The 57,279-nt window shown below is 72.9% G+C and carries 48 protein-coding genes and 2 pseudogenes (1 of these 50 only partly in view); 29 read left to right on the top strand and 21 right to left on the bottom strand.

Annotation, left to right across the window (positions count from 1 at the left end; all coding sequences use genetic code 11):
- Positions 1 to 95 (bottom strand): annotated as a pseudogene (locus tag AB0G08_RS00005) (alpha/beta hydrolase); the annotation flags it as partial.
- A gap of 315 nt (positions 96 to 410) precedes the next feature.
- Between AB0G08_RS00005 and groES the strand changes: the two are divergent.
- The 3 genes from groES (at position 411) to AB0G08_RS00020 (ending at position 4,324) form a co-directional block, all read left to right on the top strand.
- Complete coding sequence (gene groES, locus AB0G08_RS00010) at positions 411 to 725, top strand: co-chaperone GroES (protein ID WP_121399825.1); 315 nt, start codon at positions 411 to 413, stop codon at positions 723 to 725.
- A 70-nt stretch (positions 726 to 795) separates the two neighbouring features.
- Complete coding sequence (gene groL, locus AB0G08_RS00015; protein WP_358080828.1) at positions 796 to 2,442, top strand: chaperonin GroEL; 1,647 nt, start codon at positions 796 to 798, stop codon at positions 2,440 to 2,442.
- A gap of 112 nt (positions 2,443 to 2,554) precedes the next feature.
- Positions 2,555 to 4,324: a molybdopterin-dependent oxidoreductase gene (locus tag AB0G08_RS00020; RefSeq protein ID WP_358080831.1), complete on the top strand. Its 1,770-nt coding sequence runs from the start codon at positions 2,555 to 2,557 to the stop codon at positions 4,322 to 4,324.
- 104 nt (positions 4,325 to 4,428) lie between these two features.
- On the opposite strand, the gene AB0G08_RS00025 is transcribed toward AB0G08_RS00020, so the two are convergent.
- Complete coding sequence (locus AB0G08_RS00025) at positions 4,429 to 4,812, bottom strand: WhiB family transcriptional regulator (protein WP_089003203.1); 384 nt, start codon at positions 4,810 to 4,812, stop codon at positions 4,429 to 4,431.
- Between the two features lie 252 nt (positions 4,813 to 5,064).
- On the opposite strand from AB0G08_RS00025, the gene AB0G08_RS00030 reads away from it, so the two are divergent.
- Entirely contained in the window at positions 5,065 to 5,889 is an 825-nt protein-coding gene (locus AB0G08_RS00030) for a helix-turn-helix transcriptional regulator (RefSeq protein WP_358080834.1), read from the top strand.
- 179 nt (positions 5,890 to 6,068) lie between these two features.
- Here AB0G08_RS00030 and AB0G08_RS00035 read toward each other — a convergent pair whose 3' ends face one another.
- The gene (locus AB0G08_RS00035; protein ID WP_358080837.1) at positions 6,069 to 6,479 is read right to left on the bottom strand and encodes a DUF5319 domain-containing protein; all 411 of its coding nucleotides are present in this window, start codon (positions 6,477 to 6,479) and stop codon (positions 6,069 to 6,071) included.
- A gap of 186 nt (positions 6,480 to 6,665) precedes the next feature.
- On the opposite strand from AB0G08_RS00035, the gene guaB reads away from it, so the two are divergent.
- The 4 genes from guaB (at position 6,666) to AB0G08_RS00055 (ending at position 12,457) form a co-directional block, all read left to right on the top strand.
- A complete protein-coding gene (gene guaB, locus AB0G08_RS00040; protein ID WP_358080840.1) occupies positions 6,666 to 8,228 on the top strand; it encodes an IMP dehydrogenase in 1,563 nt (520 codons plus the stop codon).
- A 30-nt stretch (positions 8,229 to 8,258) separates the two neighbouring features.
- On the top strand, positions 8,259 to 9,377 hold the full coding sequence (locus AB0G08_RS00045) for a GuaB3 family IMP dehydrogenase-related protein (protein ID WP_358080843.1): 1,119 nt from the start codon (positions 8,259 to 8,261) through the stop codon (positions 9,375 to 9,377).
- Between the two features lie 49 nt (positions 9,378 to 9,426).
- On the top strand, positions 9,427 to 10,836 hold the full coding sequence (locus tag AB0G08_RS00050; RefSeq protein WP_358080847.1) for a M1 family metallopeptidase: 1,410 nt from the start codon (positions 9,427 to 9,429) through the stop codon (positions 10,834 to 10,836).
- A gap of 163 nt (positions 10,837 to 10,999) precedes the next feature.
- A complete protein-coding gene (locus AB0G08_RS00055; protein WP_358080850.1) occupies positions 11,000 to 12,457 on the top strand; it encodes a M1 family metallopeptidase in 1,458 nt (485 codons plus the stop codon).
- Positions 12,458 to 12,523: 66 nt separating this feature from the next.
- Here the strand turns inward: AB0G08_RS00055 and AB0G08_RS00060 are convergent, their stop codons facing one another.
- A complete protein-coding gene (locus AB0G08_RS00060; RefSeq protein ID WP_358080853.1) occupies positions 12,524 to 13,666 on the bottom strand; it encodes an LCP family protein in 1,143 nt (380 codons plus the stop codon).
- Between the two features lie 134 nt (positions 13,667 to 13,800).
- Between AB0G08_RS00060 and AB0G08_RS00065 the strand changes: the two genes are divergently transcribed.
- On the top strand, positions 13,801 to 15,498 hold the full coding sequence (locus tag AB0G08_RS00065) for a GMC family oxidoreductase (RefSeq protein ID WP_358080856.1): 1,698 nt from the start codon (positions 13,801 to 13,803) through the stop codon (positions 15,496 to 15,498).
- A 16-nt stretch (positions 15,499 to 15,514) separates the two neighbouring features.
- On the opposite strand, the gene AB0G08_RS00070 is transcribed toward AB0G08_RS00065, so the two are convergent.
- Positions 15,515 to 16,525, bottom strand: coding sequence for a Brp/Blh family beta-carotene 15,15'-dioxygenase (locus AB0G08_RS00070; RefSeq protein WP_358080858.1), 1,011 nt, complete (start codon positions 16,523 to 16,525; stop codon positions 15,515 to 15,517).
- 79 nt (positions 16,526 to 16,604) lie between these two features.
- A complete protein-coding gene (locus AB0G08_RS00075) occupies positions 16,605 to 17,303 on the bottom strand; it encodes a bacteriorhodopsin (RefSeq protein ID WP_358080861.1) in 699 nt (232 codons plus the stop codon).
- A gap of 173 nt (positions 17,304 to 17,476) precedes the next feature.
- Between AB0G08_RS00075 and AB0G08_RS00080 the strand changes: the two genes are divergently transcribed.
- A complete protein-coding gene (locus tag AB0G08_RS00080; RefSeq protein ID WP_358080864.1) occupies positions 17,477 to 18,340 on the top strand; it encodes a bacteriorhodopsin in 864 nt (287 codons plus the stop codon).
- A 46-nt stretch (positions 18,341 to 18,386) separates the two neighbouring features.
- Entirely contained in the window at positions 18,387 to 19,940 is a 1,554-nt protein-coding gene (gene guaA / locus AB0G08_RS00085; protein ID WP_358080867.1) for a glutamine-hydrolyzing GMP synthase, read from the top strand.
- Between the two features lie 7 nt (positions 19,941 to 19,947).
- On the opposite strand, the gene AB0G08_RS00090 is transcribed toward guaA, so the two are convergent.
- Entirely contained in the window at positions 19,948 to 20,265 is a 318-nt protein-coding gene (locus tag AB0G08_RS00090) for a PspC domain-containing protein (protein WP_358080869.1), read from the bottom strand.
- A 144-nt stretch (positions 20,266 to 20,409) separates the two neighbouring features.
- Between AB0G08_RS00090 and AB0G08_RS00095 the strand changes: the two genes are divergently transcribed.
- The 3 genes from AB0G08_RS00095 (at position 20,410) to AB0G08_RS00105 (ending at position 23,739) form a co-directional block, all read left to right on the top strand.
- On the top strand, positions 20,410 to 21,357 hold the full coding sequence (locus tag AB0G08_RS00095) for an NUDIX hydrolase (protein WP_358080871.1): 948 nt from the start codon (positions 20,410 to 20,412) through the stop codon (positions 21,355 to 21,357).
- A gap of 128 nt (positions 21,358 to 21,485) precedes the next feature.
- Positions 21,486 to 22,412 carry an NUDIX domain-containing protein gene (locus AB0G08_RS00100; protein WP_358080874.1) on the top strand — a complete coding sequence of 309 codons (927 nt, stop codon included), beginning with the start codon at positions 21,486 to 21,488 and terminating at the stop codon, positions 22,410 to 22,412.
- A gap of 409 nt (positions 22,413 to 22,821) precedes the next feature.
- Positions 22,822 to 23,739 carry a CDP-alcohol phosphatidyltransferase family protein gene (locus AB0G08_RS00105; protein ID WP_358080877.1) on the top strand — a complete coding sequence of 306 codons (918 nt, stop codon included), beginning with the start codon at positions 22,822 to 22,824 and terminating at the stop codon, positions 23,737 to 23,739.
- Positions 23,740 to 23,796: 57 nt separating this feature from the next.
- Here the strand turns inward: AB0G08_RS00105 and AB0G08_RS00110 are convergent, their stop codons facing one another.
- From AB0G08_RS00110 to AB0G08_RS00120, 3 genes and pseudogenes are all read right to left on the bottom strand, one after another.
- On the bottom strand, positions 23,797 to 25,050 hold the full coding sequence (locus AB0G08_RS00110) for a phosphatidylserine decarboxylase (RefSeq protein ID WP_358080880.1): 1,254 nt from the start codon (positions 25,048 to 25,050) through the stop codon (positions 23,797 to 23,799).
- A 723-nt stretch (positions 25,051 to 25,773) separates the two neighbouring features.
- Positions 25,774 to 25,959 (bottom strand): annotated as a pseudogene (locus AB0G08_RS00115) (hypothetical protein); the annotation flags it as partial.
- Positions 25,956 to 27,629, bottom strand: a complete 1,674-nt coding sequence (locus AB0G08_RS00120) for a PspC domain-containing protein (RefSeq protein WP_358080883.1) — start codon at positions 27,627 to 27,629, stop codon at positions 25,956 to 25,958. The gene AB0G08_RS00120 and the pseudogene AB0G08_RS00115, both read right to left, overlap by 4 nt.
- A gap of 171 nt (positions 27,630 to 27,800) precedes the next feature.
- Between AB0G08_RS00120 and AB0G08_RS00125 the strand changes: the two genes are divergently transcribed.
- The 8 genes from AB0G08_RS00125 (at position 27,801) to AB0G08_RS00160 (ending at position 37,522) form a co-directional block, all read left to right on the top strand.
- A complete protein-coding gene (locus AB0G08_RS00125) occupies positions 27,801 to 29,066 on the top strand; it encodes a PspC domain-containing protein (RefSeq protein WP_357876084.1) in 1,266 nt (421 codons plus the stop codon).
- Positions 29,066 to 29,752: a response regulator transcription factor gene (locus AB0G08_RS00130; protein ID WP_357876082.1), complete on the top strand. Its 687-nt coding sequence runs from the start codon at positions 29,066 to 29,068 to the stop codon at positions 29,750 to 29,752. Before AB0G08_RS00125 ends, AB0G08_RS00130 begins: the two co-directional genes overlap by 1 nt.
- A 190-nt stretch (positions 29,753 to 29,942) precedes the next feature.
- The gene (locus tag AB0G08_RS00135; RefSeq protein WP_358080886.1) at positions 29,943 to 31,124 is read left to right on the top strand and encodes a Cys-Gln thioester bond-forming surface protein; all 1,182 of its coding nucleotides are present in this window, start codon (positions 29,943 to 29,945) and stop codon (positions 31,122 to 31,124) included.
- A 654-nt stretch (positions 31,125 to 31,778) separates the two neighbouring features.
- Positions 31,779 to 33,422, top strand: coding sequence for an ABC transporter substrate-binding protein (locus tag AB0G08_RS00140; RefSeq protein WP_358080889.1), 1,644 nt, complete (start codon positions 31,779 to 31,781; stop codon positions 33,420 to 33,422).
- A gap of 148 nt (positions 33,423 to 33,570) precedes the next feature.
- Entirely contained in the window at positions 33,571 to 34,497 is a 927-nt protein-coding gene (locus AB0G08_RS00145; protein ID WP_358080892.1) for an ABC transporter permease, read from the top strand.
- Positions 34,490 to 35,467, top strand: a complete 978-nt coding sequence (locus AB0G08_RS00150; protein WP_358080895.1) for an ABC transporter permease — start codon at positions 34,490 to 34,492, stop codon at positions 35,465 to 35,467. Before AB0G08_RS00145 ends, AB0G08_RS00150 begins: the two co-directional genes overlap by 8 nt.
- A gap of 26 nt (positions 35,468 to 35,493) precedes the next feature.
- Positions 35,494 to 36,516, top strand: coding sequence for an ABC transporter ATP-binding protein (locus AB0G08_RS00155; protein WP_358081554.1), 1,023 nt, complete (start codon positions 35,494 to 35,496; stop codon positions 36,514 to 36,516).
- Positions 36,509 to 37,522 carry a dipeptide ABC transporter ATP-binding protein gene (locus AB0G08_RS00160; RefSeq protein ID WP_358080898.1) on the top strand — a complete coding sequence of 338 codons (1,014 nt, stop codon included), beginning with the start codon at positions 36,509 to 36,511 and terminating at the stop codon, positions 37,520 to 37,522. Before AB0G08_RS00155 ends, AB0G08_RS00160 begins: the two co-directional genes overlap by 8 nt.
- Positions 37,523 to 37,674: 152 nt before the next feature.
- Here AB0G08_RS00160 and AB0G08_RS00165 read toward each other — a convergent pair whose 3' ends face one another.
- Positions 37,675 to 38,067, bottom strand: coding sequence for a chorismate mutase (locus tag AB0G08_RS00165; protein ID WP_358080901.1), 393 nt, complete (start codon positions 38,065 to 38,067; stop codon positions 37,675 to 37,677).
- Positions 38,068 to 38,464: 397 nt separating this feature from the next.
- Here AB0G08_RS00165 and pcrA point away from each other — a divergent pair, with 397 nt between their 5' ends.
- A complete protein-coding gene (pcrA, locus tag AB0G08_RS00170) occupies positions 38,465 to 40,870 on the top strand; it encodes a DNA helicase PcrA (RefSeq protein ID WP_358080904.1) in 2,406 nt (801 codons plus the stop codon).
- Between the two features lie 58 nt (positions 40,871 to 40,928).
- Here pcrA and AB0G08_RS00175 read toward each other — a convergent pair whose 3' ends face one another.
- Both AB0G08_RS00175 and AB0G08_RS00180 read right to left on the bottom strand, forming a co-directional pair.
- Positions 40,929 to 41,690 (bottom strand): M23 family metallopeptidase, encoded by a 762-nt coding sequence (locus tag AB0G08_RS00175; RefSeq protein ID WP_358080907.1) that lies wholly within the window; start codon positions 41,688 to 41,690, stop codon positions 40,929 to 40,931.
- 273 nt (positions 41,691 to 41,963) lie between these two features.
- The gene (locus AB0G08_RS00180; protein WP_358080910.1) at positions 41,964 to 42,683 is read right to left on the bottom strand and encodes a M23 family metallopeptidase; all 720 of its coding nucleotides are present in this window, start codon (positions 42,681 to 42,683) and stop codon (positions 41,964 to 41,966) included.
- Between the two features lie 430 nt (positions 42,684 to 43,113).
- On the opposite strand from AB0G08_RS00180, the gene AB0G08_RS00185 reads away from it, so the two are divergent.
- The 3 genes from AB0G08_RS00185 to sucD all read left to right on the top strand — a co-directional run bounded on the left by AB0G08_RS00185 (position 43,114) and on the right by sucD (position 46,050).
- Complete coding sequence (locus AB0G08_RS00185) at positions 43,114 to 43,518, top strand: cobalamin B12-binding domain-containing protein (RefSeq protein WP_101412721.1); 405 nt, start codon at positions 43,114 to 43,116, stop codon at positions 43,516 to 43,518.
- A 463-nt stretch (positions 43,519 to 43,981) separates the two neighbouring features.
- The gene (gene sucC, locus AB0G08_RS00190; protein ID WP_357876061.1) at positions 43,982 to 45,160 is read left to right on the top strand and encodes an ADP-forming succinate--CoA ligase subunit beta; all 1,179 of its coding nucleotides are present in this window, start codon (positions 43,982 to 43,984) and stop codon (positions 45,158 to 45,160) included.
- Between the two features lie 2 nt (positions 45,161 to 45,162).
- Positions 45,163 to 46,050 carry a succinate--CoA ligase subunit alpha gene (sucD, locus tag AB0G08_RS00195; RefSeq protein ID WP_357876059.1) on the top strand — a complete coding sequence of 296 codons (888 nt, stop codon included), beginning with the start codon at positions 45,163 to 45,165 and terminating at the stop codon, positions 46,048 to 46,050.
- A gap of 70 nt (positions 46,051 to 46,120) precedes the next feature.
- Here sucD and AB0G08_RS00200 read toward each other — a convergent pair whose 3' ends face one another.
- The gene (locus AB0G08_RS00200) at positions 46,121 to 46,387 is read right to left on the bottom strand and encodes a DUF4190 domain-containing protein (RefSeq protein ID WP_358080913.1); all 267 of its coding nucleotides are present in this window, start codon (positions 46,385 to 46,387) and stop codon (positions 46,121 to 46,123) included.
- A gap of 158 nt (positions 46,388 to 46,545) precedes the next feature.
- Between AB0G08_RS00200 and AB0G08_RS00205 the strand changes: the two genes are divergently transcribed.
- Positions 46,546 to 47,820 carry a DUF6350 family protein gene (locus AB0G08_RS00205; protein WP_358080916.1) on the top strand — a complete coding sequence of 425 codons (1,275 nt, stop codon included), beginning with the start codon at positions 46,546 to 46,548 and terminating at the stop codon, positions 47,818 to 47,820.
- A gap of 107 nt (positions 47,821 to 47,927) precedes the next feature.
- Here AB0G08_RS00205 and AB0G08_RS00210 read toward each other — a convergent pair whose 3' ends face one another.
- Both AB0G08_RS00210 and AB0G08_RS00215 read right to left on the bottom strand, forming a co-directional pair.
- Positions 47,928 to 48,599, bottom strand: a complete 672-nt coding sequence (locus AB0G08_RS00210; RefSeq protein ID WP_358080919.1) for a DUF4190 domain-containing protein — start codon at positions 48,597 to 48,599, stop codon at positions 47,928 to 47,930.
- 20 nt (positions 48,600 to 48,619) lie between these two features.
- Positions 48,620 to 48,919 (bottom strand): CD225/dispanin family protein, encoded by a 300-nt coding sequence (locus AB0G08_RS00215; RefSeq protein WP_358080922.1) that lies wholly within the window; start codon positions 48,917 to 48,919, stop codon positions 48,620 to 48,622.
- Positions 48,920 to 49,101: 182 nt separating this feature from the next.
- Between AB0G08_RS00215 and purN the strand changes: the two genes are divergently transcribed.
- Entirely contained in the window at positions 49,102 to 49,722 is a 621-nt protein-coding gene (gene purN / locus AB0G08_RS00220) for a phosphoribosylglycinamide formyltransferase (RefSeq protein WP_358080925.1), read from the top strand.
- Complete coding sequence (purH, locus tag AB0G08_RS00225) at positions 49,719 to 51,290, top strand: bifunctional phosphoribosylaminoimidazolecarboxamide formyltransferase/IMP cyclohydrolase (protein ID WP_358080927.1); 1,572 nt, start codon at positions 49,719 to 49,721, stop codon at positions 51,288 to 51,290. The genes purN and purH overlap by 4 nt, the downstream gene beginning before the upstream one ends.
- A gap of 184 nt (positions 51,291 to 51,474) precedes the next feature.
- Here purH and AB0G08_RS00230 read toward each other — a convergent pair whose 3' ends face one another.
- The 5 genes from AB0G08_RS00230 to AB0G08_RS00250 form a co-directional block, all read right to left on the bottom strand.
- Positions 51,475 to 52,503: a dipeptide ABC transporter ATP-binding protein gene (locus AB0G08_RS00230; RefSeq protein WP_358080930.1), complete on the bottom strand. Its 1,029-nt coding sequence runs from the start codon at positions 52,501 to 52,503 to the stop codon at positions 51,475 to 51,477.
- On the bottom strand, positions 52,487 to 53,524 hold the full coding sequence (locus tag AB0G08_RS00235; protein ID WP_358080933.1) for an ABC transporter ATP-binding protein: 1,038 nt from the start codon (positions 53,522 to 53,524) through the stop codon (positions 52,487 to 52,489). Before AB0G08_RS00235 ends, AB0G08_RS00230 begins: the two co-directional genes overlap by 17 nt.
- A 158-nt stretch (positions 53,525 to 53,682) precedes the next feature.
- Complete coding sequence (locus AB0G08_RS00240) at positions 53,683 to 54,639, bottom strand: ABC transporter permease (protein WP_358080935.1); 957 nt, start codon at positions 54,637 to 54,639, stop codon at positions 53,683 to 53,685.
- Between the two features lie 228 nt (positions 54,640 to 54,867).
- Positions 54,868 to 55,806 carry an ABC transporter permease gene (locus tag AB0G08_RS00245; protein ID WP_358080938.1) on the bottom strand — a complete coding sequence of 313 codons (939 nt, stop codon included), beginning with the start codon at positions 55,804 to 55,806 and terminating at the stop codon, positions 54,868 to 54,870.
- An 85-nt stretch (positions 55,807 to 55,891) separates the two neighbouring features.
- Positions 55,892 to 57,279: the 3' portion of an ABC transporter substrate-binding protein gene (locus AB0G08_RS00250; protein ID WP_358080940.1), read on the bottom strand. It continues 217 nt past the right edge of the window; the window shows 1,388 of its 1,605 coding nt (coding positions 218–1,605); its start codon lies beyond the right edge, outside the window; its stop codon occupies positions 55,892 to 55,894.

A 57,279-nucleotide genomic window follows, 5' to 3' on the forward strand; every position in this document is an offset into this window, starting at 1 on the left:
GTCCGTGTCGGTGCTGGCACCGATGATCGTGGATCGACGGTGGCGTACCGCTCGGGGACGTCCGCCGGGCCGCCGCCGAGCAGCGCGGCCACCGCAGCGGCCGCGTCGAGCGCGGCCGCCCCCTCGGGCGTACGCAGGGCGGCGAGCTGGTCGAGATCCACCCGGTCATTGTGGTCCGCGGACCCGACGCGCCGGGCGGCGGGTTGGCACTCTCCTTGACGGAGTGCTAGCCGAGGAATAACCTGCGATTAGCACTCTCACCCCGAGGGTGCCAGCTTCCGGGCCTCGTGGCCCGGGCGCTGAACGCCAGGCGGACCGGCACCCGCGACGACGGCCCCGCCCGGTGGCATGTGGCAGATTGACGCTGGCCGGCTTGCCGGTCGGTAACGAAACCAGTACCCCAGGAGGGTATGCCCGTGACTACCGCGACCAAGGTTGCGATCAAGCCGCTCGAGGACCGGATCCTGGTCCAGGCGAACGAGGCTGAGACCACCACGGCGTCGGGCATCGTGATCCCCGACACCGCCAAGGAGAAGCCGCAGGAGGGCACCGTCCTCGCTGTCGGCCCGGGCCGGATCGACGACAAGGGCAACCGGATCCCGGTTGACGTCTCCGTCGGCGACACCGTCATCTACTCGAAGTACGGCGGCACCGAGGTCAAGTACGCCGGCGAGGAGTACCTGGTGCTCTCCGCCCGCGACGTCCTCGCGGTCATCGAGAAGTAAGCAACCGATCAGTGTCGTCGCCCCGGTCCGGCTCGCCGGGCCGGGGCGACGTCGCTTCGAAGGGACATTCATGGCGAAGATCCTGAGCTTCTCGGACGACGCCCGACACCTGCTCGAGCACGGTGTCAACGCCCTCGCGGACGCGGTCAAGGTCACCCTCGGCCCGCGCGGGCGCAACGTCGTCCTGGACAAGAAGTTCGGTGTGCCCACGATCACCAACGACGGCGTGACCATCGCCAAGGAGATCGAGCTCACCAACCCCTACGAGAACCTCGGTGCGCAGCTGGTCAAGGAGGTGGCGACCAAGACCAACGACGTCGCCGGCGACGGGACCACCACCGCCACCGTGCTGGCCCAGGCGATGGTCCGCGAGGGCCTGCGCAACGTCACGGCCGGCACCAACCCGGCCGGCCTCAAGCGGGGCATCGACGCGGCGGCCGCCAAGGTCTCCGAGGCGCTGCTCGGCCGCGCGGTCGAGGTCGCCGACAAGAAGTCGATCGCGCACGTCGCGACGATCTCCGCGCAGGACGCCACGATCGGCGAGCTGATCGCCGAGGCGATGGAGAAGGTCGGCCGCGACGGCGTCATCACCGTCGAGGAGGGCTCCGCCCTGCACACCGAGCTGGACGTGACCGAGGGTCTCCAGTTCGACAAGGGCTTCATCTCGCCGAACTTCGTCACCGACATGGAGTCGCAGGAGTCGGTCCTGGAGGACCCGTACATCCTGATCACGACCCAGAAGATCTCGGCGATCGAGGAGCTGCTGCCGCTGCTGGAGAAGGTCCTCCAGAACAGCAAGCCGCTGCTGATCATCGCCGAGGACGTCGACGGGCAGGCGCTGTCGACGCTGGTGGTCAACTCGATCCGCAAGACCCTCAAGGTCTGCGCGGTCAAGGCCCCCGGCTTCGGTGACCGGCGCAAGGCGATGCTCCAGGACATGGCGATCCTCACCGGCGCCGAGCTGGTCGCGCCCGAGCTGGGCTACAAGCTCGACCAGGTGGGCCTGGAGGTGCTCGGCACCGCCCGGCGCGTCGTGGTCGACAAGGAGAACACCACGGTCGTCGACGGTGGTGGCAAGTCGAGCGAGGTCGCCGACCGGGTCGCGCAGATCCGCAAGGAGATCGAGGCCTCGGACTCCGACTGGGACCGGGAGAAGCTCGCCGAGCGGCTGGCCAAGCTCTCCGGCGGCATCGCGGTCATCAAGGTCGGCGCCGCGACCGAGGTCGAGATGAAGGAGCGCAAGCACCGCATCGAGGACGCGATCGCCGCGACCAAGGCCGCGGTCGAGGAGGGCACCGTCCCCGGCGGCGGCGCCGCCCTGGTGCAGATCCTGTCGGTGCTCGACGACGACCTCGGCTTCACCGGTGACGAGAAGGTCGGCGTCTCGATCGTGCGCAAGGCGCTGGTCGAGCCGCTGCGCTGGATCGCCCAGAACGCCGGCCACGACGGCTACGTCGTCGTGAACAAGGTCGCCGGCAAGGAGTGGGGCCACGGCCTCGACGCCGCCACCGGCGAGTACGTCGACCTGGTGAAGTCCGGCATCGTCGACCCGGTGAAGGTGACCCGCAACGCGGTCACCAACGCCGCGTCGATCGCCGGCCTGCTGCTCACCACGGAGAGCCTCGTGGTGGAGAAGCCGGAGAAGGCCGAGCCGGCCGCCGCCGGCGGGCACGGCCACAGCCACGGCCACGGCCACCAGCACGGCCCGGGCTTCTGACCCTCGCCGTACGCCTCGTCGGGGCGCACCGTCCGCGTGACGGTGCGCCCCGACGCCTTTGCGGGCGCCGGCGCGACTACCGGCCGGCCGGTGCATCGGAAACACTGGCCCGATGAGCAGCACGACGCGCGGGTACGCCGCCCTGGCCGGGGTCACCGCCGCCGCGGTGGCGATCGGCTCCGCCGAGCTGGTGGCGGTGCTGACCGGTCCCCGTTCGGCGCCGCTGGTCGCCGTCGGGGGGCTGGTGGTCGACACGGTGCCCGAGCCGCTCAAGCAGCTCGGCATCGCCCTCTTCGGCACGTACGACAAGATCGCGCTGCTGGTCGGGACGGGCCTGCTGCTCGCCGCCTTCGCCGCGCTGCTCGGCGTGCTGTCGCTGCGCCGGTTGGCGATCGGCCTCGCCGGCATCGCGGCCTTCGCCGCGCTCGGCGTGGCCGCCGCCGTGACCCGGGCCGGCGCCGGCCCCACCGACGCGCTGCCCTCGCTGGTCGGCGCCGGGCTCGGGGCGGCGGTGCTCTGGGCCTTCGTCGCCGGCCCGCTCGAACTCGACCCGTGGCCCTGGTCCCCGCCGACGCCACCGCCCGCCGAAGGGCCCACGCCACCGCCCGCCGAGGGGCCCACGCCACCGCCCGCCGAGGGGCCCACGCCACCGCCCGCCGAAGGGCCCACGCCAGCGGCCGCCGAGGGGCCCACACCGCTGATCGGCGAGGGGCCCACACCGCCGATCGGCGAACGGCACACGGCATCGCGTGCCGAGGAGCCCACCTCGCCGGCCGCCGTCGCCGCGCCCCCGCAGCCGTTGGAGCCCAGCGACCCGGCGTCGCGGCGCCGGTTCCTGACCGGGGCGGGACTCCTGGTCGGCGCGGCCGGGGTGGCCGGGCTCGGCGGTCGCTGGCTCGCCGGCCGGCGGGGGGTGTCGGCGGCCCGGGAGGCGGTCGTGCTGCCCGCGCCGGCGGCGCCCGCCCCGGCGGTGCCGGCCGGGGCGGACCTGTCGCTGACCCAGCTCGCCCCGTACGTCACGCCGAATTTCGGCTTCTACCGGATCGACACCGCGCTGGTGGTGCCCCAGGTGGACCCGGAGACCTGGCGGCTGCGCATCCACGGCCGGGTGCGCAACGAGATCGAGCTGAGCCTCGCCGACCTGCTCGCCCGTCCGATGGTCGAGCGGTACGTCACCCTCGCCTGCGTCTCCAACGAGGTGGGCGGGGACCTCGTCGGCAACGCGCGCTGGCTGGGCGTGCCGATCCGGGAGCTGCTCGACGAGGCCGGGCCGGAGGAGGGCGCCGACCAGGTCGTCGGCCGCTCGGTGGACGGGTGGACCTGCGGCACGCCGACCGCCGTGCTCCGGGACGGGCGGGACGCGCTGCTGGCGGTCGGGATGAACGGCGAGCCGCTGCCGGTGGAGCACGGCTTCCCCGCGCGGATGGTGGTGCCCGGCCTCTACGGGTACGTGTCGGCCTGCAAGTGGGTGACCGAGCTGGAGCTGACCAGCTTCGCGGACTTCGACGCGTACTGGGTGCCGCGCGGCTGGTCGGCGCAGGGGCCGGTGAAGACCCAGTCGCGGATCGACACGCCCCGCCCGCGCAACCGGCTCACCGCCGGCGCCGTGACGGTGGCCGGGGTGGCCTGGGCGCAGCACCGCGGCATCCGCCGCGTCGAGGTACGCGTCGATGACGGGCCGTGGCGCGAGGCGGAGCTGGCCGCGGTGGTCTCGGTGGACACCTGGGTGCAGTGGTCCTGGCGGTGGGACGCCACCCCGGGCGAGCACACCCTCTCCGTCCGGGCGACCGACGCCACCGGCGAGACGCAGACCGGGCGGCGGCAGGCGGTCGCCCCGGACGGCGCCACCGGCTGGCACCGCGTCACCGTGACGGTGCGCTGAACGCCCTCCCGCGCCTCCGGGAGCGGTGCCCACGCCCGGAACGCCGCGACGCCGCGTCCCCGGGCGGGGACGCGGCGTCGGTGTGGTCTTCGAGGGCTGCCGGCTCAGGCGATCTTGCGCTGGGCGGGGACGGTCGACCGGTGCGGCTGGCCCAGGCGGGCCTCCAGGCGAGCCACGTCGACCCGGCTCTGGCGGCGGTCGGCGAGGTCCTCCCAGCCCACGGCGAGCAGCCGCAGCCGCTCCGACTCGCTGAATCCGCCCCACACGCCGTACGGCTCGCGGACGGCCAGGGCGTGGGCGGCGCACTCGGCCCGGACCGGGCAGGCGCGGCAGACGGCCTTGGCGCCGGACTCCCGGCGCAGGCGGGACGAGCCGCGCTCGCCGTCCGGGTGGAAGAACTGCGCGCTGTCCCGGCCCCGGCAGGCACCGAGCCGCTGCCAGTCCCAGAGGTCGACGATGGGTCCGGGCAGTCTGCGTACGTTCGACATCAGCACCCCTCCTCCCGCGCGGCACCGCGCAGATCCTGGTGAATCGGCGTCCGGGCGACGGTCCGCGCAGGCGCGCCGTTTCCGGCCTGGCACCTCCGTACCCGGGCCGTCGCCCGCTCACACACCTGTGATCGAAAACTTCCGGCAACTGGCGGCATATGCCCTACTTGTCGGAAAAGTTCGGGGGATTGCCGGAACCCCCTCGCGACCCGACCCGGTCATGGTCTGCTTCTGGGCGGAGAGGAGACCACTGTGCGTACGGTTCTCGTGTGCGTTCGGACACCGCTCGCGGCGCAGCATCTGGCATCCGCGGCGGCACGGCTCGGGTTGTCCGCGGCGGTGCGGACGGCCGTCTCCGATCCCGAGGTGATGCTGCGCCTGGCCGAGCGCCCGGCCGACGTGGTGCTCGCCGACACGGCCCTCACCCGGCCGGACAGCGCGGGCTTCGTCCGGCGGGTGCTCGCCCGCGCGCCGCAGGCCTCCGTGCTGCTGCTCGGCACGGAGGAGTCGGAGGCGGCCGCAGCCACCATCAGCGCGGGTGCCCGGGGCCTCATCCAGGGCGTCGACCACGACCTGACCAGCGCGGTCGCCAAGGCCCTGCTGCTGCTCTCCGCGCCCGGCCGGGCGGCCCGGCGCCCGATCACCGACCCGGCCCGGGACACCGCGGCGGTCGGCGGTCCCGCCCGTACCACCCAGGCCGGCCGGTCGCCGGCCGAGCCGGGTCCCACCTGGTCGACGGCGACCCCCGACGGCGCGGGCGGCGCCCCGACGGTGGTGCCGGCGCAGCGCGGCGACGACCCCGCCGAGCCCGCCGACGAGCCGGCGGAGGCCGCGCCCCCGGGGCGGCGGGGCGGGTCGGGCCCGCGCGGCGGCCGGTCCCAGGTCGGGCTGACCGAACGCGAGCTCCAGGTGCTGCTGGGCATGGCGGAGGGCAAGAGCAACGCCGAGATCGGCCGGGAGCTGTTCGTCTCGGAGGACACGGTGAAGACCCACGCCCGGCGGCTGTTCCGCAAGCTCGGCGCCCGGGACCGCGCGCACGCCGTGGCGGCCGGCTTCCGCGCCGGCCTGGTGGCCTGAGCCGCACCCGTCCGGACGCGGCCCACCGAGGGCCCCCGGCGTGCGGAGCCGGGCGGGGGTGGCCCGAGCGGCACCCGGTGCGGCGCCGGCGGGCGGCCCCGCGCCTCACCCGGAGCGGCACCGCCGCGCGGAGCCGGGCGGGGTGGCCCGAGCCGCACCCGGTGCGGCGCCGGCGCGGCTCAGCGTTCGGGCTCGGGCTCCTCGTCGGCGCCCTCGGTCAGGGTGTCGTGCACCCCGTCGGCGTAGCCGCGGGCGTAGTCCCAGGTGACGTAGTGGTCCGGGTCGGGGTCGTAGGCCGGCTCGTGCACCCGGGGGCGGCCCGAGCTGAGCAGGTGACGCAGGTTGCCCCGCAGCAGGTCCCAGTCGAAGTAGTGCGGCTCCCGGCAGTCCTCGCACTCGATGACCAGCCCGCGCACCCCGATCGGCGCCAGCAGCGCCTGGTAGATCTCCAGGTCGGCGAGATCCTCCAGCACGTCCTGCCGCTCGACGTCGGTCAGCGGGTCGAGCGGGGCGTCGTCGTCCGGATCGTGCAGGCCGGCGGCCGGATCGGCCGGGTCGCCGTTGAAGGGGTCGATGGGCTCGTCGTGCACCCCCTCACCGTAGACCCAACGCCAGTGCCGCGTCCGCCCCCGGCCACCGGTGACCTGGGCCGCCACCGGCCGGGGGCGGCCCGGGTCGGTGGGTACGATGGGACGACGCGCCCGTCACCCGGCGTGTGCCGGTGCCCGCCCGCGCCACCTCGCTGAAGCCCGTCCGAGCAGCTCAGGGGAGCAATCGTGGAATTTTCGCCCAGCACCGATCTTCCGACCGGCGCCGACAGCGGCGAGCTGGGCGGCCACCTGCCGGAGCTGCCCGCCGGTTCCGCCCGGGTGGTTCCGCTCGGGTTGACCTTCGACGACGTGCTGCTCCAGCCGGGCGAGTCGGACGTGGTGCCCAGCCGGGTCAACACCGTGACGAAGCTGACCCGCAACATCGACCTGTCCATCCCGCTGCTCTCCAGCGCGATGGACACGGTGACCGAGGCCCGGATGGCGATCGCCATGGCCCGCCAGGGCGGCATCGGCGTGCTGCACCGCAACCTCTCCCTGGAGGACCAGGCGCTCCAGGTCGACCTGGTGAAGCGCTCCGAGTCCGGCATGATCACCAACCCGGTGACCGCCAGCCCCGACGACACCCTGCGGGACGTCGACGCCCTCTGCGGGCGCTACCGCATCTCGGGCGTGCCCGTCGTGGACGGCGAGGGCCAGCTGGTCGGCATCGTCACCAACCGCGACATGCGGTTCGTCTCCGACCCGGCCACCCCGGTCCACCAGATCATGACCCGCACCCCGCTGGTCACCGCCCCGGTCGGGGTGAGCAAGGACGACGCCCTCGACCTGCTGCGCCGGCACAAGGTCGAGAAGCTGCCGATCGTCGACGACTCGGGCCGGCTGCGCGGGCTGATCACGGTCAAGGACTTCACCAAGAGCGAGCAGTACCCGAACGCCACCAAGGACGACGCCGGCCGGCTGCGGGTCGCCGCCGCCGTCGGGGTCGGCGACGACGCCTACAAGCGGGCCCGGGCGCTGGTCGACGCGGGCGTCGACGTGCTGATCGTGGACACCGCGCACGGCCACCAGCGGGCCGTGCTGGACATGGTCCGCCAGCTCAAGAAGGACGTGACGATCGACATCGTCGGCGGCAACGTCGCCACCTACGCCGGCGCCAGGGCGCTGGTCGAGGCGGGCGCCGACGGCGTGAAGGTCGGCGTCGGGCCGGGCGCGATCTGCACCACGCGGATCGTCGCCGGGGTGGGCGTACCGCAGATCACCGCGATCATGGAGGCCGCGCGCGCCGCGCGGCCGGCCGGCGTCCCGGTGATCGGCGACGGCGGCATCCAGTACTCGGGCGACATCGCCAAGGCGCTCGTCGCGGGCGCCGACACGGTGATGCTGGGCAGCCTGCTGGCCGGCTGCGAGGAGAGCCCCGGCGAGCTGATCTTCATCAACGGCAAGCAGTACAAGGCCTACCGGGGCATGGGCTCGCTCGGCGCGATGCAGTCCCGGGGCCAGGGCAAGTCCTACTCCAAGGACCGCTACTTCCAGCAGGACGTGCTGGCCGAGGACAAGCTGGTCCCCGAGGGCGTGGAGGGCCAGGTGCCCTACCGGGGCCCGCTGTCCGCGGTCGCCCACCAGCTCACCGGTGGACTGCGCGCGGCGATGGGGTACGTCGGCGCGGAGAGCATCCCCGAGCTGCACCGCCGCGGTCAGCTCATCCGGATCACGGCGGCCGGGCTCAAGGAGAGCCACCCGCACGACATCCAGATGACGGTCGAGGCGCCCAACTACCACTCCCGCTGACCATCCCCCCTGCGACAACTGGAGTCCCCCATGCGTGACGTGGTCGAGATCGGGCTGGGCAAGACCGCGCAGCGCGGCTACCACCTGGACGACATCGCCATCGTGCCGAGCCGCCGGACCCGGGACGTCGACGACGTCTCCACCACCTGGCAGCTCGACGCCTACCAGTTCGGCATCCCCTGCGTCGGGCACCCCTCGGACGCGACGATGAGCCCGGCCTCCGCCGTCCGGCTCGGCCAGCTGGGCGGCCTCGGCGTGCTCAACGTCGAGGGCCTGTGGACGCGCTACGAGAACCCGACCAAGGTCCTGGAGGAGCTGTCCGGGCTCGACGAGGACGCCCGCACCACCAAGCGCCTCCAGGAGGTGTACGCGGAGCCGATCCGCCCCGACCTGATCGCCGAGCGGGTCCGCGAGCTGCGCGCCGGCGGCGGCACGGTGGCGGTGCGGGTCTCCCCGCAGCACACCCTGGCGCTGGCCCCGGTGATCCTCGACGCCGGCGTGGACATCCTGGTCATCCAGGGCACCATCGTCTCCGCCGAGCACGTCTCGACCACCGACGAGCCGCTCAACCTCAAGGAGTTCATCGCCGACCTGGACCTCCCGGTCGTCGTCGGCGGCTGCACCGACTACAAGACCGCGCTGCACCTGATGCGCACGGGCGCGGCCGGCGTGATCGTCGGCATCGGCGGCGACGAGTGGTCCACCACCGAGTCGGTGCTGGGCATCCGGGTGCCGATGGCGACCGCGATCGCCGACGCGGCGGCGGCCCGCCGGGACTACCTCGACGAGACCGGCGGTCGCTACGTGCACCTGATCGCCGACGGCGACATCCAGACCTCGGGCGACATCGCCAAGGCCCTCGGCTGCGGCGCGGACGCGGTGATGCTCGGCGAGCCGCTGTCGCTCTGCGCGGAGGCGCCGGCCGGCGGCGCCTGGTGGCACTCCGCCGCCAGCCACCCGTCGCTGCCCCGGGGCGCGTTCGAGACCGCCGGCGAGCCGCTCGGCTCGATGGAGCAGCTGCTCTTCGGCCCGGCCGACGAGCCGGACGGCCAGCTCAACCTCTTCGGCGGGCTGCGCCGCGCGATGGCCAAGTGCGGCTACCGCGACCTCAAGGAGTTCCAGAAGGTCGGCCTGGTCCTGGACCGCTGACCTGCGCAAGCGGCACCACCCGCACCGGCCGCGCCGATAGGCTCGGCCGGTGCGTCGTACCAGCCGTCGGATCCGCCCCGCGCTCGCCGTCGCCGTCGTCGCGGCCTTGGCGTTCGCGGCCTGCACCGAGGGCGACGAGCGGGGCGACCTCCGGCCGGGGGCGGCCGACCTCGCCGACCCGTACGTCCCGGGGGCCGGCAACGGCGGCTACGACGTCGCGGGCTACCGGCTCGCCGTCCGCTACGACCCGGCGACCGACCGGCTCGCCGGGCGGGCCGCGGTCACGGCCACCGCGACCACCGGGCTGTCCCGGTTCAACCTGGACCTCGCCGGGCTGGACGTGTCGCGGGTGGCCGTCGACGGCCGGTCGGCCGGGTCCGCCCGCGACGGCGACGAGCTGGTGGTCACCCCGCGCGACGGGCTGTCCCGGGGCGCCCGGTTCACCGTCGAGGTGGACTACTCCGGCGTGCCGGCGGCGAGGGCCGACGGGCAGCTCGGCAGCGGCGGCTTCCTGCACACCGCCGACGGCGCGATCGCGCTGGGCCAGCCCTGGTCGGCGGCCACCTGGTTCCCGGTCAACGACCACCCGTCCGACAAGGCCACGTACGACATCGAGGTGACCGTCCCGGACGGGCTGGCCGCGCTGAGCAACGGGGTGCCGGGGGAGAGGTCCAGCGCCGACGGCTGGACCACCTGGCGCTGGGCCGAGCGGGCGCCGATGGCCAGCTACCTGACCACCCTGGTGATCGGCGACTACCGGGTGCACAGCGGCACGCACGCCGGCAGGCCGATGGTCACGGCGGTGCCGGCGAGCCTCCCGGCGACCGGGCCGGAGGCCGCCTCGCTGGCCCGCACCGGCGAGATCGCCGACTTCCTGGCCAGCCGGTTCGGGCCGTACCCGTTCGACTCCTACGGCGGCGTGGTGGTCACCGACGGCCGGATCGGCTACGCGCTGGAGACCCAGTCCCGACCGGTCTACGGGCCGGGCTTCTTCCGGGGCGGGCGGCCCAACCTGGGCGTGGTCGCGCACGAGCTGGCCCACCAGTGGTTCGGCAACAGCGTGGCGCTGAGCCGGTGGAGCGACATCTGGCTCAACGAGGGCTTCGCCAGCTACGCGGAGTGGCTGTGGGAGGAGCACGACGGCGGTCGCACCGCGCAGCGCAACTTCGAGCTGGAGTACGCGGCGACCGACTGGTCCCGGCCGTCCGTCGACCCCGGACGGTCCCGGTTGTTCGGGTCGGCCGTCTACAAACGCGGCGCGCTCGCCGTGCACGCGCTGCGCCGCACGGTCGGCGACGACGCCTTCTTCCGCATCCTGCGGACCTGGACCGCCGAGCGGCGCGGCGGCAACGCCACCACCGACGACCTGGTCGCGCTGGCCGAGCGGGTCTCCGGGAAGCCCCTGCGCCCGCTCTTCGACGCCTGGCTCGTCGGCGGGAGCGCCCCCGCACTGCCCTGACGCGGCCTCCGCCGGCGCTCGGTAGGCTGCGGCCGGACGCGGCGCCGCACCGCCCGCCCGCCCCGTCGCCTCCATGCGCCCGGGCGAGCGGCACCGGCCGGGCGCGAGTGGTCCACCACGGTCGCCGGTGGGGCAGCCGGCGGCGCAGGGAGGGGACGAGGCGATGACGCTGTCGCGGCGGACACTGTGCGCGGGCACCGGCCTGCTGCTGGCCGGGACGCTCGGGCTGGCCGGATGCGGGTCGGCCGACGAGTCGGCCCCGGCCCCGACCTCCGCCGCCGCCTCGCCCGGCCGCCAGTTCAAGGCGGGTGCGGCCGGCGCCGGCGACGCGTACTTCCCGACCTACGGCAACGGCGGGTACGACGTCAGCCGCTACACGGTGAAGGTGCGGTACGACCCGGCGGAGGACAGGCTCACCGGGACCACCACCGTGCAGGCGGCGGCGACCAGCGACCTGTCCGCGTTCAACCTGGACCTGGCCGGGCTGACCGTGCGGTCCGTGACGGTGGACGGGGCCCCGGCGAAGCACGGCCGCAAGGGCGACGAACTGGTGGTCACGCCGGCCCGCGGCCTGATCGCCGGCAACGGCTTCGTCGCCGAGATCGCGTACGAGGGCGAGCCGGAGCCGCTGCGCAACGAGGCCCTCGGCCTCGGGGGCTTCCTGCACACCGACGAGGGGGCGATCGCGCTCGGCCAGCCCGAGTCGGCGAGCACGTGGTTCCCGGTCAACGACCACCCCTCGGACAAGGCCGCCTACGACTTCGAGATCACCGTGCCGAAGGGACTGACGGCGGTCAGCAACGGGGTGCCGGCGGGCAAGAGCACGGCCGGCGACTGGACCACCTGGAAGTGGTCCGAGCGCAGCCCGATGGCGAGCTACCTGAGCACGGTGGTCGTCGGAAAGTTCCGGATCACCGAGGGCGAGCACAAGGGGCGGCCGGTGTTCCACGCGGTCACCACCGACCTGCCCGAGGGCGCGGCGGACCGGTCGATCGCCGCCACGGTCGAGGTGGCCGACTACCTGGAGAGCGTGTTCGGGCCGTACCCGTTCGGGGCGTACGGCGGCGTGGTGATCTCCGACGCCCGCATCCGGTACGCCCTGGAGACGCAGAGCCGCCCGGTCTACTCCGCGAGCTTCTTCTCCGGCGGCGAGAACACCGGCGTGGTCGCCCACGAGTTGGCGCACCAGTGGTTCGGCAACAGCGTGTCGCTGGCGAAGTGGCAGGACATCTGGCTCAACGAGGGCCTGGCAACGTACGCAGAGTGGCTCTGGGCCGAGCACGACGGCGGGCGCACCGTCCAGCAGGAGTTCGACGCCCGGTACGCCGGCTCGTCCGGCCAGGTGTGGCGGACGCCGCCGGGCGAGCCGGGGGCGGCGAACCTGTTCAGCGAGTCGGTCTACCAGCGCGGCGGGATGACCGTGCACGCGCTGCGGGTGGCAGTCGGCGACAGGGTCTTCTTCGAGATCCTGAAGACCTGGGCGGCGCAGAAGCGCGACGGGAACGCGACCACGGCCGAGTTCGTCGCGCTGGCCGAGCGGGTCTCGGGTACGCAGCTCGACGACCTCTTCGAGGAGTGGCTGTACGGCACGGAGCGCCCCGCCCGCCCCGAGCGCCTGTGACGGCGCTGAGCCCCCCCGCCCTTCCGGCACCGCCGACGGCGCTCGGCGCGGTGACGCGGACGGCGCTCAGCGCGTGATGCGCAGCTTCGGGTTGGCGGCGAGGTAGGCGTCCGCCCGGCCCGCGCGCAGCTCGGTGAGGAACTTCCGGCCGGCCGGCGTGAGTTGCTCGCCCCGGTAGGCGCTGCCGCGGCCGACGCCCGCGCCGGGCAGGTCGACCAGCACGAACTTCTCCGGCGTGAGCCCGCCGAGGGCGTACGCGACGTCCACGACGCGCGGTCCGCCCGCGTAGACCAGGGTGTCGCCGAGCGCGTCGACCACCTGCTGGACGCGCTCCGGCTGCCGGGCCAGGTCCTCGTCGAGGATCTTCGTGGCCAGCGCCTTGATCAGCTGCTGCTGGTGGCGCTGCCGGGCGTAGCCGCCGCCGGTGATGTAGCGCTGCCGCGCGTAGTCCAGCGCCTGCCAGCCGGTGAGGTGCCGCTCGCCCTTCTCGTACACCATCTGCGGCCCGACGTAGCCCCCGCCGCCCGGCGCGGGTTCCCGGTGCCGGCCGTCGGGGCGGCGGTGCAGCGAGACCACCCGCTGGTCGACGTAGAGGTCCACGCCGCCGAGCGAGTCGACCAGCCGGTCGAAGCCGTTGAAGGTGAGCACCGCGCCGGCGTCGAAGCGCAGCCCGGTGTAGCCGCTGACCGTGCTGCGCAGCAGCTCGTACCCCTGGGCGGTGCTCGGCTGCTTGGGCTTGCCGGGCACCCGGCTGCCGTAGCTCATCGCGTGGGTGAGCTTGGTCTTCGCGCCGCGGTAGCCGGCCTTCGGGAAGGCCGGGACGTCGACCAGCAGGTCGCGGGGGAGGGAGAAGAGGTACGCCCGGTCGAGGCCCTTCGGCACGTGCAGCACCAGCACGGCGTCGCCGTGCGGCTCCCAGCCCGGCACGCTGACCCGGGTGTCCACCCCGACGAGCAGGAGGTTGAGCGGGCCGGTGATGCCGGCGCCCGGCGGCGCGGTCGGGCTCGGACTCGGGCTCGGACTCGGGCTCGGGGTGGGGCTCGCCTGCGGCGTCCCGGTGGCGCCCGTCGGCCCGACCCCGCGCGGCGGCCCGTCGTCGCCGACCAGCCGGGTGACCACCAGGGCGCCCACGGCCACCAGGATCACGGCCGCGAGGGCGGCCAGCCCCAGCACCCATCGTGGGCGTGGCGCCCCTGTCCGCTGAGTCATGCGACACCCCCGTGATGACAACGTCCCGACGGGGGCGCCGAGTTGCGGGCGGGCGCCTCCGGATCGCGGACCGGAGCATGATCCCGCAAAATCGGGCGCTGGCGCGATGGCTACCGAGCGGTAATGATGCGGTCATGCGGTACGACGTGCTCGTCATCGGGTCCGGCTTCGGCGGCAGCGTCACCGCGCTCCGGTTGGCCGAGAAGGGCTACTCGGTCGGGGTGCTGGAGGCCGGGCGGCGCTTCGCCGACGACGAGTTCCCGCAGACCTCCTGGCGGCTGCGGCGGTTCCTGTGGGCGCCCCGCCTCGGCTGCTACGGCCTCCAGCGGCTCACCCTGCTGCGCCCGGCCGACCGGAAGACCGGCGGCGGGGTGCTGGTGCTCTCCGGCGCCGGGGTCGGCGGCGGCTCGCTGGTCTACGCCAACACCCTCTACGAGCCGCTGGACGCCTTCTACACCGACCCGCAGTGGCGCGACGTCACCGACTGGCGCGACGAGCTGGCCCGTCACTACGACCAGGCGAAGCGGATGCTCGGCGCGACCACGTACCCGCTCGTCACCCGTGCGGACCGGGCGATGCGGGCGGTGGCCGACCGGATGGGGGTGGGCCACACCTACCACGCCACCCCGGTCGGCGTGTTCATCGGCCGTCCCGGCCAGCGGGCCGCCGACCCCTACTTCGGCGGCGCGGGGCCGGAGCGCACCGGCTGCACGCACTGCGGCGCGTGCATGACGGGCTGCCGGCACGGCGCGAAGAACACGCTGGTCAAGAACTACCTCTGGCTGGCCGAGCGGCTCGGCGCGCGGGTGCACCCGCTGACCACGGTCACCGCGGTCCGCCCCACCGACGGCGGCGGGTACGCGGTGCACACCGTGCGCACCGGGGCCTGGCTGCGCGCGCGGCGGCAGGTGTTCCACGCCGACCAGGTGGTCTTCGCGGCCGGCGCGCTCGGCACCCAGCGGCTGCTGCACGCGATGAAGGCGGAGGGGTCGCTGCCCGGGCTCTCGCCCCGCCTCGGCGAGCTGACCCGGACCAACTCCGAGGCCATCCTGGGCGCCGCGGTGCCCCGCCGGCGGGCCCGCGCGGACGGGCTCGACTTCACCGAGGGGGTGGCGATCACCAGTTCGTTCCACCCCGACCCGCAGACCCACGTCGAGCCGGTCCGCTACGGCCGGGGCTCGAACGCGATGGGGCTGCTCCAGTCGCTGCTGGTCGACGGTGGGCCGCACCGGGTCCGCCGCTGGCTGGGGACCCTGCTGCGCCAGCCCGGCACGGCGGCCCGGCTGCTGTCGGTGCGCGGCTGGTCGGAGCGGACGGTGATCGCCCTGGTCATGCAGTCAGCGGACAACTCGCTGACCACCCGGCTGCGGCGCGGCCCGTTCGGCCGGCGCCTGGTCTCCGGGCCGGGGCACGGCACGCCCAACCCGACCTGGATCCCGGCCGGCAACCAGGCGGCCCGCCTGCTGGCCGAGGAGATCGGCGGTACGCCCGGCGGCGCGCTGACCGAGCCGTTCGACATCCCGATGACGGCGCACCTCCTCGGCGGGGCGGTCATCGGCGCCACCCCGGCCGACGGCGTGATCGACCCGTGGCACCGGGTGTTCGGCCACCCGGGGCTGCACGTGGTCGACGGCGCGGCGGTCTCGGCGAACCTCGGGGTGAACCCGTCGCTGACCATCACCGCCCAGGCGGAACGCGCGATGTCCTTCTGGCCCAACAAGGGCGACGAGGACCCGAGACCGCCGCTCGGCGAGCCGTACCGCCGGCTGGAGCCGGTGCCACCGCGCCGCCCGGCGGTGCCGGCCGACGCCCCCGGCGCCCTGCGGACGTAACCAGGGCCCGGCGGGGTCAGCCGGTCCGGCGTGTGTGACCCCGGCGGGGTCGATCCGCCCGGCGGGCGGGCCCGGGCCCGCGGCGGTCCGCCCAGGCGACCAGCACCGCGTGCGGGACGGTCAGCGCGGCCAGCACGGCGAACGTCGCGGGCAGCGGGTCCACCCCGTGGCCGGGCCAGGCGACCAGGGCGACCAGGGCGGCGACGGCCACCACCGTGGGAGCCGCCGCCTGCCGGGCGAAGCGGCGCAGCGGCGGTGCGACCCGCCCGGCCGTCAGGTCGGCCGTGTTGCGCGGGTCGTGCCGCAGCAACCGGGCGACGTGGCGGAACGAGTGCCAGGCCGCGAAGTACGCCCCCACGGCCAGGGCCGGCGGCACCGTGCCGAACAGCCCGGCGAGGAGGACGGGTTCGACGGCGTCGCGGGCGCGGCCGGCGCGGACGTCCCGGATCGCGGTGACCGCGACCGCGCACAGCACGGCGGCCAGCGCCAGCGCCCGCACCTCGACGGTGAGCAGCGCCGGTGCCCGAGGGGCCACCGCCGCCAGCAACGGGTCGACCTGGTCCCGCCACAGCGCCAACGGGACGACGACGGGCGGCCCGCCGTACGCGAGCACGGCCGTCACCCCCGCCCGGACCGGCCGGCGGTCCCGCTCGGCCTGGAACGCCACGTCGGCGGTGCCGAAGTGGACGACCGACACGACGAGGAACCCGACCAGCGCCGGACCCGGCGCGGCCCGGAAGGCCGCCAGCCCGGCCCCGGCCAGGGCGGTGTAGACCACCAGCAGCGCCACACGCGCCGACGGCGGCCGGGCGCGCGCCGACAGCCAGGCGGGCACGAGATGGTCGACCGCGCCGTGCGGGAGCCCGAGGAGCAGCCCCGCGACCAGGAACGCGGGCGCGTCGCCCAGCCCGGCGGCGCCGATCAGCGGGGACGTCGCCAGCAGCCCGCCGAGCGCGAACTGCGAGGCGGTCCCGGCGCGCCGCAGCAACCGGTCCGGCCGCCGCGGGCCGGCCGCCGCGCCGGTCACGCGCGGAGGCGACCGCCGGAGTCGGGTGGGCGCCCGGCCGTCCGCCACCGGCACCGAGGGGCCGGCCCCGGTGACCGGGTCAGACGACGGTGAGCTCACCACGGGCGGACAGGGCGCGTAGCCGACCGAGATCGAGGATGCTCCAGCCCACCTTCGACAGGATGGAGAGCACGACGAGGAGCAGGCTGGTGGTGGTGGAACCGAGCAGGCCGACACCGGACGGGCCGAGGAGCCAGAACAGCGGATAGCCCGCCCAGAGCGCGCTGAGCACCAGGGCGGCCTCCGTGTACACGGCCGCGATCCGTTCCGGCTGGCGGTGCGCGTGGGCGCGCAGCGGTCCCCAGACCAGGCCATAGATCGTGAGGAGGGCCAGCACCCCGATCGCGTACAGGGTGTAGCGGAGCATGGTGTCGGCCGCGAGGTCGGCGAGCAGGCCGCTGAGGATCACCAGCACGTTCGCCCCGGCGAGGACGCCCATCAGCCGCCAGCAGCGCCCGGGCAGGGAGTGCGTCGCGGTCAGCATCAGGGCCACCAGCAACAGGGGGGCGGTGACCACCCAGTCGACGTACCGCGCCCAGTAGAGCGTGTGGCCGGCCACCTCCGTGCGGCCGCCGCCCAGCGCCATGACCAGGTACCAGCAGCCGGACCAGAGCGGGATGGCGATCGCCACCCGGTACTCGCTGAGCGGGACGCCCCGCGGGTCCGCGCGCCAGCGGGTGAACAGCACGACCCCGCCCGCCATGGCGGCGACGTACATCCACAGCCACCACTCGGTCATGCTGACTCCTCGGCCGACTCCCAGGCGGCACCCTGTCCGCCCGGCTGCCGGTTCCGACGACCCGGGCGCCCGCCGGGACACCGCTGCCACCGAGCCGGTGGAGATCTCGTTCGGGAACCCGGTGCCGACTGGTACGGATAACCTATACGCGTCAAAAGCCTCTTATGCGGCTAATGGCGTCGGTTCCGCTGTGGGAAAGCCGTGAGGTCACCGTGAACGTCGAGAACCTGTTCGGTTACAACGTCGTCCAGTACACGCTGGTGTCCCACGTGTTCACGCTGGGCTACGCGGTGATGGCTGCCGGGCTGGTCTACTTCCTCGCGAACCGCAGCTCGGCGGCACCGCGCTACCAGCTCGCATCGGTGCTCTCCGCCGTGGTGATGGTGTCGGCCTTCTTCGAGCTGTGGGTGCTCTCGGAACGCTGGGGCCAGGCGTTCACGTGGAACGGGACGGCCTACGTCCAGTCGGACGTTCTCTTCTCCAACGGCTACCGGTACATGAACTGGGCGATCGACGTCCCTGTCCTGCTGATCCAGTTGCTCATCGTGCTCGGGGTCACCGGTCGGGCGTTCCACCTGAACTGGACGATGTTCGTGGTCGGCGGCCTCGGGATGATCTACGCCGGCTACGCCGGGCAGTTCCACGAGGTGGACCGCTCGCCCCCGTACTGGGTCTGGGGCCTCGTCAGCACGGCGTTCTTCCTGTTCCTGCTCGCCCTGGTGGCCCGGGTGATCTTCGGCAGCCTGGCCCGGCTGCCCGAGCCGGCCCGGAACCTCGCCCGGGCCGTCTGGTGGCTGGTGCTGGCCTCCTGGATGCTCTATCCGGGCGCCTATCTGATGCCGGCGATGTGGGACTCCGCCGACGGGGTGGTGGCGCGACAGATCACCTACACGGTGGCCGACATCACCTCCAAGGTCGTGTACGGCGTGCTGCTCAGCGTCATCGCGCGCAAGGTCAGCGTCGCCGAGGGGTACACCCCGGCGGTCGAGGACGACGTCGCCCGCCCCCGCGGAGGGATCACCGCGGGGGCGCGGTGACGGACCGGCGGGGGCCGCGCCAGCGTCGTCGGTAGGATTTGCTGCCATGAGCACGCCTCGCCCCGTCCTCGTGGTGGACTTCGGAGCCCAGTACGCCCAGCTCATCGCGCGTCGGGTGCGTGAGGCCAAGGTCTATTCGGAGATCGTGCCGCACTCGATGCCGGTCGCCGAGATGCTGGCGAAGGACCCGGCCGCGATCATCCTCTCCGGCGGCCCGTCCAGCGTCTACGCGCCGGGCGCCCCGCAGATCGACGCCGGCATGTTCTCCTCCGGGGTGCCGGTCTTCGGCATCTGCTACGGCTTCCAGGCGATGGCCCAGGCGCTCGGCGGCACGGTGGCCCGCACCGGCAACCGCGAGTACGGCGGCACCCCCCTGCGCGCCCGCCCGGAGGCCGGGGTGCTGCTGCGCGAACTGCCGGACGACCTGCCGGTCTGGATGAGCCACGGCGACTGCGTGACCGAGGCCCCGGCGGGCTTCACGGTGACCGCCGAGTCGGCGGGCGCGCCGGTCGCCGCGTTCGAGGACGTGGCCGGCCGCCGGGCCGGCGTGCAGTTCCACCCGGAGGTCGGGCACACCGCGCACGGCCAGGAGATGCTGCGCCGCTTCCTGTACGACATCGCCGGCATCGAGCCGACCTGGACGCCCGAGAACATCATCGACGAGCAGGTCGCCCGGATCCGCGAGCAGGTCGGCGACAAGGAGGTCATCTGCGGCCTGAGCGGCGGGGTCGACTCGGCCGTCGCCGCCGCGCTGGTGCACAAGGCCGTCGGCGACCAGCTGACCTGCGTCTTCGTCGACCACGGCCTGCTGCGCGCCGGCGAGGCCGAGCAGGTGGAGAAGGACTACGTCGCCGCCACGGGCATCAAGCTCAAGGTGGTCGACGCACAGGATCGCTTCCTCGGCGCCCTGGCCGGGGTGACCGACCCGGAGCAGAAGCGCAAGATCATCGGCCGGGAGTTCATCCGGGTCTTCGAGGCCGCAGCGCGGGAGATCGCCGCCCACGGCGACGTCGAGTTCCTCGTCCAGGGCACCCTCTACCCGGACGTGGTGGAGTCCGGCGGCGGCACCGGCACCGCCAACATCAAGAGCCACCACAACGTCGGCGGCCTGCCCGAGGACCTGAGGTTCGCGCTGGTCGAGCCGCTGCGCACGCTGTTCAAGGACGAGGTCCGGGCGCTCGGCCTGGAGCTGGGCCTGCCGGAGGCGATGGTGTGGCGGCACCCGTTCCCCGGTCCCGGCCTGGCCATCCGGATCATCGGCGCGGTCGACCGGGAGCGGCTCGACCTGCTCCGCCAGGCCGACCTGATCGCCCGGGAGGAGCTCACCGCCGCCGGCCTGGACCGGGGCGTCTGGCAGTTCCCGGTGGTGCTCCTGGCCGACGTGCGCAGCGTCGGGGTGCAGGGTGACGGCCGCAGCTACGGGCATCCCGTGGTGCTGCGGCCGGTCTCCAGCGAGGACGCGATGACCGCCGACTGGTCCCGGCTGCCCTATGAGGTGGTGGCGCGGATCTCCACCCGGATCACCAACGAGGTCGCCGAGGTCAACCGCGTCGTGCTGGACGTGACGAGCAAGCCGCCGGGCACCATCGAGTGGGAGTGATCCCGCCTCACGCCGCCGGCGGGTAGGTCGGCGGCGTCGGCTGCGCCACGGTCGGCTGCGCCGCCGTGGACGGCGCGGCCTGCGCCGGGTGCGGCCAGGCGGGCGCGTCGGCCGGCTCCTCGGGCATCAGGAACCACATGATCGGGTACGCGAGCAGCGCGAGCCCGCCGGTGAGCAGGCCGGCGACCGCGAAGACCACCCGGACCAGGGTGGGGTCGACGGCGAAGTACCGGCCGAGGCCGCTGGCGACCCCGGCGATCATCCGGTCCGTCACGGGGCGACGGAGCTGCTTGTACGGGGGGCGGGGAGGGGTGGTGTAGGTCATGCCTCCACGGTCCGCGCCGGTCGGCGGGCCGGCCTCGGTGACCGCCCGGATCCCTACCCTGACCTGCCCCTGAGGGGCGAGATTTCAGTCAGGAATCTGACTCTTTTCGATGGAGGTAACCCGGGCCGGGGAGAATTTGGCCCCGTGACCACCATGCTGGAGCCGCTCCGCAGGATCGCGGCATACGCAGTTTGTGCTGATTCAGTCGGCCGGGTGTTGCTGGTCCGCGCATCGGAGCGCTCCGGCACCCCCGGCACGTGGTCGCTGCCCGGCGGGGCGGTCGACCACGGTGAGGACCCGCACCACACCGTCGTCCGGGAGACTGCCGCCGAGACCGGCCTCTCCGTCACCGTCGCGGGCCTGCACGACGTGCTCGCCGACATGCGGGCGCTGCCGGAGCGGGGCATCACCATCCACACCGACCGCCTGATCTTCCAGGTCTCGGTGCGGGGCGGGACGCTCGCCGACCGGGTCGACCGGCCGACCGACCTGGCCCGCTGGTTCACCCCGGAGGAGGCCCGCGAGCTGCCGCTGCGGTCGTTCACCGCGCGGGCCCTGGGCCTGCCCGCCTCGTCCGCCGACATCGTTCCGGACGAGGCGCCGGAGTTCCCCTCCTTCTACGCCGTGCCGGGCCCCGACGGGCTGCACCGGGCCCAGCGCTTCGCCGCGTACGCGGTGGTGACCGACCCGGACGGGCGGGTGCTGCTCACCCGGGTCTCCGACGGCTATCCGGGCGCGGGCTGCTGGCACCTGCCCGGCGGCGGCACCGACTACGGCGAGCAGCCCGGCGCCGCCCTGATCCGGGAACTGGTCGAGGAGACCGGGCAGAACGGTCGCCTCGTCGAGCTGCTCGGCGTGGCCAGCCACCGCGACGCCGCCTCGCTCGGCCCGGAGGGCTACCCGATCGACTGGCACGGCGTGCGCGCCTTCTACCGGGTCGTGGTCGACAAGCCGGCTCCGCCCACCGTCGCCGACGTCGGCGGTTCCACCTGCGAGGCCCGCTGGTTCGCCCGCGACGAGCTGGGCGCCCTCCCCACCGACCGGCTGACCGAGGTGACTGCGGAAGCCGTCCAGGCCGCCCGCCTGGCCTGACCCCCACCCGCCCCGGCCCCGCCCCCCGGTTCGTCGATCATGAGGTTGACCGGGCGACACGCCGGAGCCGCTGCGGCTAACCTCATGATCGACGGAACGGGTCGGCGCGGGCGGGGGAGTGCGGGCGGGTGGAACGACGGCGGCGGGTCGGCGCGTACGGGGTGTGTCGGGGCTCGGACGGGCGGGTGTTGTTGGCCCGGGGCTCCGGCTCGTGCCCGTTCCCGGGGGTCTGGCAGATTCCCGGGGGCGGGCTCGAGCACGCCGAGCACCCGGCGCACGCGGTGGTCCGCGAGTTCGCGGAGGAGACCGGCCTCACGGTCGAGGTCACCGGGCTGCGGGCCGTGCTCGCCGACGTGACGACCTTCCGTGACGCCGACGTCGCGGTGCACACCGACCGCGTGGTCTTCGACGTCGCCGCGCGGGGCGGCGAACCGCGGCCGGAGCAGGCCGGCGGCAGCGACGAGGTGGCCTGGTTCACGACCGCCGAGGCGGCCACGGTGCCGCTGATGCCGTTCACCGCCGAGCTGCTCGGCCTTCCCGTGTCGCCGCTGCCGCCGGATCTGCCCCGTTCGCCGGCGGCGGGGCCGGCCACCGCGCCCCCGGCCGACCGCAGGCAGCGCTTCGGGGCGTACGGCCTGGTCACCGACCCCGCCGGCCGGGTGCTGCTCACCATGATCGCCGACGGCTATCCGGGCGCCGGCCGGTGGCACCTGCCCGGTGGCGGGACCGACCACGGCGAGCAGCCGGTCGCCGCGCTGCTGCGCGAACTGGTCGAGGAGGCCGGCCAGCTCGGTCGGGTGGTCGAGCTGATCGGCGTCGACAACCTGCACAACCCGGCCGCGTGGGGTCCGGAGGGGCGCCCGCTCGACTGGCACGGCATCCGGGTGGTCTACCGGGTGGCGGTGGACGCGCCCACCGAGCCGCGGGTGACCGAGCTCGCCGGCGGCTCCACCGCCCGCGCGGGCTGGTTCACGCCCGGGCAGCTCGCCGGCCTGCCGCTCACCGAGATCGCCGCCCTGGCGCTGGCCGGGGCCGCCGCCGACGATCGTCCGTAGATCGCCGGCCCGGCGCTGGGCCGGGCCCCGCCGGCGATCGTCCGTAACCGGACATCGGTGCCCCCGGCGCCCGCTCGCCGAGCCGGCGGGGACGGGGTCCGGTACATTCGATGTGGGGTTGGTGGAGGAAACGGGCGATGGAGCCCGGGATGGGAATAAGAGAGCGGTTCGCGCGGTTGGACCAGATATAAGTACCGCCGGCAGCTATCGCCAACCCCCGTTCCCCTATGCGATGGTGTACTCCGCAAAACGGCTGCCGGGCCAGAAAGGTCCGGCACGAGACAGCCGGACACCCGCCCTCGCGGCGGTCAGCCGATCCGGTGATGGAGGAAACGTGCCGAGAGCCCCATGGCGCCGGCGTCGTACCACTGACAGTCCGCGTCCCGCAGGGCGTCGCTGGGCGGGCCCGTTGCGCCGCAGCAGTTCGCTCGCCCGGCAGGTGCTGCTGGTTCGAGTGGGGCGCCGCGACGGTGACCTGCACGGAGGCAGCGACCTCTCGATGCCCGAGCCCCGCTACGCCGACCGGCCGCGCCGCCGCTACGGGCTGCCCCGGGTCGAGCGCGCCGAGGTCGCCTCGATCGTCCCGGTCAGCCCCGCCCTCGGCCCCACGACACCGGTCGACGAGCCGGCGATGTCGATCCCGCTGCTTCCCGGCGAGCGCACCCTCGCCCGCCGGATGAAGTTCGCGGTGGTCAACGCCTGCACGCTCAGCAGCCTGATGCTCGGCATGCTGGCCATCTTCCTGGCCATGCAGGGCGAGGTGCGCGTCGCCGCGCTCTGCCTGATCGCCTGCGTCGTCTTCGACGGCCTCGACGGCGCGCTCGCCCGCAAGTTCGGCGTGGCCAGCCCGTTCGGCGCGCAGATGGACTCGCTGGCCGACATGTGCTCGTTCGGCCTCGCCGCCCCGGTGGTGGTCTACGCCTCGCTGGCCGGCTCGGTCTCCACACCGGCCGCCGCGGTGGCCTGCGCCCTCGTGGCGGCGTGCGCGGCGATCCGGCTCGCCCGGTTCAACGTCTCGCCGAAGGACGGCAGGTTCTTCTGCGGCGTGCCCACCACCATGGCGGCCGCCGTGCTCGCCCTGACCGTCGCCATCGGGCTGCCCGTGCCGGGCATCGTCCTGGTCGCCGGCGTGGCACTGCTCGCCTTCGCCATGGTCTCCAGCTTCCCCTACGCGAAGCTCGCGCGGCTGGTGAAGCTTCCGCCGTGGCTGTGGCTGGCCCCGGTGATCGGCGCGCTGATCGACATCCGGCTCACCTTCGCCCTGATCGTGGTCGGTTACCTGGTCAGCGGCCCGGTGCTCTGGCTGCGTCAGCGCCGCACCGCCTGAGCCACGTACGCGAGAAGGGGCGCCGCGATCCGCGGCGCCCCTTCTGCGTGTCGTCCCTCAGCGCCAGCGGGCGATGACGGTCGCGCCCCCGACCACCTTGTCCCCGGGGCCGACCAACGGCTCCGCCGCGTCGGCCGGCAGGTAGACGTCGGTGCGCGAGCCGAACCGGATCAGGCCGAAGCGCTCACCCCGGGCCAGCAGCGCGCCGATCGGCGCCCGCTGCACGATCCGCCGGGCGATCAGGCCGGTGCGCTGCGCCACGACCACCGTGCCGTGCGCGGTGTCCAGCACCGTGTACGCCGCCACGTTGTGCTCCGCCGCCGGCTTCATCGCGTTGGCGAAGCCACCGTCGGCGACGAAGTAGTCGACCACCTTGCCGGCCACCGGAGCACGGTTGACGTGCACGTCCAGCACCGACAGGAAGACCGCGATCCGCAGCCACTCGCCCTCGCCGAAGCGCTCGTCGTGCAGCCGCTGCACGGAGAGCACCCGGCCGTCGGCCGAGGCGACCACCGCCGACGGGTCCTCCGGCACGTCGCGGTTTGGGTCCCGGAAGAAGGCGGCCACCGGCGCGGCGGCCAGGGCCGGGAGCAGCCAGAGCTTCGACTTCGGCCGGGTCGCCCGGGCCACCGCGGCCAGGCCCAGCGCGATGCCGGCGGCGGCCACCCCGTTGGAGTCGATGTGCATGCCGCGGGTCAGCGGGACGCTGGACGGGCGGTGCGCCGGGGCCAGCCGGGCCGCCGACGCGGCGTCGGCCGGGGTGAAGCGGAGCCGGTACACCCGCAGCGGCGGCGTGTTGCGCAGCACCAGGTCGACGCCGACGCCGTACAGCGCGCCCTGCCGGTCCAGCTCGGTGGCCGCGCCCGCGGTACGCCCCGGCGTGGCGGTCGTGGCCACGCTCAGCACCGCGCCGTCGGCGAGGTACTTCGTCAGGCCCTCGACGGCGGCGCGGGTCTCGTCGGCCGTGCCGGTGAGCGGCTCCCCGGCGACGACGACCGCGGCGGGCTCGGCCTCGGCCAGGGTGTCGACGACGCGGACCCGGTCGGCCACCCAACGGCCCTGGGCGGTGACGTGCTGCCGGAGGGCCGCCGAGGAGGTCGACCCGGCGGGCACCAGGGTGAGGGTGTCGCCGGGCAGCAGCGCGTCGATCGCCGCGGCCAGCACCGCGGACTCCGGCGTCGCGCCGACCAGCAGCGCGGCCTTCGGGTCGTTGATCCGGGCCAGCTCGGAGACGAGGGTACGGGCGGCTCGCTCGCCGATGCGGACCGGACCGGAGCGGCCGGAGGTGCGCACGGCGGGGGACTGCGTCATGTCGGACGGACTCCTGACGGGGTAGAGACGGGAATCGCGGCGGGACCGCCACGGCGGCGCGGTCCGGCCGGCGCGGCGGCCAGGTCGGCGCGGGCCGGCCGGCGGAGGCGAGTTCTCCACGGCCAGCATAGGCCGCCGCCGACGCCGGCCGCACCGCTGTGGTCAGCCGCGCGGGCGCTCCTCGTCGGCCAACGGCCCGTCGGTCCGCCGGGGCAGGGCGTCCTCGTCGGCGGCGCGGTCCTCGACCGCCTCGGGCCGGACGTCGGTGACGGCCTCCGTCGGCCACTCGTCTGCCTCGCCCCCGGCCCGCAGGCCGGCCGTGGACCCGTCCGGCGTGAACCCGTCCGGCGTCGGTCCGCCTGACGTCGGTCCGCCTGACGTCGGTCCGCCTGACGTCGGTCCGCCCGGCGTGGGCCCGCCCAGGGTCGGCGCGTCGGTCGTCGGTCCGCCCGGCGTCGGTCCGCCGGTCGTCGGCGCGGACACGTCCCACTCGGAGCGCCCGCCCCAGTCGGAGCGTTCGCCCCAGTCGGACCGCCGGCCGCCCCACGCCGCCGGCTCGTCGACCGGCGCGGGCCGGTCGAGGTCCCAACGGGTCGGGTCGACCTCGGTGGCCGGTCGGTCCGTCGCCCGGTCCGCCGGTTCCGCAGCCGGCGGGGTGGAGACCGGCTCGTCCCGGTCGGGGGTGGCGTCGGCGGTGTCGGCGGCGGGCTTGGCCGCGCCGGCGGACCGTCCGGAGCGGAGCGCGCCCAGCAGGCCCAGCAGGCCGATCAGGATCAGCGCGCCGGCCAAAAACCAGCCGACCGGCGGGAGGGCGAGCCCGAGCAGCTGGGCGAGCAGCCACCAGGCGGCGAGGCCGAGGAAGATCAGCCCGAAGGCGAAGGACACGATGTCGGTGCGGTGGGCCTTCACCGGGTCACCTCCAGGTTGCCGGCGTTGACGTGGATGTAGAGGCGCAGGGTGCCGCCGCCGGGGCCGTCCGGACCCAGGTCGGCCGCCTCCCGCAGCTCGCCGGCTAGCCCGCCGGAGCGCTTGCCGAAGACGACCGCGTCGCCGGCGTTGACGTCGGCCACCGTGGTGACGTCGACGTTCGGCGGCACCACCACCGTGCAATCGCCGAAGTTGACGGAGACGGTGATCTCGGTGTTCTTCTTGTCGAAGTCGACCGCGCGCAGGTCCAGGACCGTGTCGCCGAAGCTGTTCTCGTACCGCAGGGCGAGGTCGCGGTGGTTGGTGGGCGCCCAGGTGACGTTGCCGTCGACGCCCCGGATCCGGTCGTAGGACTCGGCCACGGTGGCCACCCCGAGCGCGGCGGCGGCCACCACGCCGAGCGCGATCAGCCACCGGGCCCGCCCGAACCAGGTGCCGACCAGCAGGCCGAGCCCGATGGTGGCCAGCGTGGCCGCGAAGTACGCCGACGCCCCCACGTCGAAGACGTCCAGCAGGTCGACGACGGCCACCACGCCCAGGGCGAGGAAGATCAGCGAGAACGTCACCGGGCCGAGCGGGGAGCGCTCGCGCGGTCGCTTCGGCGGCTTCGGCGGCTTCACCGGCGGCTTCGGCGGCGCGGCGGTCTGTGCGGCGTACGGGCCGTGCGGGGCGAACGGGGGCCGGTAGCCCGGGGGCAGGGGCGGGGACGGCGGGTGACCCGGTCCCGGTGCGCCCGAGGTCGCGGCGGGCCAGCCCGAGGTGGGCGGGGCCGGCGGCCAGCCGACGGTCGGCGTACCCGTCGAGGGGCGGGCGGGCGGCACCGGGGCGGCGGGCGGCCAGGCGGGCAGTTCGGCGGTCGGTCCGGCCGGCCGGCCGGGCACCGGGGCACCCCAGGCGACCGGGGCGCCGGTCGCCGGCGGGGTCGGGACCGGGCCCGCCGCGGGAGGCACGGCCACGGTCGGCGGGGCCGCGTACGCGACCGGGGCCGGATGGCCGACCGGGGGCACCGGCCCGGGCGGGGCGGTGGGCGGTACGGGGCCGACCGGCGCGCCCTGGGCGCCCCTGTGGTCGCGGTTCAGCAGCAGCGCGCCGCCGATCAGGATCGTGGCGCCGAGCAGTACCGCCCGGAACGCGTCCGTGACGATGTAGCCGAAACTGATCGCGACCAGGATGCTCAGCACGATCACGGTGACCGGGGACATGCTGGACCGGCCCCGGCCCAGCATGGACTCGACGGGGGAGGCGCTGTCCCCCTCGCCGGGGATGATCAGCCAGGCGGTGACGTAGACCAGGATGCCGATGCCGCCGAAGAAGCCGAGCACCGCCAGCAGCACCCGCCAGAGGACCGGGTCGGTGTTGGTGGCCCGGCCGATCGCCGCGCAGACGCCGGCCAGGTAGCGACCGTCGCGGGGGCGCACCAGCCCGTACCGCGAGGTGAAGCCGGCGCCGCCGAACGACGGCTGCGGTCCGGGGCCCGGTCCGGGGCCGGGCGGTGGCGTCCGACCCGCGTCTGTGGCGGTCGGGGCGGCCACCGGCGGCGGCGGCGTTGCGGAGCCGGTGGGCGCGGGCCCGCCCGGCGGTGTCGCGGTGGGGGGTGCTCCACCCGGCTGTGCCGCCCCGGGGGCGGCGGACTGGGCAGCTTCCTCGGTCATGTCTCGATCCTGCTGCCCGGACCCGCCGGACGGCCTCAGGACCCGACCCTGACCCCACCCTGAGATCCCGACGGCCCGAATGTCGGGGGCGTCCCCGTGGTCGGGCGGTGGCGCGCCGTGTGACGATCGATCCGACGCCGGCAACGGGCCGTCGCCCGTTTCGTGCCCGCCGTGACCAGGGAGTCTCCGATCAGCGCCGTGACACAGCCACCCCGCCTCTACCGCGCCCCCGAGCACCGGATGGCCGCGGGGGTGGCCGCCGGCATCGCCGACCACCTCGGCATCTCGGTGCTGCGGGTACGGGTCGCCTTCATGGTGCTGCTCGGGCTGAGCGGGCTCGGCCTGCTGCTCTACGCGGCCTTCTGGGCGGTCGTGCCGCTGCGTCCGGGCGACACCGCCGTGCCGGCCCGCAGGGACGTCGCCCAGCTGCTGCCGTTCGTCGCGATCGGCCTCGGCGTGCTGCTGGTGCAGGTGATGGTCTTCGACTCGGTCGGCGCGGCGGGCACCGCCGGCTGGCTGGTCGCGATCATCGCCGTCGGCGCCGGGGTGATCTGGCACCAGTCGGCCCCGGAGCGGCGGCGGCAGTGGGGCGACACCATGCCGGTGCCCTGGCTGGGCGCGGTGGTGGAGGAGAGCGACCGGCGGGCCTTCGTGCTCCGGTTCATCGGCGGCGGGGTGCTGGTCGCGGTCGGCATCATCGGCGTCGCCGCGGTCTACTCCCCGGCGCAGAACTTCGACGCCGTGCTCAACGGCGTGATCTTCGCCCTGGTCGGGCTCGCCGGGGTCGGCGTGGTGGCCGCGCCGGTGCTGTGGCGGACGTACAACCAGCTCCGCTCGGAGCGCGAGGGGCGCATCCGGGAACAGGAACGGGCCGAGCTCGCCGCCATGGTGCACGACCAGGTGCTGCACACCCTGGCCCTGATCCAGCGCAACGCGAGCGACGTGAAGACCGTCCAGCGGCTCGCCCGGGGGCAGGAACGATCCCTGCGCAACTGGCTCTACAAGCCCACCAGCTCGCCCACCGAGCGGTTCGCCGCCGCCCTGGAGCAGGCCGCCGCCGAGGTCGAGGACACGTTCGCGATCACGGTGGAGGCGGTGGTGGTCGGCGACCGGGAGACCGACGAGCGGGTCGGCGCGCTGGTGGCGGCCACGCGCGAGGCGCTGGTGAACGCCGCCCGGCACGCCGGGGTGCAGACGGTCTCGCTCTACGCCGAGGTCGAGCCCGATCAGGTCAGCGCCTTCGTCCGGGACCGGGGCAAGGGCTTCGACCCGGATACGGTGGAGGATCACCGGCACGGGGTCCGGGGTTCGATCATCGGGCGGATGAAGCGGCACGGCGGCCGGGCGGAGATCCGCTCCGGGCCGGGGGAAGGGACCGAGGTCCGGTTGATCCTGCCGATCACCCGGGACCCGGCAACGGCGGAAAGGGACAAGTGATGACCGAGCAGTCGATGGAACCGGTCGAGGGGGCGGCGGCCCGCACCGAGCGGCTGCGGGTCTTCCTCGTCGACGACCACGCCATGTTCCGCGCGGGGGTCCGCGCCGAGCTGGGCGCGCACGTCGAGGTGGTGGGCGAGGCGAGCACCGTCGGCGAGGCGGTCACCCGGATCGCCGCCACGCTGCCCGACGTGGTGCTGCTCGACGTGCACATGCCCGACGGCGGCGGCCGGGCGGTGCTGGAGGCGATGCGGCGTACCCACCCGCAGGTGAAGTTCCTGGCGCTGAGCGTCTCGGACGCGGCGGAGGACGTGATCGGGCTGATCCGGGCGGGTGCGCGGGGCTACGTCACGAAGACGATCTCCCCGGAGGAGCTGGCCGCCGCGGTCCGCCGGGTGGCCGACGGCGACGCCGTGTTCAGCCCCCGGTTGGCGGGGTTCGTGCTGGACGCGTTCGCCGCCCGTCCCGACGCCCCGGTGGCGGACCCCGAGCTGGACCAGCTCACCAACCGCGAGCGCGAGGTCCTGCGGCTGCTGGCCCGGGGGTACGCCTACAAGGAGATCGCCAAGGAGCTCTACATCTCCATCAAGACGGTGGAGACGCACGTGTCGAACGTGCTTCGCAAGCTCCAGATGTCCAACAGGTACGAGTTGTCCCGCTGGGCGGCCGACCGCCGGCTCGTGTGATCCATTTCCTTTCCCCGTCATTTCGGACGGAAGCGACGATTGCCGCCCACAGGGGCTGACAAACGATCAACTCCCGTCACATAATGCCCCGTCGCGTTCTCGCGTGCGGGTGGTGCGCATCCCGCGGGAACGGCGGCTTCACGCAACCCGCCGTGCGCGGGTCACCCCTGGGGAGAGGTGCACGAAACTGATGTTCGGACAACGAGGACGGCGCTGGGCGCGGATCGCCCTGGCGACCGTCGCCGGTGGCGCGCTGGCACTCGGCGCGGTGGCGCCGGCCGCCGCCGCCGACAAGACCGGCGTGGCCAAGTCGGTCAAGGGCACGAGCGTCACCCTGAAGCTCAACGGTAAGACGAAGACCGTGTCGCAGCTCCAGTTGGAGATCGATGGCAAGCCGGTGACGGCATTCTGCATCGATTACCGCACCAACGTCGAGATCGACGGCACGTACGCGGAGGACACCTGGACCGAGTCCCGGGTGCCGAACCTAGGCAAGGTGCAGTGGGTGCTGACCCACGGCTACCCGAACGCGGACTCGGCGAAGCTACTCGCGGCCGCCGGCGCCACCCTGCCGCAGGGCGTGACCAGTGCCGCAGCCGACAACCTGCTCTACTTCGGCACCCAGACCGCGATCTGGTACTTCAGCGACCAGGTCACGCTGGACGGCTGGGAGTCGGGGCTGCTCCCGCAGGCTGGCGCGAACGCCGAGCAGTCGTACGCGGTCATCAAGAAGGTCCACGACTACCTGGTCGCCAACGCCACCGACCAGCCCGAGCCGAAGGCCGAGCTGAGCGTCGACCCGGCGAGCGCCAAGGCCACCGTCGGCGAGAAGGCCGGCCCCTTCACCGTCAAGGGCCCGGCGGGCGAGATCACCGTCGCGGTCGACGGCGGCTCGGCGGTCGACGCCGAGGGCAAGCCGGTCACCACGACCACCAACGGCGGGCAGTTCTGGCTCGCCGCGGACGGCGCCGGCAAGGTGAAGGTGACCGTTTCCGCCCAGGACTCGGTCTCCTTCGGCCGGGTCTTCCTCTTCACCGGCAAGCACGCCGCGCAGAAGCTGATCCTCGGTGGCAGCACCGGCGCGACCGTGACCGCCAAGGCCGAGGCCGCGTTCGCCGCCGCCCCGACCGAGTCCCCGTCGCCGAGCGCTCCGGCGGAGTCGCCGTCGCCCAGCGTTCCGGCGGAGTCGCCGTCGCCGACCGCCCCGGTCGACAGCCCGGCCCCGTCGACGTCGCCCGCGAGCAGCGGCGGCGACCTGCCGCTGACCGGCTCCCCGATCGCCGCCTCCATCGCCGCCGGCGTGGCGCTGCTGGCCGCCGGCGCGGTCGCCGTGCTGCTGTTCCGCCGTCGCAAGCTGCGCTTCACGGCCTGATCGACGCCGCCTGACGGCTCGGCCCCGGCCCCGGTACCGCCCCGCGCGGTGCCGGGGCCGGGGCCGTTCGCGGCTCCGTCGACCGGGTGCGGCGACGTCGACCCTCGTACCCTCAGGTGCCGATAGTGCCCGCACAGCCGACGCCGACATCGTCCGGATGGGCAAAAACGGCCAACGCCCGGATGACGTACGGAAGCGCCGGGGCGGAGGCGGGGAAGCTCACAGCCGGCGGGACCACGCCGGGGCTGGAACCTCCGCCGAACCGTGTCTTTCCTGCTCAGAGCGGTACGACCGGCGTACATCATGATCTTTTTTCGGGTATCGGCAACGTGGCGACCAACTAACGGCTTGATAACGGCACCTTCACGGAACGGGCCGGTGGGTGTCACAGTGGCAGCACCTCACCCCTCATGTGAGGCACTCCGTACGGCCTGACGACCATGGGCCCCGCCTGTTGACGGCGCTCCGTGGTGGTCTCGTGTGCGCGGTGTCGAGCGCGGAGGGCGAGGTGGCCCGGCGGATCGGTACATCGTTCTTGTCCCGAATTCACTGCGGTGAAACCGGCTCCCCCACTGCGGGGCGCCGGACGTGTCACCCCCATACGTGCGTGAAACCCACGACGGATCCAGGTTCAGAAAGAGGAGGCCCCTCGGAATGAGAGTCTCGAAGCGGGCAGGCAGCGCGGTCGCGCTGGGCGCGGCATTCGCGCTCGTCGCGTCCGGTTGCTCGAGCAGTGACAGCGACGGCGGGGACGCCGGCGCGAGCGCCGACGGCGCGATCACCATCGACGGCACTCAGCCGGAGGTCGGCCTGGTCCCGTCGAACACCACCGAGACCGGTGGTGGGGCGATCATCGACTGGATCTGGACCGGTCTGGTCGAGTACCCGAACGACGGCAGCGCCCCGCGCAACGCGGTGGCCGAGTCGATCGAGACGACCGACTCCAAGGTCTACACGATCAAGATCAAGAAGGACACGAAGTTCCACGACGGCACCGTCGTCAAGGCCAAGAACTTCGTGGACGCCTGGAACTGGGGCGCCTACTCGCCGAACGGCGCGCAGAACGGCAGCTTCTTCGCGGACATCCAGGGCTTCGACCAGGTCCACACCGAGGACCCGGACGGCGCCGAGGGCCCGAAGAAGGCCCCCGAGCCCGCCGCCAAGGAGATGTCCGGCCTGAAGGTCGTCGACGACTGGACCTTCGAGGTCACCCTGGCCGCGCCGACCGCGGTGTTCCCGACCAAGCTCGGCTACAGCACCTTCATGCCGCTGCCGGACGCGTTCTTCACCCAGGGCGCCGAGGCGTTCGGCAAGAAGCCGATCGGCAACGGCCCGATCAAGTTCGTGTCGTGGGAAGACGACGTCCAGATCAAGCTGACGCGCTTCGATGACTACTCCTTGAACGACAAGATGAAGATCAAGGACGTAAACATCAAGCTCTACCAGGACGACACGGCGGCGTACAACGACCTGCTCGCCGGCAACCTGGACTTCCAGCAGCAGGTTCCGGTCTCCGCCATCGCGGGCGACAAGTGGAAGAACGACCTGGGCGAGCGGGCCATCTCCTCCACCACCCCGTCGACCGGCATCATCGCCTTCCCGATCTACGACAAGCGCTTCCAGAACCCGAAGCTGCGTCGCGCGATCTCGATGTCGATCAACCGCCAGGAGATCAGCGACAAGATCTTCTTCGGTTCGCGCAAGCCGGCCGACAGCTGGGCCAACCCGCTGACCCCGGGCGCCAAGGCCGGTAACTGCACCGCCTGCCAGTTCAACGTCGACGAGGCCAAGAAGCTCCTCGCCGAGGCCGGCGGCTTCAACGGCGAGCTGGTCATGTACTACAACGCCGACGCCAGCCACAAGGAGTGGATGGAGGCCGTCGCGCAGCAGGTCAAGACGAACCTCGGCATCAACGCCCGCGCCGAGGGCGTGCCGACCTTCGCGGTGTTCCGCCAGAACATCAACGCCGGCAAGATGACCGGCATGTACCGCGCCGGCTGGCAGCAGGACTACCCGGACGTGGAGAACTGGGTCGGCCCGCTCTACGTGACCGGCGGTTCCTCGAACGACGGCAAGTACAGCAACCCGCAGGTCGACGCGCTGGCCAAGGAAGCCGCCTCCGCGCCGAGCCTGGAGGCGTCGCACGCCAAGTACGCCGAGGCGGTCGCCCTCATCGACCAGGACGTCCCCTCGATCCCGGTCTACTTCGGTGGTCAGCAGTCCGGCCACTCGGAGAAGATCAAGAAGATCGAGCTGTCCAACGTCGGCGAACTCGACCTCACCTCGGTCGAGCTCTGATCCGAACGGTCTGACCCCGGGTCGGGCTCACCTACCGGTGGGCCCGACCCGGGCCGTTCCGTGAGGTGGTGTCACCACACCGCCTTGCCACGTCTGTCATCCCCGTGTCGGCCGTCCGACGCGCGCCCCCTGTCTGGAGGACCACCCCATGGGCCGTTATCTGTTGAGACGGCTGCTCCAACTCATCCCGGTCTTCATCGGGACGACGTTTTTGATCTACTGGCTCGTGTGGTCGGTGCCCGGTGACCCGTTCGCGGGCAAGTGTGGCGAGCGTCCCTGCCCCGACAGCTTCCGCAACATGATGACCGAGAAGTTCAAGCTCGACGAGCCGCTGGTCGTGCAGTACGGCAACTACATGAAGAACCTCTTCCAGGGTGACTTCGGGCAGACGTTCGGCGGCCGGGAGATCGGTGACATCATCGCCACGGCGTACCCGAACACCCTGAAGCTGGCCCTGGTGGCGCTGGCCATCGAGGCGGTCATCGGACTCACCGCGGGCGTGCTGACCGGCCTGCGCCGCAACGGCTTCCTGGACAACCTGGTCCTGGTCTCCAGCCTCTTCCTGATCGCGCTGCCGATCTTCGTCATCGGCTTCGTGGCCCAGTGGCTGCTCGGCGTGCAGTGGGGCATCGTCAAGCCGACGGTCTCCAGCGAGATGCGGCTCACCGAGCTGATCGTGCCGGGCTTCGTCCTGGGCAGCGCCTCGATGGCGTACATCGCCCGGTTGGCCCGCACGAGCATCGCGGAGAACCGGCGGGCCGACTACGTGCGTACCGCGATCGCCAAGGGTCTGCCGATGCGCCGGGTGGTCGGGATCCACCTGCTGCGCAACTCGCTCATCCCGGTGGTGACGCTGCTCGGGACCGACCTCGGCGCCCTGATGGGCGGCGCGATCGTCACCGAGGGCATCTTCCAGGTCAACGGAATCGGCCGACAGGTCTACCGCGCGATCATCACCAAGGAGAGCGCTACCGTTGTCTCCATCGTGGTGGTCCTGGTGCTCGTCTACCTGCTGATGAACCTGCTGGTCGACCTGCTCTACGCCGCCCTGGACCCGAGGATCCGCTATGAGTGACCCGAGTGCCGCCTCGATCGTCAGCACGCCGCCCGCGCAGGCCCCCGACGAGATCGGCGCGCCGACCAACGCGGGCCTGCCGGAGAACGCCCGCAAGGAGAAGCCCCGCGGGCTGCTCGGCGACGCCTGGCGTGACCTGCGCCGCAAGCCGCTGTTCTGGATCTCCGCGGGGTTCATCGTCCTCTTCATGCTGATGACCGCGTTCCCCTCGCTGTTCACCTCCGGCGACCCGGAGAACGGCAACCTGCAGAACAGCCTCGTCGGCCCGTCGTCGGATGCCTGGTTCGGCTACGACTTCCAGGGCCGCGACGTCTTCGCCCGGGTGATCTACGGTGCCCGCGCGTCGATCGTGGTCTCCCTCCTCTCCGTGCTCGGCGTGCTGGTCTTCGGCGGCGCGATGGGGATCGTGGCGGGCTACCGGGGCGGCTGGGTGGACGCACTGCTCTCCCGCATCGCCGACGTCTTCTTCGGGCTGCCGTTCGTGCTGGGTGCCATCGTCATCCTGACGACCTTCAACGGGTCGGGCACGAGCAACAGCAAGGCCGAGATCATGGCCCTGGTGAGCATCTCGCTGATCGTGCTGGGCTGGCCGGTCGTGATGCGGCTGATGCGTTCCTCGGTGCTGGCCACCAAGGAGGCGGACTACATCGTCGCCGCCCGCGCGCTGGGCGCCGGCACCGGCCGGATCATCCTCAAGCACCTGCTGCCGAACTGCCTCGCGCCGCTGCTGGTCTACGGGACGATCCTGGTCGGCTCGTACATCGGCGCCGAGGCGACGCTGTCCTTCCTGGGCGTCGGCCTGAAGAGCCCGGTGGTCTCCTGGGGCATCATGATCAACGAGGCGCAGAACCTCCTCCGCGTCGCGCCCTACCTGCTCTTCTTCCCCGCCGCGTTCCTCGTCGCCGCCGTACTGAGCTTCGTGATGCTCGGTGAGGCGGTCCGCGAGGCCCTCGATCCGAAACTCCGCTAGGGGAGATTCAGTTGTCCGACATTCTGGTGTCCGAGCAGTCCGCGGCCGGCGCGTCCGGCCGCCCCTCGGGCAGGTTGCTCGAGGTGGACGACCTCCGGGTGGAGTTCCGTACCCGGGACGGCGTCGCCAAGGTCATCAACGGGGTCACGTACCACGTCGACGCGGGGGAGACCCTCGCCGTGCTCGGCGAGTCCGGCTCCGGTAAGAGCGTCACCGCGCAGACCGTCATGGGCATCCTCGACACGCCGCCCGGCTTCGTCACCGGCGGTCAGGTCCGCTTCCACGGCAAGGACATGCTCGGCATGTCCTTCGAGGAGCGGCGCCGCATCCGCGGCGAGGGCATCGCGATGATCTTCCAGGACGCGCTCTCGGCGCTGAACCCGGTCTTCACCGTCGGGTTCCAGATCGCCGAGCAGTTCCGGGTGCGGCGCGGCATGAGCCGTGCCGACGCGAAGAAGCGCGCGATCGAGATGCTCGACCAGGTCAAGATCCCGAATGCCAAGGGCCGGTTCAGCAGCTACCCGCACCAGTTCTCGGGCGGTATGCGGCAGCGCGCGATGATCGCGATGTCGCTCGCCCTGGACCCGGAGGTGCTGATCGCGGACGAGCCGACCACCGCGCTCGACGTGACGGTGCAGGCGCAGATCATGGACCTGCTCGCCGAGCTCCAGCGCGAGCGGCAGATGGGCATGATCCTGATCACCCACGACCTCGGCGTGGTCGCCGACGTCGCGGACCGGATCGCGGTCATGTACGCGGGCCGGATCGTCGAGGAAGCCAACGTCTACGACCTGTACGCCAAGCCGGCGCACCCGTACACGATCGGCCTGATCAACTCGATCCCGCGGCTCGACGAGAAGGGGCAGCAGCTCCGGACGATCAAGGGCCTCCCGCCGAACCTCATGAACATCCCGCCGGGCTGCCCGTTCAACCCGCGCTGCCCCATGGCGCAGCCGGTCTGCCGGGAGAAGGTCCCGCCGCTGCTGCAGGTCGGCGCCGGCCGGGCCAGCGCCTGCCACTTCGCCGAGGAGCTGGTGAACCGTGACTGAGAACATCCTCGAGGTCCGTGACCTGGTCAAGCACTATCCCGTGACCCGGGGTGTGGTGTTCAAGAAGACCATCGGTCACGTCCGGGCGGTCGACGGGGTCTCCTTCGAGCTCAAGGCCGGCGAGACCCTGGGTGTGGTCGGTGAGTCGGGCTGCGGCAAGTCGACGCTGGCCCGGGTGCTGATGAACCTGGAGAAGCCGACCGGCGGCAGCGTCCTCTACAAGGGCCAGGACATCTCCAAGCTCTCCGGCCCGGCGCTGCGTCGGCTGCGCCGGCAGATCCAGTTGGTGATGCAGGACCCGTACACCTCGCTGAACCCGCGGATGACGGTCGGCGACCTGATCGGCGAGCCGTTCGAGATCCACCCGGAGGTGGCGCCGAAGGCCAGCCGCCGGGACAAGGTCAAGGAGCTCCTCGACCTGGTGGGCCTGAACCCGGAGCACATCCACCGGTACCCGCACCAGTTCTCCGGCGGTCAGCGGCAGCGCATCGGCATCGCCCGCGCGCTCGCCCTGCGGCCCGAGATCATCGTCTGCGACGAGCCGGTCTCCGCCCTGGACGTGTCGATCCAGGCGCAGGTGATGAACCTGCTGGAGAAGCTCCAGAACGAGCTCGGCCTGTCGTACGTGTTCATCGCGCACGACCTGTCGGTGGTCCGGCACCTGTCGGACCGGGTCGCGGTCATGTACCTCGGCAAGATCGCGGAGATCGGCACCGAGGACGAGATCTACGAGCGGCCGACCCACCCGTACACCCAGGCCCTGCTCTCGGCCGTGCCGGTGCCGGACCCGACCGTGCGGGACAACAAGGCGATCATCCGCCTCACCGGCGACGTGCCGTCGCCGGTGAGCCCGCCGTCGGGCTGCCGGTTCCGGACCCGCTGCTGGAAGGCGCAGGACGTCTGCGCCGAGCAGGTCCCGCTGCTGGAGATCCGTAAGGGCTCGGACCACCCGAGCGCCTGCCACTTCGCGGAGAAGCGCGAGATCGTGCACACGCACGAGGCGTGACCCGCACGGAGCCGCCTGCCGACGTCATCGCGACGACGGCAGGCGGCTCCGTCGTCTCCGGGGCCGGGCGGCCCGCCCGACCCCGCAGGGAGCGCGGGCGGCCGCCCCCGGCGCCGGAGGAAGGGCACGGCGGGCCGTTGCCGGCGTACGCCTCACAGGGGGCCGCGGCCGGCGCGGAGCAGCAGCAGCGCGAGCTGCGTGCCGTCGGCGCCGAGGGCGGCCCGGAAGCGCTCCAGGATCTCCCGTTCCCGGGACAGCACCAGCCGGGTGCCGCCGGAGGCCATCCGGGTCACCCCGACCTCCTGGGAGAGCCGGGCCCGCTCCTGCCACAGCTCGATCAGCGCCCGGTCGATCTCGTCGATCCGCTCCCGGATCTCGACGATCCGGGCCGCCGCGGTCGGCTCCGGGGTGCCGGTGCGCGCCTCCGGCCTGGCGTCGTCGGCGCCTCCCGGCGCGTCGACCGGGGGCTCGGAGGCGCCGGGGCCGGGCCGGCCCTCCTCGGGTCGCGTCAGGCTGCCGTTGGACTCCACCACGTCTGTCATCATCGGGTACCCCTTGCCGTCAGGTGCCCGGTGCCCGGATCCCGGGACGGAGAAAGCCCCGGGCTCCAGGAGCCCGGGGCTTTCTCGTAGGTCTGGTTGATCAGGCGCGACCCACGGCTGCCGGACTCCCGGTGCCGTAGTAAAAGTAGAAGCGCTGACCGAACATGTCGTCGAGTATGCCGACCTCCGGCCGGCCCGCGCAAGGATTCGGCGCAACCCGTGCCGGCAGGGGCGGTCCCGGCGCCGTCGCGACGCCGGGACCGCCCTCGCCTCAGCCGAGGCGGGTGATGCGGTCGGCGGGTCCGGGGGCGACGCGGGGCCGGCCCGGACGACGGCCCGGGCGAGCCGGGGCGCGCGCGGCGGGGGAAGTGTCCGCCCGGCGGCATAGACTCGCCGTGCGATGCATCCTCTCTTCGACATCCCCGCGTCCCCGCCCGCGTCGGCGCCTGCCCCGACCTCGCCGCACCGGCCCAGGCCGGCGGCCGTCCACCTCGATCCCCAGGCCCTCGTCGAGGGCCTGAACGGGCCGCAGCGCGACGCCGTCACCCACGCCGGTTCGCCGCTGCTGATCGTGGCCGGCGCGGGCTCGGGCAAGACCCGCGTGCTCACCCACCGGATCGCCTACCTGCTGGCCGCCCGGGACGTGCACCCCGGCGAGATCATCGCGATCACCTTCACCAACAAGGCCGCCGGGGAGATGAAGGAACGGGTGGCCCACCTGGTGGGTCCCCGCGCCCGCCTGATGTGGGTGTCGACGTTCCACTCCGCGTGCGTGCGCATCCTGCGCGCCGAGCACGAGCACGCCGGGCTGAAGTCGACCTTCTCGATCTACGACGCGGACGACTCCCGCCGGCTGATGCAGATGGTCGCCAGGGAGCTGGACCTCGACCCGAAGCGCTACCCGGCGCGCGGGCTCGCCGCCCAGGTCTCCAACCTGAAGAACGAGCTGGTCGACCCGGAGGAGTTCGCGGGCCGCGCCAAGGGCCCCAACGAGCGGGCGCTGGCGGAGGCCTACACGCTCTACCAGCGGCGGCTGCGCGAGGCGCACGCGCTGGACTTCGACGACCTGATCATGACGACGGTGCACCTGCTCCAGTCCCACCCGCACGTCGCGGAGAGCTACCGCCGGCGGTTCCGGCACGTGCTGGTGGACGAATACCAGGACACCAACCACGCCCAGTACGTGCTGATCAAGGAGCTGGTCTCCGGCACGGAGGGGATCGAGCCGGCGGAGCTCTGCGTGGTCGGTGACGCCGACCAGTCGATCTACGCGTTCCGGGGCGCCACGATCCGCAACATCCTGGAGTTCGAGCGCGACTTCGGCGACGCCCGGACGATCCTGCTGGAGCAGAACTACCGCTCCACCCAGACCATCCTCAACGCGGCCAACGCGGTGATCGACCGGAACACCTCCCGCAAGCCGAAGCGGCTCTGGAGCGAGGCGGGCGCCGGCGAGCCGATCGTCGGCTACGTGGCCGACACGGAGCACGCCGAGGCCGACTGGGCGGCCCGCGAGATTGACCGGCTGGTCGACGCCGACGAGACCCGCCCCGGCGACGTGGCCGTCTTCTACCGCACCAACGCCCAGTCCCGGGTCTTCGAGGAGGTGTTCATCCGGGTCGGCCTGCCCTACAAGGTGGTCGGCGGGGTGCGCTTCTACGAGCGCAAGGAGGTCCGCGACGCGCTGGCCTACCTGCGCGCGGTGGTCAACGACGACGACACCGTCAGCCTGCGCCGGATCCTCAACACGCCGCGCCGGGGCATCGGCGACCGGGCCGAGGCGTGCGTGGAGGCGCTGTCCAGCCGGGACCGGATCTCCTTCGGGGCGGCGCTGCGGCGGGCCAAGGACGCCCCCGGCATCTCCACCCGGGCGGCCAACGGCATCGGCGACTTCGTCGCCCTGCTCGACGGCGCCCGCGAGCTGGCCGAGACGGGCAGCCCGGAGGAGGTGCTGGAGGCGCTGCTGACCCGCTCGGGCTACCTCACCGAGCTGGAGGAGAGCCTCGACCCGCAGGACGCGGGGCGGGTCGACAACCTCCAGGAACTGGTCAGTGTCGCCCGGGAGTACACCGAGCGGATCGAGGCGGTCGGCGAGGAGGGGGAGCGGGCGACCCTGGCCGGCTTCCTGGAGCAGGTCGCGCTGGTGGCCGACGCCGACCAGGTGCCGACGGACGACCCGGACCACCAGGGCGTGGTCACGCTGATGACGCTGCACACCGCGAAGGGCCTGGAGTTCCCGGTGGTCTTCCTGACCGGCCTGGAGGACGGCGTCTTCCCGCACCTGCGCTCGCTGGGCGACAGCCGGGAGCTGGAGGAGGAGCGCCGGCTGGCGTACGTGGGCATCACCCGGGCCCGCCAGCGCCTCTACCTCTCCCGGGCGGTCACCCGCTCGGCGTGGGGGCAGCCGGCCTACAACCCGCCGTCGCGGTTCCTGGAGGAGCTGCCGCCGGAGCTGATCCGCTGGGAGCGCACCGAGGGGTCGTACACCTCGTGGGCCGGCGGGGGCGGCGGCGTCGGTGGTCGCGCGGACCGCGTGCCCGGCGGGCGCGGGGCCTTCAACGGCGGCACCCCCAAGGCGGCGCAGCTGGCGAAGCGGCTGGGGGTCGACGCCAGCCGGCTGACCACGGCGAGCGAGCTGCCGCAGGGGCCGAAGGTGTCCGCCGGCGACCGGGTCAACCACCAGCGCTACGGCCTGGGCCGGGTGCTGGCCGTGGAGGGGCACGGCCCGGGCGCCCGGGCGCAGATCGACTTCGGCGACCAGACGATGTGGCTGGTGCTCCGGCACGCCCCGATCGACAAGCTCTGAGACCCGGTACGGCCCGGCCCGGCAGCACGCCGGGCCGGGCCGTTTCCGGTGGTACGGGTCAGCAGGCCACGTCGATGCCCCGGGCGCGCAGGAACGGCGCCGGGTCGATCTGGTTCCACATCTGGCCCTGGTGCACCTCGAAGTGCAGGTGCGGGCCGGTGGAGTCGCCGGTGGACCCCTCCAGGCCGATGGTCTGCCCGGCGCCGACCTTCTCGCCCACGCCCACCCTGGTGGTGCTCAGGTGGGCGTAGTGGGTCAGGTAGCCGTTGCCGTGGTCGACGAAGACGGAGATGCCGTACCCGTCGCCGACGTCGCCGGCCTTGGTGACGGTGCCGCCGAAGGCCGCGCGGACCGGGGTGCCGGCGGGCAGCGCGAAGTCGATGCCGGCGTGCTGGGTGCCCCAACGCGGGCCGTAGCAGGAGGTGATCGCCGCGCCCTTCATCGGGATGACCCAACTGGGCTTCGGCTTGCTGGTCTTCTTCGGCTTCGGCTTCGGCTTGGCGGTGGTCGCCTGCGGGCTGGGCTTCGCCGACGGGCGGGCCTTCGTCGGGCTGGGCGTCGGGCTCGCCGAGGGCGTGGCCGGGGCAGTCGTCTCACGCGCGGAGCGGTCGGCGCGGTCGGCGGCCTCCGCGCGAGCCTGCGGCTCCACGGCGGCGGCCGGGAGGGAGGGTTCGTCGTTCCCGGTGGCCGCGAAGGCCGCCCCACCGAGGCCGAGGCCGGCCAGGGCCGCCGCGGCGACGATCACGCGGGTGCGGCTGCCGAACCGCCGGCGCGGGGCGGAGGCGTCGGGGGTGTTCTCGTTCCGAATGTCTTCCTGCACGGCGGACCTTCACTGATCGAGGGGGCACTTGACCTCGAAATACTGGTGTCGCCACGCCGCGTGACGGGTACTGGGACGCAACCGCGCCGGGGCGGGGACGGCCATCGCCGTCCGTTATGAACCCGTCCGGGGTTTTCGCTCGCAAAAGTGATCATGCGATGCCGTGGTGCCGGTCACAATCGCGGATGTGAGCCGGCTTACTTTGGTCGGTGGCGGCGAACGAAAAACCGCCCGGATCGGCAGATCCGGGCGGTCAACGGGCGATGCACAGCGTCAGGGCGCGGCTACCTCGCTGTAGTGCGCTTCGACTTGTAGCTTGATGTCCACTCCGCGCTCCATGAGCCACGGCACCGGGTCGCGCGGCTCGCCCTTGACATGCACTTCCAGGTGCAGGTGGGAGCCGTAGGAGTGGCCGGTGTTGCCGACGAGGCCGAGCTGGTCGCCCGTCTTCACCTGCTGCCCCTCCTTCACGCTCAGCGCGGAGGAGTGGCCGTAGATCGCCTCGCTGCCGTCGGCGTGCTGGACGATCACGGTGTAGCCGTAGCCGCCGAACCAGCCGGCCTTGGTGACGGTGCCGCTGTGGATGGCGACGTAGGGCGTGCCCTCGGGGGCGACCAGGTCGACGCCGGTGTGCAGCTTGCCCCAGCGCATGCCGTAGGGCGATTTGAACTCGTAGTCCTGCTGCAGCGGGAGCAGCCAGACGTCGGACTCGGCGGACTCGTCCGCCCCGCCCCGGTTGCTGTCCCGGCTGGCGCGGTCGGCGGCGTCGACGCGGGCCGCGGCGTCCTGGTTGATGGTCGAGGCGGCCTTGAGCTCGTCGAGGACCGACGGGCTGACGCTCTTGGCGTCGGGCAGGGCGCCCGCGCCGATCGCGACGATGCCGGCGCCGACGAACGCCGTGGTGACGACGGCTGCGTAGCGGCTACGCGGGGGGGTGGGTACGCGGCGGCGGCCGCGATATCGATCGGGCTCAGACGACAGGCGCTGGCGCACGCACACCCTCCGTTGTCGGGGATCCGAAGCGGCTTCGTCGACGCCCGTGAAGCTCGGGTGAACGTCGGCTGACCGCGTCGTCACCCGTCCGTGGACCTGATGACAACCGTGGACACGTTAGCCAACCACCAGTCCCGTTACAAGCCGAAGCGCCGAATTGCCGCCGCGTTCTGTCCCTTTGCGTCCATTATTGTCAGGGCTCGTACCCCTCGAACGGTGCCCCCCTAACTGCCCGTTCGTCGCGCAGGGTGACCGAACGGCGGAGTCGTCCGGCTTGACGCCGAGGTTCGGCGGGCTCCGTCGTACCGGTGCGGCGGGGATCCGGCCGGGCCGCGCGCCCGCCGGCTTCGCCGCCCGGATTTCCCGGGCCGGGCCGGGCGGGTTACCGTTCGTTCAGTGAAGCCGCGGAGCCGGTGAAAGGGATGCGCTGATGAGCTCTCGTGTTCGGGTCGTCGTCGCCAAGCCGGGCCTGGACGGCCACGACCGTGGTGCAAAGGTCGTCGCGCGTGCCCTGCGGGACGCCGGCATGGAGGTCATCTACACGGGCCTGCACCAGACCCCGGAACAGATCGTGGAGACCGCGATCCAGGAGGACGCCGACGCGGTCGGCCTCTCCGTGCTGTCGGGGGCGCACATGACGCTGTTCCGGCGGGTGGTGGAGCTGCTCGGTGAGCGCGACGCCCGCGACATCGTCGTGTTCGGCGGCGGCATCATTCCCGACGCCGACATCCCGGAGTTGCAGCGGATCGGCGTCGCCAAGATCTTCACGCCGGGCGCGACCACCCAGTCGATCGTCGAATGGGTCCGGCAGAACGTCGCCCAGCCCGTCGCCTGACCGCGGTCGCAGATCCGGGCCGGTCGCCTGACGCGGCCGCGGAATCGGGGTCGGTGGCCGAATCCGGGCAGGGGGAGGGGCCGGACGCACCCCTCACACGTCCGGCCCCTCTATGCACGATGCCCCGCCGCCACCCCTCGACCGACAGGGCATCGGCCGCTCCCGTCGCCGCGCTGCGAGCAGCGCTCCGACACCTGACTCAACGACGCCCCCACTGAGGGGTTACGCGCCCCCGGCAACATCGCCCGGACGGCTGACATCGGGCCGAAGTCGCGGAAAGGCCGCGCGACGCCGCCGATTGTGCATTACCACACAACCCGCACCCGCTCGGTTGCCGGCGGTGTCCACCTCGCTAGGCTGCGCCCAATGGCCTGTGTCAAGTGATGACAGGCGTCAAACTGTTTTCCAAAACGCTGGTGGCGGCGCGACGGCGCGCCGCGGAGACGGGACGGGACGCGCAAACGTGGACCTGTACGAGTACCAGGGGCGGGACCTGTTCGAACGGCACGGCTTGCCCGTGCTCGCCGGCGGCGTCGCCACGACCCCGGAGGAGGCCCGCGCGATCGCCGAACGCCTCGGCGGTCGGGTGGTCGTCAAGGCGCAGGTGAAGGTCGGTGGCCGAGGCAAGGCCGGCGGCGTGAAGCTGGCCGAGGGCGCGGAGGAGACGGTGGCCCGCGCCACCGACATCCTCGGCATGGACATCAAGGGCCACACCGTCCACAAGGTCATGATCACGGTGACCGCGGACGTGGCCGAGGAGTACTACTTCTCCTACCTGCTCGACCGGGCGAACCGCACCTTCCTCTGCATCGCCAGCGTCGCCGGCGGCATGGACATCGAGCAGGTCGCCGCCGAGACCCCGGAGAAGGTCGTCAAGGCCCCGATCGACGCCAACACCGGCGTCGACGAGGCGAAGGCGCGCGAGATCGTCACCGCCGCCAACTTCCCCGCCGACGTGGCCGACCAGGTCGTCGAGGCCGCCGTGGGGCTGTGGAAGGCATTCGTCGCGGAGGACGCCACGCTGGTCGAGGTGAACCCGCTGGCCAAGACCGGCGACGGCAAGCTGCTGCTGCTCGACGCCAAGATCACCCTCGACGAGAACGCCGCGTTCCGGCACCCGGACCACGAGGCGCTGGTCGACCAGGCCGCGGTGGACCCGCTGGAGCAGGCCGCCAAGGAGAAGGACCTCAACTACGTCAAGCTCGACGGCGAGGTCGGGATCATCGGCAACGGCGCCGGCCTGGTCATGTCGACCCTCGACGTGGTCGCGTACGCCGGTGAGCGGCACGGCGGCGTCAAGCCGGCCAACTTCCTCGACATCGGCGGTGGCGCGAGCGCCGCCGTGATGGCGAACGGGCTGGAGATCGTCCTCTCCGACCCGTCGGTGAAGAGCGTCTTCGTCAACGTCTTCGGCGGCATCACCGCCTGTGACGAGGTCGCCAACGGCATCGTGCAGGCGCTGGCCCTGCTCGAGCAGCGCGGCGAGCAGGTCACCAAGCCGCTGGTCGTCCGCCTCGACGGCAACAACGCCGAGGCCGGCCGGGCGATTCTCGACGGCGCGAACAACCCGCTGGTCCAGCGGGTCGACACGATGGATGGCGCGGCCGAGCGGGCCGCCGAGCTGGCGGCTGCGGGGGTCTGACAATGGCTATCTGGCTGACCAAGGACTCGAAGGTCATCGTCCAGGGGATGACCGGTTCCGAGGGTTCCAAGCACACCCGGCGGATGCTCGCCGCGGGCACCAACGTCGTCGGTGGCGTCAACCCGCGTAAGGCGGGCCAGACGGTCGACTTCGACGGCACCGAGCTGCCGGTCTTCGCCAGCGTCGCGGACGCGATGGCGCAGACCGGTGCGGACGTGACCGTGATCTTCGTGCCGCCGCAGTTCACCAAGGGCGCGGTCGTCGAGGCGATCGACGCCGGGATCGACCTGGCCGTGGTGATCACCGAGGGCGTGCCGGTGCACGACACCGCCGCGTTCTGGGCGTACAACGTCGCCAAGGGGGAGCGGACCCGGATCATCGGCCCGAACTGCCCGGGCATCGCCTCGCCGGGCGCCTCCAACGCCGGCATCATCCCGGCCGACATCACCGGCACCGGCCGCATCGGCCTGGTCAGCAAGAGCGGCACGCTGACCTACCAGATGATGTACGAGCTGCGTGACATCGGCTTCTCGACCTGCGTCGGCATCGGCGGTGACCCGATCATCGGCACCACCCACATCGACGCGCTCGCCGCGTTCGAGGCCGACCCGGAGACCGACGCGATCGTCATGATCGGTGAGATCGGTGGCGACGCCGAGGAGCGGGCCGCCGAGTTCATCAAGGCGAACGTGACCAAGCCGGTGGTCGGCTACATCGCCGGCTTCACCGCGCCCCCCGGCAAGACCATGGGGCACGCCGGTGCGATCATCTCCGGCTCGGCGGGCACGGCCGACGCCAAGAAGAGCGCGCTGGAGGCGGTCGGCGTCAAGGTCGGCAAGACCCCGACCGAGACCGCCAAGCTCATGCGGGAGATCATGTCCGCGGGCTGAGCCCGACCGACGTACGACCGGAGGGCCGACCGTTCGCGGTCGGCCCTCCGTCGTCGTGGCGCGGGTGGCCTCAGTCGTTGTAGAGCGGGTAGTTGCCGCCGGCCCAGAGGATGCCGCTGCCGATGATGTTGAGCACGCCGAACGCGATCGCCAGGTAGCCGAGCACGGGCGACTGGCCGAAGCGCTTGGCGTCCCGGATCGACAGGTAACCGAAGACGATCCCCAGGATGCCGCAGCAGAGCAGGCCGAGGACGATGCCGAGCACGCCCCAGAGCACCGTGCGGTCACGGCCGGCCGCGGACGGCGCTGGCGGGGGCGGCGGATACGGAGTGTTCACGGCTCTCCTCCGGACGTCGGTGCCGCGACCCTCGGTCGCGTCCCTGCGCCCGAGGCTAGACCGGATCGGGGGCGGGAGATGGTGGATCACGGAACTCGTCGCCGCTACGGGGCGGTATCGGACTGCCGCCGCCGGCCCGGCATGCCAGAGTAGACGCGATGTCCTCCGTCACCCCTGATCAGCCCAGCCGTCCCGGCGTCGACGTCGGCCCCGGCGCCCGGCCGGCCGCGCCCGCCGGGCGGGGTCGGCGGGTGCCCGCGCCCCGCGTCGGCGAGCCGCGCCGCAGCCGCGCCCCGCTCGCCGTCGCCGCCGGGGTCGCCGCCGGGTGGGCGGCGCTCACCTCGTGGCTGCCGGTCGTGGTCGTGCTCTGGTTGTTCCAGCTCAGCGAGGGTGCCGCCTCCGTGCCGGGTGCGCTCCGCGCCGGGCTGGCCGGCTGGCTGCTCGGGCACGGCGCGCCGCTGGACACCGCCGCCGGCCCGCTCGGGCTCGCCCCGCTGGCGCTGACCGCGCTGGTGGTCTGGCGGCTGACCCGGGCGGGGGTGCACGCCAGCCGGGCCATCGGCGCGCGGGGCGGGCGGTCGCCCCGGCAGGCGCTCCTCGCCGCCGGTGCGGTCGGCGTCGCGTACGCGCTGCTCGGGGTGCTCGGCGCGGTCCTGGTCGGCGTGTCACCGGTGCGCGCCGGGCTGACCCTCGTGGTGCTCGGCACGCTCGGGGCCCTGGTCGGCTCGGTGCGGACCACGCACGTGGCCGGCCTGCTCGCCGCGCGCTCCCCGGAGCCGCTGCGCGACGGCATCCGCACCGGGCTGGTCGCCGGGCTGCTCCTCTTCGGCGCGGGGGCCGGCGCGGCGGGGCTCGCCGTGGCCACCGGGGGCGGGGACGCGGCCGACCTGATCGGGGCCTACCGCACCGGGGTCGCCGGCCAGGCCGGCATCACGCTGGTCAGCCTCGCCTACGCGCCCAACGCCACCATCTGGGCGGTCAGCTACCTGCTCGGCCCCGGGTTCGCCGTCGGCACCGACACGGCGGTGCGCACCAGCGAGGTCTCCGTGGGGGCGCTGCCGGCCGTACCGCTGCTGGCCGGGCTGCCGCGGGGGCCGGTCGACGGGCTCGGGGCCGGGCTGCTCGCGGTGCCGGTCCTCGCCGGGATGGCCGCGGGGTGGCTGCTCGCCCGGCGGCTGCTCCGGATCGCCGCCGACGACCGGGCGCCGCTGCGCTGGGGGCCGCTGCTCGGGCCGGCGGCGCTCGCCGGCCCGGTGGCCGGTCTGCTGCTGGGCGCCGCCGCGGCCGCCTCCGCCGGGTCGCTCGGCGGCGGTCGGCTGGCCGAGGTGGGGCCCGTCGCCTGGCAGGTGGCGGCGGTGGCGACCGCAGTCGTCACGGCCGGGGCGCTGATCGGCGCCGCCGCGACCCGGGTGCTGTCCCGCCCGCCCCGCTGAGGGCCGGCAGCGCTGGAGGCCGGCAGCCCGCGCGCCTCGCTCGCTGAGGGCCTACAGACGCCGAAGGGGCGTCCCGGACGATCCGGGACGCCCCTGTCGCATGGCGGTCAGGGCTGGTTGGGCAGCGTGAAGCTGAAGCCCACCAGGATGATCTGGAGCAGGCCGAGCACGACGCCGATGGCGCCGCAGATCAGGCCGGCGAGGGCCTGACCGTTGTTGTCGGCCAGCCCCTGGGCGGCCTTCTGCTTGCCCAGCCACCCGGTCACCAACGCGCCGATGCCCAGCGGGATGCCGAGGTAGCAGCAGACCAGCGGGATCGAGGCGATGCCGAGGATCATGGACACCAGACCGAGGGTGTTCTGCTGCTGCCCCGGCCCCTTCCCGGCGAACCCCGCGTTGGGGTACATGGGCGGCGGCGCGTACGCCTGCTGGCCGTACGGGTCCTGGTACGGCTGCTGCCCGTACGGCTGACCCGAGGCCGGCTGCCCGTACGGCTGACCCGAGGTGGGCGGCTGCCCGTAGGGCTGGCCGGAGGTGGGCGGCTGCCCGTAGGGCTGGCCCGAGGTCGGCGGCTGGCCGTAGGGGTCCTGCTGGCCGTACGGGTTCTGCTGGCCGTACGGGTCCTGCGGTGCGGCGTACGGGTCGTTCGGCTGCCCGGAGGTGGGCTGCTGACCGTACGGCGCCGCAGGCGGCGGGGCGTACGGGTCGTGGGGCGGCGCGGTCGGATCCTGGTGCGGCTGCTGGCCGTACGGATCCTGTCCGGGGTAACCGGGCTGCATGCGACTCCTCGTCCGATCTGTCAGTAGCCGCTGGTGGAGGTGTTGCCGCCCACCACGCCGGCGAGCCCACCGAGCAGGCAGCACACCAGCACGATCACGTACCAGCTGATGCCGACGATGAGCGCCCACTTGGACCACTTCTTCGACTCGGCGGCGGCGGCCTGGGCCCCGGCGTAGTCACCCTGCTGGAGCAGCGGGTTCACCTTGGAGGCGTTGATGATCGCCGGGATGGCCAGCGGCCAGAAGAGGAAGATGGCGACGATCGACATCGTCATGTTGTTGTTGACCTGCGGCTGCTGCGGCTGGTATCCGGGCTGCATCTCGGCGTACTCCTCATTCCACTCGACACCCCGCCAAGGGCGTCGGATCACTGACGGGTGCGGGCCGACGCGCGCCGGGCCCGAGCGACCGGCAGCGTACCTGGTCTGGGCCCTTCACGTCGTCGGTGAATGTCGCAATGCCCAGCGGATGGACCCGCTGGCACGCCCGATAGGGTGGCCCGGTGACCGAGCCCGCGTCCGTCGCCCGCATCGTCGTCCTCGTCTCCGGCTCCGGGAGTAACCTTCAGGCCCTGCTCGACGCCGGCGCCGATCCGGCGTACGGGGCCCGGGTGGTGGCCGTCGGGGCCGACCGGGACGGCATCGCGGGCCTGGACCGGGCCGCCGCGGCCGGGGTGCCGACCTTCGTCGAGCGGGTCGCCGACCACCCCACCCGCGAGGACTGGGACGCCGCGTTGACCGCCCGCGTCGCCGAGCACCGGCCCGACCTGGTCGTCTCCGCCGGATTCCTCAAGCTGGTCGGCCCGCACTTCCTGGCCGCCTTCGGCGACCGCTACCTGAACACGCACAACACGCTGCTGCCGGCGTTCCCCGGCATCCACGGCCCGCGCGACGCCCTCGCCTACGGCGTGAAGGTCACCGGGGCCACGCTCTTCTTCGTCGACGCCGGCATGGACACCGGCCCGATCGTCGCGCAGGTCGCCGTGCCGGTGCACGACGACGACGACGTCGAGACGCTCACCGAGCGCATCAAGGAAGCCGAGCGGCGCCAGCTCGTCGAGCAGGTGGGCCGCCTGGTCCGCGAAGGTTGGACGATCACCGGAAGGAAGGTCACGGTCCCGTGAGTTCCACTCAGGACGAACGCCGCCCGATCAGGCGGGCGCTGGTCAGCGTCTACGACAAGACCGGCCTGGTCGAGCTGGCCCGGGCGCTGCACGCGGCCGGGGTGGAGCTCGTCTCGACCGGCAGCACGGCCTCGGCCATCGCCGGCGCGGGGGTGCCGGTGACTTCGGTGGAGACGGTGACCGGCTTCCCGGAGATCCTCGACGGGCGGGTCAAGACGCTGCACCCGAAGGTGCACGGCGGGCTCCTCGCCGACCTGCGCAAGGACTCCCACGTCGCCCAGCTCGACGAGCACGGCATCGCGGGAATCGACCTGCTGGTGTCCAACCTCTACCCGTTCCAGGCCACCGTCGCCTCCGGCGCCGGCGTCGAGGAGTGCGTGGAGCAGATCGACATCGGTGGTCCGGCCATGGTCCGGGCGGCCGCCAAGAACCACGCCTCGGTCGCCGTGGTGACCGACCCGGCCGCGTACCCGGCGCTGCTCGCCGCGCTCGACGAGGGCGGCTTCACGCTGGCCCAGCGGCGGGTGCTGGCGGCCCGCGCCTTCGCCGTCATCGCCGAGTACGACGTGGCGGTGGCCGAGTGGTGCGCCGCCACGCTGGCGCCCGAGGAGGACGGCTGGCCGGACTTCGCCGGGCTGTCGCTGCGCCGCTCGGCGGTGCTGCGCTACGGCGAGAACCCGCACCAGCCGGCGGCGCTCTACGTCGACCCGTCCAGCCCGGCCGGGCTCGCCCAGGCCCAGCAGCTGCACGGCAAGGAGATGTCCTACAACAACTACGTCGACGCCGACGCCGCGTGGCGGGCGGCCAACGACTTCGCCGACCAGCCGGCGGTGGCGATCATCAAGCACGCCAACCCGTGCGGCATCGCGGTCGGCGCCGACGTGGCCGAGGCGCACCGCAAGGCACACGCCTGCGACCCGGTGTCCGCGTACGGCGGGGTGATCGCCGTCAACCGGCCGGTCTCGGTCGAGCTGGCCCGGCAGGTCTCGGAGATCTTCACCGAGGTGCTGGTGGCGCCCGGGTTCGACGAGGGCGCGGTGGAGATCCTCCAGGGCAAGAAGAACATCCGGCTGCTGCACGCGCCGGCCTTCGACCCGCTGCCGGCGGAGTGGCGGCAGGTCACCGGCGGCGTACTGGTGCAGATGGCCGACCGGATCGACGCCGAGGGCGACGACCCGGCCAACTGGCGGCTGGCCACCGGCGAGGCCGCCGACGAGGCGACCCTGCGTGACCTGGCCTTCGCCTGGCGGGCGGTGCGCGCCGTGAAGAGCAACGCGATCCTGCTGGCCAAGGACGGCGCGACCGTCGGCGTCGGGATGGGCCAGGTCAACCGGGTCGACTCGGCGCAGCTCGCGGTCAGCCGGGCCGGGGCGGACCGGGCCCGGGGAGCGGTCTGCGCCTCGGACGCCTTCTTCCCGTTCGCCGACGGCCCGAAGATCCTCATCGACGCCGGGGTGCGCGCGATCGTGCAGCCGGGCGGCTCGATCCGGGACGAGGAAGTGATCGCCGCCGCCGAGGAGGCCGGCGTCACCATGTACCTGACCTCCACCCGCCACTTCTTCCACTGACCCCCCCACCCACCCACCCACCCCGCCCTCGCCCTCGCCCCACCCCCGCCCGCGTCGATCATGCAGTTGTGGTGGGCGGATCGTGCGGCTCCGCCCCTTTTGCGGGGCACCACAACTGCATGATCGACGGCGCTGGGCGGGGCGGCGCTGGGCGCGGGGGCGGGGTGGGGAGCAACGAGCGGGGTCAGGGGGCGGGGCGGAGCTCGGCGAAGTGGCAGGCCGAGGGGTGCGGGTCCGCCGCGCGGGGGACCGCGTGGGGTTCCTGGGTGGCGCAGACCTCCTGGGCCTTCCAGCAGCGGGTGCGGAAGTGGCAGCCGCTCGGCGGGTCGGCCGGGCTGGGCACGTCGCCGGTGAGCCGGATCATCGTGCGCTGGTCGCGGGCCTCCGGGTCCGGCACCGGCACGGCCGAGAGCAGCGCCTGGGTGTACGGGTGGGTGGCCCGTTCGTAGATCTCGTCCTCGGTGCCGATCTCCACGATCTTGCCGAGGTACATGACCGCGACGCGGTCCGAGATGTGCCGGACCACCGACAGGTCGTGCGCGATGAAGATGTACGAGAGGCCGAGCTCGTCCTGGAGCTTCTCCAGCAGGTTGATCACCTGCGCCTGGATCGACACGTCCAGGGCGCTGACCGGCTCGTCGCAGACGATGATCTCGGGCCGTAGGGCGAGCGCGCGGGCGATGCCGATGCGCTGCCGCTGACCGCCGGAGAACTGGTGCGGGTAGCGGTTGATGTGCTCGGGGTTCAGGCCGACCACGTCGAGCAGCTCCCGTACCCGTCCCTGCCGGCTGCCCTTCGGCGCCGCGTCCGGGTGGATCTCGAACGGCTCACCGATGATGTCGCCGACCGTCATCCGCGGGTTCAGCGAGGTGTACGGGTCCTGCATGACCATCTGCATGTTGCGCCGCAGCCGGCGCAGTTCGGCGCCGGAGGCGGAGAACAGGTCCCGGCCCTCCAGGGTGGCCCGGCCCGCGGTCGGCGTCTCCAGCCGCATGAGCAGCCGGGCCAGCGTCGACTTGCCGCAGCCGGACTCGCCGACCACCCCGAGGGTCTCGCCCCGGCGCAGCTCGAAGCTGACCCCGTCGACGGCCTTGACGGCGCCGACCTGCTTCTCGAACAGCACCCCCCGGCGGATGGGAAAGTGCTTGACCAGGTTGTCGACGGCGAGGATCGTCTCGCCGCGCACCTTGGTGGGGCTAGCGGGCGCTGTCATCACGGACCTCCTGGGCGAAGTGGCACGCGCTGGTCCGGCCGTCGCCCAGGACCAGGTCGTGCGGCACCACGTCGACGCAGACCTGCTGCACGTACGGGCACCGGGGGTGGAAGGGGCAGCCGGACGGGATCCGCATCAGGTTCGGCGGCAGCCCCCTGATGGTGGAGAGCTCCTGACCCCGTACGTCCAGCCGCGGGATCGACTCCAGCAACCCCTTGGTGTACGGGTGGGCCGGCGCCCGGTACAGCGAGCGGACGTCGGCGTGCTCGACGATCCGGCCGGCGTACATGACGGCGATCCGGTCCGCGACGCCGGCGACCACGCCGAGGTCGTGCGTGATCAGGATCATCGCCATGTCGAGGTCGCGGCGCAGGTCGGCCAGCAGGTCCATGATCTGGGCCTGCACGGTGACGTCCAGGGCCGTGGTCGGCTCGTCGGCGATCAGCACCTTCGGGTTCATGGCCAGCGCCATCGCGATCATGACGCGCTGCCGCATGCCGCCGGAGAACTGGTGCGGGTAGTCGCCGAGCCGGCTGGCGGCCCCGGGGATCCGCACCAGGTCCATCAGCTCGACGACCCGCCCACGGGCGTCCGCCTTCGACATGCCCTCGCGCTGGCGTAGCGTCTCGCCGATCTGCCAGCCCACCGGGAAGACCGGGTTCAGCGCGGAGAGGGCGTCCTGGAAGATCATCGCGATCTCCTTGCCGCGCACCTGCCGGCGCTGCTCCTCCGGCAGCTTCAGCAGGTCCCGCCCCTGGTAGCGGACCTCGCCGGAGCGGATCACAGCCGGGGGAGTGTCGAGGATCCCCATGATCGCCTGGGCGGTGACCGACTTGCCGGAGCCCGACTCGCCGAGCACGGCGAGCGTCTCGCCGGGGTCCAGGTGGTACGACACCCCGTTGATCACCTTGGCCACGCCCTCGCCGGTGCGGAACTCGACGTGCAGGTCCCGTACGTCCAGCAGGTGTCCGCCCTCGGGCGTCGGGGAGGCCGGCGTGGGTCGGACGGCGGACTGGCTCACGGTCTCTGCCTCTCGCTCTCGACTGGAAGGCTCGCCGCGCCCGGCCGCACGAGCCTGCTTCCGTTCGGGGCCGCGGGGCCCGCCGCGTCCACTCCTCGCGCTCGCACGAGCCTGCTTCCGCTCGGGACCGCCGCGCCCGCTCCTCGCGTTCCCACCTGTCACCGCAGCTTCGGGTCGAAGGCGTCGCGGATCGCGTCGCCGAGCATGATGAACGCCAGCACGGTCAGCGCCAGGAAGACCGAGGGGACCAGCAGCGGGGTGGCGGACTCCCGCATGTGCACCCGGCCGGCGTCGATGTCGATGCCCCAGGAGATGGTCGGCGCCTTGAGCCCGATGCCGAGGAAGCTCAGCGTCGCCTCGGCGGCGATGAACGAGCCGAGGGCGATGGTCAGCACCACGATCGCCGGGGCGAGCGCGTTGGGCAGGATGTGCCGCAGCATGATCCGGCCGTCGCCGGCGCCGAGCATCCGGGCCGCCGCGACGTAGTCCTGCTCCTTGGCGGTGATCACCGAGGAACGGACGACGCGGGCGGCGGTGGTCCAGCCGAGGACCGCCAGCACGAAGATGACCGCACCGATCCGGACCGCCGAGCTGTCGCTGTTGACCCGCTTGAGCAGCACGATCGCGGCGAGCAGGAGCGGGATGCCGAGGACGATGTCGATCACCCGGGAGAGCACCGCGTCGACCCAGCGGCCGAAGTAGCCGGCCAGCATCCCCACGGCGAGCGCGATCAGGCCGGTGAGCAGCGCGGAGAGCGCGCCGACCAGCAGCGAGGCGCGGGCGCCGTAGACCGCCCGGGCGTACGTGTCGCAGCCCTGGAAGTCGTACCCGAAGATCGCCCCGCCGGACGGGCCGGCGTGCTGGCGGGCCAGCACGCAGTCGCGCGGGTCGTTCGCGGTGAACAGCCCGGGGACGGCGGCCATGGCGGCGACCAGCACCACCAGGGCGAGGCTGATCCAGAAGATCGGCTTGCGGCGCAGGTCGCGCCAGGCGTCGCCGGCCAGGCTGCGGGGCTTCTGCGGTACGCCGACCTGGCTCGGTGCGCCCGGCTCACCCGACGGTCCCCGCCTCGCGGCCTGGTTCTCGCTCGCGGCGACGGTCTCAAAGTCGCTCATGCCCGCACCTCGCTTCGCTCGGCGCGGACCCGAGCGACCGAGCAACCTGCGTTGCCGATTCGTTCGCTGCGCGCTGTCGGCGCTCCCCCTCGCTGCGCTCCGGGGCGCGCCGAGCCGCGAAACACTGCGTTGCCGATTCGTTCGCTGCGCGCTGTCGGCGCTCCCCCTCGCTGCGCTCCGGGGCGCGCCGAGCCGCGAAACACTGCGTTTCCGATTCGTTCGCTGCGCTCACTCATAGCGGATCCTCGGGTCGAGTACGGCGTACAGGACGTCCACCACCAGGTTGGAGACGAGGTAGACCACGACGAGCACGCTGACGATGCCCACCACCAGCGGGCCGTCCTCGGTGCGGATGCCGCGGAAGAGGTTGAAGCCGACTCCGGGGATGTTGAACACGCCCTCGGTGATGATCGCGCCGCTCATCAGGTTGCCCAGCTCGACGCCGAGGAAGGTGACCACCGGGATGAGCGAGTTGCGCAGCACGTGGACGCTGACGATCCGCCGCTTCACCAGTCCCTTCGACCGGGCGGTGCGGACGTAGTCGGCGCGCAGGTTCTCGGCCACGGACGTCCGGGTCAGCCGCAGCGCGGTGGCCAGCGAGAGCGAGCCGAGCACGATGCCCGGCAGCAGGAGCGCGTACAGGTCCGGGTCGGCGCCGGCGGTGGCCGGGAAGAGCTGCCACTTGACGCCGAGGAGGTACTGCGCCAGCGGCGCGAGCACGATCGTCGGGATGCCGAGCACCAGCAGCGTCAGCAGCAGGGTCGAGTTGTCGAAGATGCTGGCCCGCCGGATGCCGGCGAGCACGCCCGCGGTGACGCCGAAGAGGATGGTGACCGCCATGGCGATCAGCGCCAGCTTGACCGTGACCGGCCAGGCGGCGGCCAGGATGTCGCCGATCGAGCGTCCGGTGAGGGACTGCCCGAGGTCACCCTGGAGCAGGTTCTTGAGGTAGTCGAAGTAGCGGTAGAAGAAGCCGCCGACCCCGGTCCGGTCGAGGTGGAACTTCTCCGTCAGGTATGCCCGCTGGGCCGCCGTGACCGGGCGCTCGCCGGCGAGCGCCTGGATGGGGTCGCCCTGGCCGGCGAACATCAGCGCGTAGACGATCAGGGTGGTCCCGAAGAACGCGAGGACCATCTGGAGCAGACGCCGCAGGATGAAGCGGAACATACTTGGCAGTCTCTCTGAAAAAGGGCGAAGAGGATGGCGGGTCGGGCCACCGTCCGCCGATGGCCCGACCCGTCGTGCCGTGGTGTTACTTGACGGCCTCGATCTTCAGCAGGTCGATCCGGTCGAAGAGATCCATCTCCACGTTCGTGACCTTGGTCGAGTGGCCGAAGTTGTTCTGGCCGTACCGCAGCGGGATCACCGGCAGGTCCTCCGCCAGCAGGTCCTCCGCCGCCTGGTACTTCTTGACCGCCTCGTCCTCGTTCGCGGCGCTGGCGCCCTCGGCGAGCAGCTTGTCGAACTCGGGGTTGCTGTAGCCGTAGTAGTTCGACGAGCCGTTGCTGCTGTACAGCGGGCCCAGGTAGTTCTCCATGGACGGGTAGTCCATGACCCAGCCCATCCGGAACAGGCCGACCGGCTGCTTGGCCTTCACCTTGGTCAGCAGGTCCGCGAACTTCGGCTCGGCGGTGCCCACGCAGTCCACACCCAGGTTGGTCTTGAGCTGGTTGCAGGTCGCGTCGATCCAGTCCTTGTGGCCGCCGTCGCCGTTGTACGACAGCTCGATCTTCGCGGGGCCGCCCGCGGCCTGGTACAGGCTCTTGGCCTTGGCCGGGTCGAACTCGCCGGCCTCGCCGATGGTGTTGTCGCGGTAGCCCGCGACGACCGGCGAGACGAACGAGCGGGCCGGCTGCTGCGAGTCCTTGAAGATCGACTTGGTGATCTCGTCCCGGTCGATCGCCATCGAGATGGCCTTGCGCACGTCCGGGTTGCTGAACTCCTCCTGGAACGTCGGGAAGGCCAGCACCTGGAGCGACGAGGCGGAGCTCTGCTTGAACCGGTCACCGAGGTCGGTGGCGGCCGTCGAGAGGTTCTCGGTCGGGACGGTCTTGATGACGTCCAGGTTGTCCGAGAGCACGTCCGCGTACGCGGCGGTCGGCTGCTGGTAGATCCGGAACTCGACGCCGGCCACCTTCGGCTGCTCGCCGGGGAAGGCGTCGTACTTCTCGACCTCGACCTTGGCGTCGTGCTGCCAGGTGCCCTTCATCTTGAACGGGCCCTGGCCGACCGGCGCCTGCTCGTACCCCTCGGCCAGCACGCCGGGCGCGGAGAACGCGGCCTTCGGCATCGGGTAGAAGGCGGTGTAGCCGAGCATGGTCTTGAACTCGCTGTACGGCTGGGACAGCGTGACGGTGAAGGTCAGGTCGTCGACCTTCTTCAGCCCGCTGAGCGTCTTGGCCTTCGGGGTCTCGCCCTGCACGTCCTCGTAGCCGGCGATCTTCTCGAAGAAGTAGCTGGAGTTCTGGCCGTTCGGGGCGTAGGCGCCGTAGTTCCAGGCGTCGACGTAGTTGTCGGCGGTGACCTTCTCGCCGTTGTGGAAGGTGTAGCCGTCCTTCAGCTTGACCGTCCAGGTCGTGTTGTCCTCGGACGTCACCGACTCGGCCGCCACCTCGTAGGGCTTGTTGGCCTCGTCGTAGT

Source organism: Micromonospora sp. NPDC023644 (genome assembly GCF_040640115.1).
Taxonomy (GTDB): domain Bacteria; phylum Actinomycetota; class Actinomycetes; order Mycobacteriales; family Micromonosporaceae; genus Micromonospora.

Coding starts and splice junctions, on each gene's coding strand:
- groES (WP_121399825.1), top strand. CDS start 411: ATGCCCGTGACTACCGCGACCAAGGTTGCGATCAAGCCGCTCGAGGAC.
- groL (WP_358080828.1), top strand. CDS start 796: ATGGCGAAGATCCTGAGCTTCTCGGACGACGCCCGACACCTGCTCGAG.
- AB0G08_RS00020 (WP_358080831.1), top strand. CDS start 2,555: ATGAGCAGCACGACGCGCGGGTACGCCGCCCTGGCCGGGGTCACCGCC.
- AB0G08_RS00025 (WP_089003203.1), bottom strand. CDS start 4,812: ATGTCGAACGTACGCAGACTGCCCGGACCCATCGTCGACCTCTGGGAC.
- AB0G08_RS00045 (WP_358080843.1), top strand. CDS start 8,259: ATGCGTGACGTGGTCGAGATCGGGCTGGGCAAGACCGCGCAGCGCGGC.
- AB0G08_RS00055 (WP_358080850.1), top strand. CDS start 11,000: ATGACGCTGTCGCGGCGGACACTGTGCGCGGGCACCGGCCTGCTGCTG.
- AB0G08_RS00060 (WP_358080853.1), bottom strand. CDS start 13,666: ATGACTCAGCGGACAGGGGCGCCACGCCCACGATGGGTGCTGGGGCTG.
- AB0G08_RS00065 (WP_358080856.1), top strand. CDS start 13,801: ATGCGGTACGACGTGCTCGTCATCGGGTCCGGCTTCGGCGGCAGCGTC.
- AB0G08_RS00075 (WP_358080861.1), bottom strand. CDS start 17,303: ATGACCGAGTGGTGGCTGTGGATGTACGTCGCCGCCATGGCGGGCGGG.
- AB0G08_RS00080 (WP_358080864.1), top strand. CDS start 17,477: ATGGCGTCGGTTCCGCTGTGGGAAAGCCGTGAGGTCACCGTGAACGTC.
- guaA (WP_358080867.1), top strand. CDS start 18,387: ATGAGCACGCCTCGCCCCGTCCTCGTGGTGGACTTCGGAGCCCAGTAC.
- AB0G08_RS00090 (WP_358080869.1), bottom strand. CDS start 20,265: ATGACCTACACCACCCCTCCCCGCCCCCCGTACAAGCAGCTCCGTCGC.
- AB0G08_RS00110 (WP_358080880.1), bottom strand. CDS start 25,050: ATGACGCAGTCCCCCGCCGTGCGCACCTCCGGCCGCTCCGGTCCGGTC.
- AB0G08_RS00120 (WP_358080883.1), bottom strand. CDS start 27,629: ATGACCGAGGAAGCTGCCCAGTCCGCCGCCCCCGGGGCGGCACAGCCG.
- AB0G08_RS00130 (WP_357876082.1), top strand. CDS start 29,066: ATGACCGAGCAGTCGATGGAACCGGTCGAGGGGGCGGCGGCCCGCACC.
- AB0G08_RS00135 (WP_358080886.1), top strand. CDS start 29,943: ATGTTCGGACAACGAGGACGGCGCTGGGCGCGGATCGCCCTGGCGACC.
- AB0G08_RS00140 (WP_358080889.1), top strand. CDS start 31,779: ATGAGAGTCTCGAAGCGGGCAGGCAGCGCGGTCGCGCTGGGCGCGGCA.
- AB0G08_RS00145 (WP_358080892.1), top strand. CDS start 33,571: ATGGGCCGTTATCTGTTGAGACGGCTGCTCCAACTCATCCCGGTCTTC.
- AB0G08_RS00150 (WP_358080895.1), top strand. CDS start 34,490: ATGAGTGACCCGAGTGCCGCCTCGATCGTCAGCACGCCGCCCGCGCAG.
- AB0G08_RS00165 (WP_358080901.1), bottom strand. CDS start 38,067: ATGATGACAGACGTGGTGGAGTCCAACGGCAGCCTGACGCGACCCGAG.
- pcrA (WP_358080904.1), top strand. CDS start 38,465: ATGCATCCTCTCTTCGACATCCCCGCGTCCCCGCCCGCGTCGGCGCCT.
- AB0G08_RS00185 (WP_101412721.1), top strand. CDS start 43,114: ATGAGCTCTCGTGTTCGGGTCGTCGTCGCCAAGCCGGGCCTGGACGGC.
- sucD (WP_357876059.1), top strand. CDS start 45,163: ATGGCTATCTGGCTGACCAAGGACTCGAAGGTCATCGTCCAGGGGATG.
- AB0G08_RS00205 (WP_358080916.1), top strand. CDS start 46,546: ATGTCCTCCGTCACCCCTGATCAGCCCAGCCGTCCCGGCGTCGACGTC.
- AB0G08_RS00210 (WP_358080919.1), bottom strand. CDS start 48,599: ATGCAGCCCGGTTACCCCGGACAGGATCCGTACGGCCAGCAGCCGCAC.
- AB0G08_RS00215 (WP_358080922.1), bottom strand. CDS start 48,919: ATGCAGCCCGGATACCAGCCGCAGCAGCCGCAGGTCAACAACAACATG.
- AB0G08_RS00230 (WP_358080930.1), bottom strand. CDS start 52,503: ATGACAGCGCCCGCTAGCCCCACCAAGGTGCGCGGCGAGACGATCCTC.
- AB0G08_RS00240 (WP_358080935.1), bottom strand. CDS start 54,639: ATGAGCGACTTTGAGACCGTCGCCGCGAGCGAGAACCAGGCCGCGAGG.
- AB0G08_RS00245 (WP_358080938.1), bottom strand. CDS start 55,806: ATGTTCCGCTTCATCCTGCGGCGTCTGCTCCAGATGGTCCTCGCGTTC.